The organism is Arthrobacter sp. SIMBA_036 (assembly GCF_046535135.1).
Classification (GTDB): Bacteria; Actinomycetota; Actinomycetes; order Actinomycetales; family Micrococcaceae; genus Arthrobacter.
The window spans coordinates 169614-224879 of sequence record NZ_JAWRXG010000005.1; the positions used below are offsets into that span (position 1 = coordinate 169614).

Here is a 55266-nt window from a genome sequence, read left to right on the forward strand (position 1 = left end):
GGTTACCTAGCTTGTGGGCAACGTCTCCGTCTGTGCACGGATGCTCCAGGCGGACCAGTCCAGGGGGTGAACCGACGGGCGTCCCAAAAGGTAGCCCTGCGCCGCGGTGACCTTGAGGGCCGTGACTTCCTCGAGTTCCTCCGCTGTTTCGATGCCCTCGGCGATGATGTCCGCGCCAGCCGCGCGGGCCTGCTCAACGATGGCCTTGGCACGGATCTTTTGACCTTCGCTACTTGCGATGCCTTCAATCAGATGACGATCCAGTTTGATGATGTCCGGGTGCAATTGGTCGATCAGGTCCGCGGGGGCGAAACCGGCGCCCGAGGCACTGATCGCGACGCGAAGGCCGAGTTTACGTAGCGGCCGCAGGATCTCGTCAGCGGATGGGCTCTCCATGGACGCGAGGCTGCCGGTGAGCTCAATGATGATCCTGTCCGCGGCAAGGGTGGCCGCTGCCAAAAGGTCCCGAACGCGAGGATCCTGGGCTGTTGCCGGGGTGAGGTTTAGGGCAACGGACAAATCTTCAGGCACATCGTGCGCGGCAGTCAGTGCGCAGTGCAGGGCCGCTATCTCCAACTCGGTTCCGAGGCCCGCGGCAGCAGCCTCATTGAACCAGACGTCCGCCCCGGCTCCGTCCTCGCCCACGAAGCGGGTCAGTGCCTCAACTCCTACAACTTCCCCACCGGGAAGGGCATGAACAGGCTGGAAGGCTGTCAGCAGCAGCTTGTCCGTGAGGACCGACTGGATGGATTCCCGCATTTCGTGGCTGATGGGTACGCTGACCGACCGCTTGGCATCGTGGGATTCAAGGTGCAGGCTTGCCGGCTCCACCTGTACCGGAACCTTTGCCGACGGCTCTCGGGAGGCCGACGGCGGGTTGCGGGTTGCCAGCAGGTGCTCCAGGAGCGCGCGCTCGGGATTGTCCGGGCGCGCTTCAACCAAGCGGCGCAGCCTGGCCCTGGCTCCTTCAGACTTAGGCTCGGTATCGTCGAGGATGGATTCGATAATGTCCATCACCTGTCCCCGGATTACGATCTCGTCCGGCGAAGGTGTTTCCTCCGAAGACGGCGCGTCAGGGACGTGTTTGGGCGGGTGTTCCGGCCCCCCGGCCTGAGAGTGAGAGCCCGCTTCTTGAGCCATCGATAGTTTCCTTCTAAGTATCCCCAACTGGGGGTGCCAAGCTATAAGCGGCCCTCAAGCGTGGGCCCTGTCACAAATCCTACCGAGAAAGAGTCCCTTTGGTGTCCAAGGTGCCCACATGACGGGCGCCGAGGTGCACCCTACCCCTAGGCCAGGGCACCGAATGTCAGGGCGATGAGCACCACGTTGAGGCCCACGATCAGGACCGCGCTGGTCCACGCGGCGAATTTGACCGGCATCGAGTCGGCGTGGATTCCCATGACATCGCGACTGCCCGTGAGCCGGATCAGCGGAATCAGGGCGAAGGGAATGCCGAAACTGAGCAGCACTTGGCTAAGTATCAGGGCCAGGGTCGGTTCTATCCCCGCGCCAAGGATGATCAGGGCTGGAACCAACGTCACCGTCCGGCGCACCATGAGCGGTACGCGCACCCGCAGCAGGCCGCCCATGATGGTTGAACCCGCGTAGCAACCTACCGACGTCGAGGCCAGGCCCGATGCCAGCAGTCCTACGGCAAAGATGACGCCGACGGCGGGTCCCAAGGCCGCGGTTACCGCGGCGTGGGCGCCGGCGATCGTGTCAGTTCCTTCGACGCCGCGAAGGCTGGACGCCGCCAGCAGGAGCATCGAAATGTTGACGATCCCTGCCAGGAGCAAAGCGCTGACCACGTCCACCCGTGTGGTCCGAATCAACTGGGTCCTCACCATCGGGTCCCCAGAAAAGCCGTGGCGGTCCCGGACCAATGCCGAATGCAGGTAGATTGCGTGCGGCATGACAGTGGCGCCGAGCATGCTCGCGGCGATCAGGACGGTGTCCGCGCCCTCAAAACGGGGCAGCAGGCCGCTGAGGGCGCTGCCGGCATCGGGCGGGTTAACGAACAACCCGGAGATGAATCCGACGGCGATGATGCCCAGGAGAACCAGGATGGCGTACTCAAAGGAGCGCTGGCCCTGCCGGGACTGGAGGGCGAGCAACAGCATGGACGCCACACCGATGATCACGCCGCCCCCAAGGAGGGGAAGCCCGAACAGCAGGTTCAGTGCCACTGCGCCGCCAATTACTTCCGCGACGTCGGTCGCCCCGGCGACGATTTCAGCCTGCGCCCAGTACAGGCGCCGCATCTTGGTGCCGAGCCGTTGACCAAGAATCTCCGGCAGGCTCATCCCGGTAGCCAGCCCCAGTTTTGCCGATTGGTACTGCACCAGGACGGCCATGGCGTTGGCAACAACGAGAACCCACATCAACACGTAGCCGTACTTGGCCCCTGCCGTTAGGTTCGCCGCCACATTGCCTGGATCCACGTAGGCGATCGCAGCCACGAAGGCCGGGCCAAGCATGAAGAGCTTGGACCAGGCTTTGCCGGGCTTGGTGCCGAGGCGGAGCGTTGGGGCAGCCATTCCTTGTCCTCATCGTCGGGGAATCCTCATTAAAGAGTAACGGGGAGTTAGGCATACCGAAAAGTCCATTGCAGGGATGCCGATACTAAAGCGTATGGAAAAACACCTGTCCAGTTCGAGCCCGTTTCGTAACCGGACTGTTACGTTAATCACGTTCAACCCCCGAAGGTCAGAGGTGCTGTCCCGTGAGCCAGAACGGCTCCCCTGCACTCACACCCTGCCGGTCTCCACGGAAGCAGGTCAATGTTGTCCTTGTCATCATTAACACGGTCCGTTCCCACCAAGTTACGGCGTCGTACGTCATTAGCCGCCGCAGTGTTGGTGGCTGCACTCGGAGTCTTCGCTTCAGCACCTGGTGCTGTTGCCGGGCCGACGCCCCAGCCCCGAGAGCTCGGCCCAAACGTCATTATCTTCACGCCAGACATGCCCCAAGCCACGATCCAGGCCAAGGTGGACGAGATCGCGAAGCAGCAGGTCGACAGCGAAATGGGCACAGGCCGCTATGCGCTGCTCTTCGCACCGGGAACCTACGGTTCAGTCGCCCACCCGCTGGTGTTCCAGGTGGGGTACTACACCGAGGTCGCGGGCCTCGGCGCATCCCCGGACGACGTCACCATCAATGGTCATGTTGACGTCTACAACAGGTGCACCAACGGTACGAGCAACTGCATCGCCCTGGACAACTTCTGGCGCTCAGTCTCGAACCTGCACATCAACGCCGTCGGAGGCAGCGGTTGCCACAGTTCGGCTGAGTTCTGGGCAGTTTCCCAGGCTGCACCGATGCGCCGGGTGCACGTGACGGGCCAGCAGTTGTCCTTCATGGACTATTGCAGCGGCCCGTCCTACGCAAGCGGAGGATTCCTCGCAGATTCCAAGACGGACTCGGCGATTGTGAACGGCAGTCAGCAGCAGTTCTACACTCGCGACAGCAGCATCAAGAGTTGGTCGAACGGCGTATGGAACCAAGTCTTCTCCGGAGTGCAGGGCGCCCCGGCCCAATCCTTCCCGAAGCTTCCGTACACCACGCTCGCCGCAACTCCTGCGGCACGCGAGAAGCCGTACCTGGTGCAGGGAGACAACGGCCTCTCGGTGGTCGAACCTTCCGTCAAGACCGACTCTTCCGGTGCCGACTGGACGGCGGGCGGCTCCTCCGGACGCACCATCGCCCTTTCGGACTTCTTCGTCGCCAAGCCCGGCGACTCCATCAGCCGGATCAACGCCGCTCTCGCCGGCGGCAAGAACCTGCTCCTGACGCCGGGCGTCTACTCCATCGACACGTCGATCCACATCAAGCGGGCAGGCACGGTGGTCCTCGGCCTCGGCCTTGCGACCCTGACGGCGGAGAACGGTTCCACGCCGCTCGTCATCGACGACGTCCCCGGAGTGGATGTGGCCGGTGTCACGGTCGACGCCGGTCCGGTTAACTCGCCGGTACTGGTCCAGGTGGGTACCAAGCATCAGCGCGGGGCGGGCGGTTCGAGCGCCGAGGATCCCATCTCCTTGCAGGACGTGTTCCTCCGCGTCGGCGGTCCGCACGCTGGGAAGGCGACGGTAGGGGTGCAGGTCGATAGCGATCACGTGCTGTTGGATGACCTGTGGCTCTGGCGTGCCGACCACGGTGTCGGCGGTGTTGGTTGGACCGAAAACACTTCCGACACCGGCCTCGTTGTGAACGGTGACGATGTCACTGCCACCGGCCTCTTCGTGGAACACTTCCAAAAGGACAACGTGATCTGGAACGGAGAGCGGGGCAGGACGGTTTTCTTCCAAAACGAGCTGCCGTATGACGCTCCCAACCAGGCCGCGTGGCAGCACGATGGCACGCTCGGATACGCCGCTTACAAGGTGGCGGACATCGTCACAACGCACGAACTGTGGGGCGGCGGCAGCTACATTTTCACGAACGTCGATCCGAGCCTGCATGCAAGCCACTCGTTCGAAGCGCCGCTGACCGCGGGCGTGAAACTGCACGATCTGAGCACGGTGTCCCTCAACGGCGCCGGCACGATCGATCACGTCGTCAACGACACCGGCGGCGCTGTCACGCCCACGCACCAGGGCCCGGAAACGGTCGCGAACTACGGCGGCTGACCACCACCACAGAAAGCGGGTGCCCTCCCAGCCCTTCGCTGGGAGGGCACCCGCGCGTTTTGGATCAGCAAGATACCTTGACCTCTACACCAGGCGGCGCTCATGCTGGGTTCCTGATTGCTTTGCGCTGAAATGGGGTCGACCATGAACATCACCCGCGCGACGTCAATTCTGATCCGACATCGCTATCCATTGGCCGCCTTTGCGGCATTGCTGTTGATGGTCGTCGGCCTTCCTGCGGAAGCCGCAACAGCACCTGCCCCTGGAAATGACGTCTCGTGGCCGCAGTGCGGCAAAGCCCTGCCCAAGGGTCAGAGCTTTGGAATTGTTGGCGTCAACAACGGCACCGCCAATACGACCAATCCGTGCCTCGCAACCGAGCTGTCCTGGGCCGGCTCCTCCACAGGCGCTACCGGGCAGCCCAAGGTCGCGCTTCGGCAGGCTCCTGGTGGCCCACAAGCAATACTTACGGCGGAACGACTGTGGCCAACCCCTATGGGCAATGCACGAGCGGGTCCTTTGGAGCGGCCTGTTCCTACATGTACGGGTATGCCAAGGCCTACGATGATGCAAACATCCGAGGGGTGAGCAGTCCCGCCTCCTTCATCTGGTGGCTCGACGTCGAAACCGGAAACAGCTGGTCGGCCGACAAGGCTGCCAACCGCGCGGACCTTGAAGGGATGGCGGCCTATTTCTCGAGCATCGGCGCAACGACCGGAATCTACTCCACGAGCAGCCAGTGGTCCCAGATAGCGGGCTCTACGCCGACCTCGAGCCCCCTGTACACAGCCAGGAGCTGGCTCGCCGGAGCAAGTTCACTGACATCGGCGAAGCGTATGTGTTCAGCCGCGCCGCTCACGGGAGGGGGCAAAGTCACCCTCACCCAGTACGTCTCCAGCGGCCTCGACTATGACTACTCGTGCATCTGAGGCGCTAGCGCCCTAGGCGTTACCTGCGTCCGGCTCCGCAGCCAGTTGACTCACCAGGCCAACGGTGTTGCCCTCGCTATCCCGGATAAAGGCCATCCATTCATCAGTTCCGGCACGCCCCAGCACCCCGTCCACGTGGCTGAAGATCAAGCGCGGAGGGTCCACTACGTCCACTCCCCTGGACCTGAGCTGCTCCACCAACTGCCTTACGTCCGGAACTTCGAGGTAGAGGAGTGACCGCGTTGCACCCCTCTCCAAGAGGAGCCGCACGCCCTCCAGGTCAAAAAACAGCAGGCCGGGCGGGTCGAAGACCGCCGCAGGCCGGACTCCCAGCAACTCCGAATAGAACGCTGCAGCCCGCCCGAGGTCCTCGGCGTGCTGGGATACCTGGATCAACCGCATGATGTTTTGCCTTTCCGGTCCCCTCCATCATGTGTACTCCCAAATCGCTCACGTTTCACCCCCACCCGGTTCTGATTCGCTGGCTTCAACCTCGCTCGCCATGTCGTCAAGGAAGCGCATCACCGTCTGCCTCTCGGCAGGAGTGAGCCGGGCTGCCACCCTGCACCGCCGGGCCTGTTGCGAACTGACTGTCCGTAGCGCCGCTTGGTGGGTCTCAGGTGTGATGGCGATGGCCAGGGCCCGGCGGTCCGAGGGGTGGGCTTGCCGCGTGATGTGGCCAGCACGCTGGAGCCTGTCCAGCAGCTTGGTGGTTGACGCGGTGGAGATATGAAGGTGCGCAGCGATCGCCCCGGGGGTGGCCACGAGCCCCTGGTTGCCACATTCAATCAAGTAATTCAGGGCCCGCATGTCGGATTTGTTAAGCCTCATGTACCGCAGCAAAGCGTCCGCCAGCCGCTGTTCGGCTGCCTGGAGTCGACCGAGCGCGGAGATGAGGTCACCTGAGGACACCGGCAGGGCGATCTCCTCAGGTGTAGGCATAAAAAGCATGTTACACCTAGCTGCTTACATGGTAATCTTTCTTCTAGCCTGTCTAGCTATATCCATGAGCGGGCGCCCGTTCGGCAGAACCGAGGAAGGCTCAGAGTGAACGCGACAGAGATGGTTGTCCTCCTTGATGATCAAGGCGCGCCGATCGGAGAAAGCCCTAAAGCCTCAGTCCACACACGGCAAACCCCGCTTCACCTCGCCTTCTCCTGCTATTTGCTGAACGAGTCGGGGGAAATCCTGCTGACCCGCCGCTCTCCGGAGAAAAGGACATGGCCGGGCGTGTGGACCAACAGTTTCTGCGGCCACCCCGCGCCCGGCGAGGAGTCGGAGGAGGCCCTGATGCGCCGGGCACAGTTCGAACTCGGGGTGGACGCCACGAGGATCCAGCTCGTCCTGCCGCACTTCCGATACCGAGCGGTTGACCCCACAGGAATCGTCGAGAACGAAATCTGCCCTGTCTACATGGCGCACGTGGCAGGAAGCATCGCACCGAACCCTGCCGAGGTCGCCGACTGGGCGTGGGTGACTCCGGCCCTGCTCGAGGACGCTCTCGAGCACACCTCCCGCGCTTTCAGTCCATGGCTGAGCATGCAGTTCCCCCTGCTGCTCGAAGCCGGGGCCTTCCAACCCGGGCCCCCGGCATGACCATCACCTCCGGCGCGCTCCGCACCCGCACGGAGCTCTGCACCGCCGTCGAAAGTGAACTCACCACGCAAATCGACAGGAAAGCAGGCGCCGCCGCGGCCTATGGCCCGGACTTTGCCCGGCTGTGGACCCTCGCCGGCAAGAATGTCCTTGGGGGTAAGTTCGTCCGGCCCCTGCTGTTGATGGAAACTTACGACGCACTCCAACAGGGAGCCGCGCAGCCCGGGTTGGTGGCCCGACGCGAAACCGCCATCACCATTGCGGGGGCGATCGAACTCCTTCACTATGCGTTCTTGCTGCATGATGACGTGATCGACGGCGATTTGGTCCGCCGCGGTCACCCGAACCTGATCGGTTCCCTCCTGGAGGAAGCCGGTGAACTGCCACGTCCCGACGGCGCGCTGCATTGGGCTCAAACCGGCGGAATCCTGATGGGCGACCTGCTGCTCTCCGGAACGCACCAAACCTTCGCGCGGGCAGAACTCCCGCATGAGCTCCGGTTGCGGCTCCTTGACCTCTTGGAGCACACCATCGACGAGACGGTGGCCGGTGAACAACTGGACGTGGGACTGGGCGATGGCATAGTGGCACCTGAGCTTGGGACCATCCTGATGATGTGCGGCTACAAAACCGCCACCTACACGTTCGAATTGCCGTTACGTGCCGCCGCCGCCCTGGCAGGCGCCAGCGCCGCCGTCGAGAATTCGCTGGCACGTGCCGGGAGGCACTTGGGCCTCGCCTTCCAACTCCAGGACGACCTTCTGTCCACTTTCGGGGACCCGGGGCAGCACGGGAAGGATCCTTTCTCGGACCTTCGGGAAGGAAAGCAGACAGCCATCATCGCGCACGCCCGGATGACCAACGCCTGGCAGGACATCGAACCCTTCTTTGGCCGCCCCGAGCTGCACGCCACGGAGGCGGAGCACGTACGGAGGAAGCTGGCGGATTGCGGAGCGCAACAGTTCGTCCAGGCGCTCATCGATGAACAGATGATGGCCTTCACGCACCTGCTCACCAGCTTTGCCTCGCCCATCCCCCCTGCTGCGCGCAATGTCCTCCTGGAGCTCGCCGCACAGTTGGAAGGACGGCAGTCATGAGCGTGGCCACCAACAGTTCGTTCACGCAGTTCACCCGCACCGCTGAACGCGCCGCGAACCAGGTGATCTCGGAGTATTCCACCTCGTTTGGTTTGGCCTGCAAGTTGCTGGGGCCACGCCACCGCCAGCACGTCCGCAACATCTACGCCTTGGTGCGGGTCGCGGATGAATTGGTGGACGGCGTCACCGCTGAAGCCGGCCTGGACTACCAAGAGCAATGCGACGCCCTGGCCCATTTCATCGATGAGACCCACCGCGCAGTGAAGATCGGCTACAGCAGTGACCTCATCATCCACGCGTTCGCCCAGACTGCGCGCGCAGCCGGCATCGACCGGTCCCTCATCGACCCCTTCTTCGACTCCATGCGCACCGACCTCGGCGAGCGCGACCCCGTCCCGGCTACCTCCCTGCGTTTCGATGCCGATGCGCACCGCGGCTACGTGCACGGTTCCGCCGAGGTGGTGGGGTTGATGTGCCTCCGGGTCTTCATGCGGGGCCAGGACATCGACGACGACGTGTCGGCCGCGCTGCGGCACGGTGCAAGCCAGTTGGGCGCAGCCTTCCAAAACATCAATTTCCTCCGCGATTTGGCGGACGACACCGCCCGGCTGGGACGGAGCTACCTTGGCACCGCTGACCACCTTGAGGACAAGGACCGCGTGAAGTGGGTGGGTACCATTCGTGCGCAACTCGCCGATGCCGCCGTCGTTATTCCGCTCTTGCCCCATGATGCCCGGGCCGCCGTTCGGAGCGCGCTTGCCCTGTTCTCGGCGCTGACGGACAGGATTGAGCAGACCAGCGTTGACGAACTGTACCGCTCGCGGGTCCGGGTTCCGGATGCCGTCAAAGCAGGGCTCACCGCACGCGCAATTGCCTCGACGTGGATGGAGCTGCACCGATGACCCGGACCGTAGTGATCGGTGGTGGCATCGCTGGGCTTGCCACCGCCGCCCTCCTCGCCCACGAAGGACACGAGGTACAGCTCCTTGAGCAGCGCGATCACGTTGGTGGCCGTGCCGGCAGCTTGGAGCGGGATGGTTTTCGCTGGGACACCGGCCCGTCCTGGTACCTGATGCCCGGAGTGTTCGACCATTTTTTCGAGCTCCTCGGCACCAGCACCGCTGAGCAGTTGGATCTGCGCACGCTCGATCCCGCCTATCGGGTCTTCAGCGAGCCGCTCGACGACGGCGCCAGGCCGGACCCGCTGACAGTCCCCTTGGGGAACGCACAGGTTTTGGAGACGTTTGAAAGGGTTGAGCCCGGCAGCGCCAAGGTGCTGGGCCGGTATCTTGCGTCCGCGCGGCACACGACCGACATGGCTGAGCGCTTCTTCCTCTACAACCCGTTCACCAAGCTTCGGGAACTGCTGCATCCAGAGGTGGTACGCAACCTGCCCAAGCTCGCACGCCTTCTCACCACACCCTTGGACAGATTTGTCGCGGAGCGTTTCCGGCATCCCGTCCTGCGGCAGGTCCTCGGGTACCCCGCGGTGTTCCTAGGCACCAGCCCGTCGGCCGCGCCCGCGATGTACCACCTGATGAGTGCGCTGGACTTGGGTGATGGTGTCCAGTATCCAATGGGTGGATTCTGGGCGCTCGTGGGACGACTCGAAGCGCTGGCAGTAGAGGCGGGCGTCAGGATCCATACAGGCGCGGAAGCACTCAAGATCACCACCCGCGAGGCAACCAGGACCAAGAAGCTTGGCCGGCTTGATGGCCTGAAGCTACCGGCCGGCCTTCCTGCTAGGGACAGCCGGGAAGTTACCGGGGTGAATTGGCGCGACCACAACGGAGCCGAGCATTACAGCGTTGCCGACCTCGTGGTCTCCGGAGCGGACCTGCACCACACCGAAACCCAATTGCTGGGGGTGCAGGATCGGAGCTACAACAGTTCATGGTGGGAACGGCGCACCAGCGGCCCCGGCGCCGTCTTGGTCATGTTGGGCGTCAAGGGGAACCTTCCTGAACTGCCGCATCACTCCTTGTTTTTCACCCGCGATTGGGAAGCCAACTTTGCCTCTATCTTCGGCGCGCACACCCGCATTCCCGATCCCGCGTCCATCTATGTCTGCAAACCGAGCGCGACGGACCCCGGAGTTGCCCCGGCAGGCCACGAGAACCTCTTCGTCCTGGTCCCCATACCAGCGGACCCTGCCCTCGGTTCCGGTGGTCCCGATGGAACGGGTGATGCATTGATAGAGCAGACCGCCGACGCCGCCATCGACCAGATTGCCGCTTGGGCCAGCATCCCGGACCTCCGCGAGCGCATCGTAACCCGGCACACCGTGGGCCCCGCAGACTTCGCCCGGGACTTCAATTCCTGGCACGGCGGCATGCTGGGCCCTGCCCATACGTTGCGGCAAAGCGCCATGTTCAGGGCGCAGAATGCCTCCAGACGGGTGCGCGGCCTTTACTACGCGGGCGCCACAACGGCGCCCGGCGTAGGGGTGCCGATGTGCCTCATCAGCGCGGAACTGGTCCTGAAACGCATACGCGGGGATCACAGCCCAGGCCCTACCACTGCACGGCGCATAGCTAGCAGGATCAGCTGATGGGATCCCTCTACCTCGTCTCTTTACTACTGGGCATCATGTGCATGCTGCTGCTGGATCATCGCTTCCGCCTGTTTTTCTGGCACAGTCCGAAAGCAGCGGCGATGGTGACCACCGCCGGGGTCCTGTTCCTGCTCGCTTGGGACGCTTCCGGAATCGGGCTGGGCATCTTCCTGCGTGGGGAAGGCACCGTGGCCACCGGTCTTCTGCTCGCACCGGAGCTGCCCATCGAAGAACCGGTGTTCCTGCTCTTCCTGGTGCTGTGCAGCATGGTTATTTACACCGGCACCCGGAAGCTGCTGGACCGGGCGCCCACCCGCAGTGCTGACAGTTCCGGATCCCGATCACGGGTCAAGGACAATGCCGAAGCCAGGGAGAACGCATGACGTACCTCCGGCTCGCACTGGCCTTCATCTCGGCGGCCATCATTGCCGGCGTGATCTTTGCCCGCCTGGGCAGAGCCAAGGGCGAAGGGCGGCAGCACTGGCGAGCTGTTGGCTTCGCGTTCGCGGCCTTGGCGGTGCTGACGGCGGTGTTCGATTCGGCCATGATCGGGATGGGACTGTTCCACTACGACGCCTCGCACATTCTCGGCGCCAAAGTGGGCCTCGCGCCGATCGAGGACTTCTCATACCCGTTAGCGGGCGTCGTGGCGCTCCCCGGGCTGTGGATGTGGCTAACGCGCGAACGGGAACAGGGACACCGGCAAAGCCGCAAAGGTCTCCTCCCCCAAGCGCTGCTGGCGTCCCGGCCGGTCAGCTGGATCAACACCGCCTATCCCTTCGCCGCTGCGATGCTACTCACCACTCGCGAGGTCACCTGGGTGCTGATCGTGGGTACTTTATACTTCCTCATCCCGTACAACCTGGCGATGTACGGGATCAATGACGTCTTTGACTATGAATCGGACCTCAAGAATCCGCGCAAGGGCGGCATTGAGGGGGCTCTTCTGCCACCGCGGTTGCACCGACCCATGCTCTGGCTCGCCGCCGCCACCAATGTCCCGTTCCTCGTGGTGCTGGCCCTTGCGGGAGGTCCCGCCGCCTGGATGAGCCTGGCCGTCAGTGCGTTCGCCGTTGTGGCGTACTCGGTGGCCGGCCTCCGCTTCAAGGAACGCCCGGTCTTGGACTCGCTGACGTCCAGTACGCACTTTGTCAGTCCCGCCGTCGTCGGCCTGGCGTCGGCCGGCGCAGTGGTCACTCCCGGGCTCCTCGCCCTGCTGGTTGCGTTCTTCCTGTGGGGCATGGCTGCGCACGCTTTCGGCGCCGTTCAAGACATCGAACCCGACCGGCAGGCCGGCATAGGTTCCATCGCGACCGTGATCGGCGCCCGCCGGACGGTGAGGCTCGCCGTCGTGCTCTGGCTTATCGCCGGACTCGCCATGCTGGCGACGCCATGGCCTGGACCCCTCGGGGCGATCATCGCCGTCCCCTACATCGTCAATTGCGCGCCTTGGTGGAACGTCACGGATACGACGGCGGGAGGAACCAATGCGGCGTGGCGCCGGTTCATCTGGCTCAACTACGGTTCAGGATTCCTGGTGACGCTGATTTTCATCCTGCAGTGGAGCCAAGCCTCATGACGGGGTAGGTTCCTCATCGATGGTGTCCAATGCCTCGCGCATGTGCTGCAGGAAATCCACCACCACCCGGGACTCATCGGGGCTCAACGCACAGGCGGCGTCCAACATGCGCCGGTGCATCCCCCCAAGGGTGTGCCGCACTTCCTGGTCCGAGTCCGGCGTGGCCCGCAGGATCAGCGCACGGCGGTCAGTGGGGTGGGGTTCGCGCCGAACATGGCCGGATTCCACCAGACGGTCTATCAAAGTGGTCATGGAGGCGGACGTTATGCCAAGCCGGTCGCCCAGATCCTTCGGCTTCATGACTTTGCCGGCGGCTTCGGCTTCGAAGAGGTACCGCAGGGCCAAGAGGTCCTTCTCGCCCATTCCCATGGACGATCGGGTCCTTCGGCGCATTGCTTGCTCGGAGACGCGATAATCCCTGAGGGCATTGAGGACGTCAACGGCAATGGCTCTTTGCCCTGGATCCTTACCGTACCAATAGCCCTTAGCGTGACCGTCCGAGTCCATCCGTGGTTCCTTCGATAAGCGTAAAGCTTGTTTCACTAGCAAAACGATACTAAGTCACGCCGCTGTGAATGCAGAGCTCGAACGCGTGTAAAGGATAGTGAAGTGGCACGCGCCAGGCACGCGCCCGGGGTTACCGGGCGCGTGCCTGCGGATCAACGGGCGGTAGTGGTCCCCGTCCGGTCAGCGGTAGTGCGGCGGCTAAGGATGAGCCCGAGGGCCAGCATTCCCACACCCAGCAGGAAGTGCAACCAATTGTCCGCAGAGTTCACGGGAACAAAGTTGGCGGCGGAATCATGATTGATCAACAGGCCGTAGATCCACAGAACCAAGTAGATGACCCCGCCTCCCACAAGGAAGTTCCTGGATTGTCCGGGTGTACCTGCCATCATCAGTCCGGCAATGCCGAAGAGGAGGTGCACGATGTTGTGCAGAATGGACACTTGGAAGATTCCCAGAAGCATCGCCCCCGAATCATGTCCGGCAAAGGACATGGATCCGAAATCGGCGGTGATGCCGGGAATGAAGCCCAAGACACCGACGAGCAGGAATACGGCACCCACGATTTGGGCTGCACGTTGGATGGTGGTGCGGCTTCGAACGGGGCTATTAGTGGATGTCATGGTTCTCCTCAGTGGGCAACGGCTCGAAATCCTGAAAGGCCGGGACCGGAATAATAGTCTCGACTCCTCAGAAAATATCATAAGGATACTTATGATTGATAGGCCTGATTCCGAGTTGTAACCCCGGCGTCATCATTGACATGACGTAAGTCACATTCTGTATGCTGGTTTCAAGTCACGCAGTCGGCTTTCTTCGCACTATTTCGGGAGGTCCAGATGACCCCCAGCATCCCTAAAGCGGACATCCCCCTGGCCCATGGAGTCACTCCGTCCGCAGCCACTGTTGCTCGACGCAGAGCAGCAGGCCACCAAAAACCGGCCCACAAACCGGATGCTTTACTGGGCGCCATTGCCGTCCGGGAGCTATTTCATCGCTGGCCCCTGGTTCCGTCGCGCGAACTTGAACGTATACGCCACGTCCTGATTCATTGCGACCAGCTGGGCTCGCCGGACACCCATCACTTGTCCGAGCCGGCCCAAGCGCTCCTGCAACTTATCAACGACGAACTGGACCGCCGTCGTCAGCCGGACGTAAGCTGCCCGCCTGACCAAGCGGAGCCGGCCGATTCAGCGCAGCGGGCCGATTCAGCGCAGTCGGCAGCCTGAACGAGGTGGGCAGCGCATGAAAAAGCCCCGCCCGATGCGTTGTTCGCATCAGGCGGGGCCGGAACTTTCCCGCGTGGGCCTACGGGATGGCCGCCACGACGTCGATCTCCACCAGGAAGTCGCCAAGGAAAGAACCAACGGTGGTGCGCGCCGGATAGGGAGCGACGACGTACTTTTCATAGATGGCGTTGAAGCCGTCGAAGTCGCGCCCCGGATGGTGCAAATGCACTGTTGCTTTCACTACGTGGGAAAAGTCGAGACCATGGGCCCGGAGAACCTCCCCGAGGTTCTTCATGGCTTGGATGGTTTGCTCTTCGATGGTGATGCCCACGCGCTCGTCCGTGATGGGATCGTGCGGAGTCTGCCCGGCGGTGTAAAGGAAACCATTGGCCACGATGGCTTGTGAATAGGGGCCTGCGGGGCCGGGCGCGAGGTCGGTGATGACTTGCTGACGGGACATTGGCTGCCTTTCGGGTTTTCGTACTGGGTTTTAGTAGTTCTAGTAGTTCTAGTTGTTCTAGTAGTTCTACGGGTAGCTTTCAGAGGACTTTGGAGAGGAAAGCCTTGGTGCGTTCCTGCTGCGGGTTGTCCAGGACTTCCTCCGGCGGACCGCTTTCCACCACCACTCCGCCATCCATGAAAATCACCTGATCAGCCACTTGCCGGGCGAATCCAAGTTCGTGCGTGACCACCACCATGGTCATTCCGGCCTCGGCCAGCGCCTTCATGACGTCAAGCACTTCCCCCACCAATTCCGGGTCCAAGGCAGAAGTGGGCTCATCAAAGAGCATCAGCTGGGGTTTCATGGCCAGTGCCCGGGCAATAGCGATGCGCTGCTGCTGCCCGCCGGAGAGCTCCTGCGGGTAGGAGCTCCCGCGGTCGCCCAGCCCAACACGGTCCAGCAAGGCCTGCGCCTCCACTACCACCTCTTTGCGCGGGCGGCCCAGCACATGGACCGGAGCCTCAATGATGTTCTCCAGGACCGTCATATGCGGGAAGAGGTTGAAGCGTTGGAATACCATGCCCGCGTTCAGCCGCGAGCGCGCCGTCTGGCGTTCCTTCATCTCGTACAGCTTGCCGTTGCGTTCGGCGTAGCCGACCAGGTGTTCATTGACGTACAGGCGTCCGGCGTCGACTTTTTCAAGGTGGTTGATGCAGCGGAGGAAGGTGGTTTTGCCTGAGCCGGACGGGCCAATCAGGCACGTCACCGAACCCTTTTCCACCCTCAGGTCGATGCCTTTCAGGATTTCGATAACGCCGAAGTTCTTCCGGACTCCCCGGGCTTCCACCATGGCGGTAGTCATTATGCTGTCCTTGTCTTTGACTTGCGGCTGCGTCGCGGCGCCGAGTCGAAGCCACGGCCGTACCGACGTTCAAGTTTGTTTTGGAAGAAGCTCAGGACGGTTGTCATGAGCAGGTACCAGAGGCTGGCAACGATGAGCAGCGGAATGGTTTGGTAGTTGTTTGCGTAGATGATCTGCGCCGAGTACAGCAAGTCCGAGATCGCCAGGACACTCACCAGTGAGGTTCCCTTCAACATCGAGATGACTTGGTTCCCGGTGGGCGGCAAGACAACCCGCATGGCTTGGGGCAGGATCACCCGGTTCATGAGCTTGCCTCCGCTCATTCCGAGGGCGCGGGCGGCGTCGTACTGTCCCTTGTCCACGGAACCGATGCCACCACGGATGATTTCAGCCATGTAGGCAGCTTCGTTCAGGCTCAGCCCCAGGAGGGCGGCCCCCAAGGGAGTGATCAAGACGTTCGCGGATCCCAGGATCATGGACGGGCCGCCGAAGGGGAGACCGAAGGCGATCACGGGGTAGAGCGCGGCGATGTTGTACCAAAAAATCAGCTGGACCAGCAGCGGTGTGCCGCGGAAGAACCAGATGTAGCCGCGGCTGATGGTGCTCAGGATCGGGTTGGCTGAGAGCCTCATAATGGCCAGCACCGTGCCGAGGGCAATGCCTACACTCATGGACACCACCGTCAGCACGATTGTCAGTCCGGCGCCGGCAAGGATTTGTGGCGCGAACAGATAGGACAGGACAACGTCCCAGTGATAGCGCTGGTTGACGGCTACATCCCAGGCTGCGCTGAGAGCCACCATAATGAGCACCACCGCAAGAACCAGGCGTACCGGGTGCTTCAGGGGCACCACGGGGATGGAATCCTCGGCGACCGCGTCGGCCGAGGCGCGGCCGGTAAGAGTCTGGGTCTCAAATGCTTTGGCATCAGGGACAGGAGTTTGGTTTTGCATGGTCGTCACCCTTTTAGTGGTCGCGTGCATTACTGGGCGAAGTTGACGCGGGCATCGGTGATGGCGCTCTTCTCAAGGCCGTATTTTGTAAGAACCTTGGTGTAAGCGTCGCTCTTGATCACCGCGGACAATGCAGCGGAGACGGATTTCAGCAAGCCTGACTCCTTGGGCACACCAACGCTCACCGGTGCGAACTCGTACGTTGCGGCAACCTCGATCTGCTGGTTCTGGGTGGCTGCGAAGTTGAGGATGGGTGAATCGGCCAGCACGGTGTCCAGCCGGCCACTGGTCAGGGCGGAGATGGCCTGGCGGGTGTCCTGGAATTCGTTCCGCTGGATGGTTTCCTTGCCGGCCGCGGTGCATTCCTTGTCGTAATCGGGCACGTTCACGGTCAGCTGGTAGGAGCCGGTCAGGAGGCCAACTTTCTTGCCGCACAGCGCGTGTTCGTCCTTGATGCCGGCCGGGTTGCCCTTGGGAACGGCAATCGCATTGCCGATCTGCATGTAATCAACAAAGTCCAGGACCTCCATGCGCTTGGTGGTGGGGGTCATAGAGGACACAGTCATGTCATAACGGTTTGCTGCCAGACCGGGAATGATGGAGTCGAAGTTGGTCACCTGGATGTCCACTTTGACACCCAAGGCGTCACCGATGAGGCGTGCCACGTCCGGGTTGGTTCCAGTCATTTCCTGCGTGCCTTCGCGGTAGAACTGCGTGGGCGGCTCATTGGTGGGGATTGCTACCCGCAGCACCTTGGAAGACTTGATCGACGCCGGGAGAAGATCGGCGGCGGCCTGGTTCACGGCCAACGTTGGCACGCTGGTGTCCGAGGCGGAGCCTGCGGAGGGGTTCGACGCCGATGCGCTGCCGGCCGGGCTGCACGCCGTCGCGGACAAAAGCAGGGCCGCGGAGGCAACGACTGCCGGCAACGCGAACCGCGCCCGCCGGGCTACTGGGGGAATGTTCATCAGGGGGTCCTCATTTCTGCAAGGCCCAAGTGGGCCTCAGGGATTACGTGGGTTTCAGTTCGGTTGAAGGCGTCATTGCGGTGCCGGATCAAATCCCGGCCTTCAGAGCGAAGTTCCTCGATGGTGGTCACTCCGAGGAGCATCATGGTGCGTGTGATTTCGGCATGGAACATTTTCAGGACGTGCGCAACACCGGCCTGCCCGGCCGCGGCAAGGCCATAGAGATATGGCCGGCCAATGGAGCACGCATCCGCGCCCAAAGCCAACGCCTTCACCACGTCGGAGCCCCGGCGGATGCCGCCGTCGACAATGATCTCGAGCTGCCCCTCGGTCCGGTGGGCAATGTCCTGGAGGACATCCAGCGGTGCTGCCATGTGGTCCAGCTGGCGTCCGCCGTGGTTGCTGACCTGGATGGCGTCGATCCCCAAGGAGGCAGCCAGCGCGGCGTCGTTCGGGTTAACCACGCCCTTGAGGACGATCGGACCGTTCCAGCGCTCACGCAGGTCCCGGATGTCATCCCAGTCAGTGGGTTCATACGAGCCGGCAAGCAGCGTCCGCCACATATCCGGCGAGCTGGCGAGCGGACCTACCGGCACCTCTGCGTCCAGGTTCGGGAAGGCGATGGCATCGTTTGCGATGAACCCGAGGGCCCAAGAGGGGTGCAGGATTCCTTCAACAACAGTCTTGGGCTTGATGGACGGCGGCGCGGTGAATCCGTTGCGGTAATCGCGCTCACGGTGCCCGATTGCCCGGCAATCCACGTTCACCATCAGTGCCTCGTAGCCGGCTTTGGACACTCGGTCCAGTACGGCCTGCAGCAGCCCCTTGTCCGAGGTGGGTTCCAGGTTGAACCACCTGCGAAGCCCCGGCGCCGCTGCGCTGACGTCCTCCATGGTGGTGGTGCTCAGGTGGGCCAAGCCATACGGAACCCCCGCGGCGAGCGCAGCCCGGGCGACGGCGGACTCGCCCTCGGGGTGGAACAGCCGGGTGCCGCCTGTGGGCGAGAGAGTCACCGGCATGGCCGAGGGGCCGCCGAGGATGGTGGTGCTGAGGTCGAGGTTGTCCACGGAGCCCCACTTGGGCAGGAAGGACCAGTCGTTGTAGGAGGAGCGGTTGCGGCGGAGTGAAACCTCGTCCTCGCCGCCGCCTTCGATGTATTCGAAGATGCTCTTAGGCAGCCGCTTGACGGCGAGCTTTCGCACGTCTTCCACGCTGTAGCAGCTCCTGGACAAGCGCTCCTCGACCGAGCGGGCGGGGCCCTGCACCGAGGCAAGCGCCTTGATGTCTTTGAGTTTCATAGTGAGTCCTTTGGGTTCCGGTGTATTCCGGTTTGTTCCGGCTGGAGGTACGTCATCCAGCGCCTTTCCCAATGGTGACCGAGATCTCTCCGCGTCTATATGTAAATACCTCCACAACATCCGCCAGCAGCTTGTGATAACTTCCATAGATGGAGCCAGAATCACCGTCAGAGGTCATGCCACAGCTGGCGGAAGCCGGGATTCAGCAATCCGTCGTGAGGCTCTCCGATTGCATCCAACTCATGCTGGCAGACCTCGTGCACGCCAATCCGACGCCGGAGAACCTCGGACACCCGGTTTCCGATGTCCTGATGTACGACCCCCTGGACACCTGGTCCAGCGTCGATGACCGGATCATCCTCGCCGTCGGATGCAGTTACGGATCCCCGGATTTCGATCAACTCCTCCACAGGGCCGCAAACAGCAACGCCGCTGCCGTGGTGGTCAAAGCCCACGGCGCACTGATGGAGCAACTGCGCGCTGCCGCCGTCCGTCACAGCCTGGCGGTCCTGGTGGCACCCGATGCCGCCGACTGGACGCGATTGGTGGCCCTCGCGCGGGCCTCGGTGATGGGTGCTGCTGCTGATTCCGTCTCTGGAGTCCGGCTTGGGGACCTCTACGCCTTCGCCAACGCCGCGGCCTCCATCACCAACGGCGCCGCGAGCATCGTGGACCCGCTCGGCCGCATTCTTGGCTACTCAACGCTTCCCGGGCAGCCGATTGACGAACTCCGCAGAATCACCACCCTCACGTTGCAGGAAACCACCCAGCCTGCTTTCGACAACGACTTCAAGGCCGTTTACGCCGCGCCCGGGGCGGTGGTGGTGCCAGCGCTCGACGACGGAATGGCGCGGCTTGCGCTGGCTGTCCGGGCCGGCGGTGAGTTGTTGGGCTCGATTTGGATCATCGACCCGGGAGAAGAACGGCGCGAGGCTTCACTGGTAGCGCTGGACAGGATGGCACCCTTGGCCGGGCTGCACATGCTCCACGCCCGTTCTGCGTCCGACTTCGGGGAAAGGCGCAACGCCGACCTCATCCGAACGCTCATGGATGATGCACCCCACGCTTCCTTTGCAGCGGCGCAGCTGGGTTTGGATGCAGCCAATGGGCTGGCGGTTGCTGCCTTCTCCATCGCCCGCCCGGAAACCGGGAGCCTGGAGTCCGTGCGGGACCTGCACCGCCTGCTGCACCTGGTCACCACGGTGTGTAACGTGCAATTCAGCACCAGCCACAGCGCGCTCCTTGGCTCGGTGGTTTACGCGCTCTTGCCAAGCCAGGGCAGCTCCCCGCGGGCTGTCCACGCCCGGATCATCCAGGAAATCGAAGCGTATTCGCACACCATCAGCTCATTTCCACTGATCGCATCCATAGGCGGGATCGCCGCGAGGGTGGAGGACCTCCCCCGTTCCAGGTCGGAGGCGGTGCACACCATGAACCACCTGCTCAGCCAGCGGGCCCGGGGCATTGCCGGCCCGAGGGTTGCCTTGTTCGAGGACTTCCAAATTCCCTTGAACCTCTTGAAAATCGGGAAGTTCATCGAAGACAACGGGCTTGCCGGCGCGGACGAAATCGCACGGATCCAGGCCCGGGATGCAGAGCAGCAGACAGACTACCTGGACACCTTAAGGGCGTACCTGGCCACCAACGGCAACATCTCCGCCATGGCCGCGCAACTCCATGTCCACAACAACACGGTCCACTACCGCGTGGGTCGCTTGGCTGAGGACTTCAACATCGACCTCGCCGATCCGCAAAAACGGCTGTGGCTATGGTTGCGCCTCACCACCACGGACCTCGCTGCGCAATGAGCCTGCGACCCGGACACACCGCTACCGGCTAACGCACGGGGCCGACTAACGCACGCTACCGACTAACGCACTATGGGCAGCCCCGCCGTCGGGAAAACGCTGGGAAAGATCGACGGCGGCGGCACCGGTACGTCGTCGACCGGCACGGTGACGGCGTCCATGCCAACAGTGATGTGCTGGTCGCGCACATTCACCGGGAGTGGTTCGGCGCTGTAGTCCGGGCCGGACACGAGCTTGAGCACCATGGAGCCGGGGACCAGCTCCACGGACAGCAGGCGGCCTTGGACTTTGAGGCTAAAGGACAGCCCCTCCCATTCTGCAGGCAGCCGGGGGTCGAAACGCAGGACGTCACCCTGGTCCCGCACGCCTGCGAATCCGCAGACCAAGGAGCTCCAGATACCACCTGTGGAGGCGATGTGGACGCCGTCGATGGTGTTGCCGTGGGAGTTGTCGAGGTCGATGAACAGCGCGTCTGTGAAGTGCTGCAACGCCACATCGTTGTAGCCCACTTCTGCCGCCATGATCCCCTGCACGCAAGCGGACAACGTGGAGTCGCCGGTGGTGATGGGATCGTAGAAGTCGAAGGCGCGCTGCTTTTCCTCCGCGGTGAAGTCCTGCCATTGAAGGAACATGGCGAGCACCGTGTCGGCCTGCTTGAGGACCTGGTGCCGATAGATCACCAGCGGGTGGAAGTTTAGCAGCAACGGGTACTTGGACTTCGGGGTGTTCCAGTCCCACGGTTCCAAGGTCATGAAATCGTTGTCCTGGCTGAAGACCTCAACATGGGGATCGTAGGGCAAGGTCATCCGCTCGGCGGCCTGCCGCCACACCATCCGCTCTGTCTCGGCGATGCCCTCGTTCTCCAGGGCCGCAGCGGTCCGCAAATTAAAGCGCGCCATGACGTTGGTGTAGAGGTTGTCGTTGACCACAGCGGTGTATTCATCCGGGCCCGTGACGCCGTGGATGTGGAACATCCCGTCCTTGCCGAAGAAGCCCAGCGAAGCCCACATCCGGGCCGTTTCAATCAACAACTCGGCGCCCAAGTCAGGGCCGAACGTGTCATCGCCGCTGGCCCATTGGTACCGGTTTGCCGCGAAGGCAATAGCAGCGGCAATGTGGAACTGGGCGGTTCCTGCAGCGTAATAGGCGCTGGCCTCAAGCCCGTTGATGGTCCGCCACGGGAAGAGCGCCCCGTCCACGCTGAGTTCCTTGGCACGAATCCTGGCATCGGGCAGCATCGCGTGCCTCGATTCGAGGACCTTCCGTGCACCCAAGGGGTTGGTATAGGTCAGATAGGGCAGGAGGTAGACCTCTTGGTCCCAGAAATAATGACCCTCGTACCCCGATCCGCTGACTCCCTTGGCCGGAATGCCAGCTACGCCGGCACGGGCCGTGGCCTGGGCAAGCTGGAACAACGCCCAGCGGACAGCCTGCTGAAGCTCCGGCTGACCCCCGATGGAAACGTCCGCCGTCGTCCAGTACTCGTCGTAGTGCGCCGTGCTCTGGGCGAGGATCTCAGAAAACGGTACGAGGTTGGCTTCCGCCTCCGCGGCAAGTGCCTCGCCAACATCCTCCGCGTCGCTCGCCGACCCCGCCACTACATAGCTGACAGTCTTTTCCATGCGGAACTGTTGGCCGCCATGGATAGCCAGAACGTAGCGGACGGACGAGTCGTCCTCCCCTACCGCCGTCTCAAACGGTTGCACTTCTGCCGAGATCCAGTGATCCACGGCTACTGCCACTCGTTGGCGTGACTCCGCCGTCTCCCATGCCAAACGCAGGGAACCATCGACGCCGTTCAGGTACAAGGGAAGCAACACACGGCCCGCGTGCCGGCCGGAGCGGCGGGGATCGTGGACCGAGTGGTCCTCCACCGGCTGGTCCTGCCGGTTAACGACGCCGGAGGTGATGTCCGCGGACACGTCCCGGTCAGCACTGATGGACAGTTCCAAGCCGAGGCACCCGCGGGAATCGAACCCTACCGCGCGGCGCTCCACCGTGGTGACGGTAGCGCCCGAGCGGCACGCCCACGTGGTGCTTACCTCGTACACGCCTGTGGAAAAGTCCACGCTCCGGCGGTAGTCCACCACTGTGGATTCCGCGAGGCTGAGAACCTCGCCGTCGATGGAAACGGTGAAGTTGTTTGCGTCCGGCACATACACGATCCGCTGTCCGGTACGGGCGAACCCATAGGCGTTCTCGGCGTGCTTGATATCCCAAATCTCATGGAATCCGTTGATGAAGGTACCCGGGAGCTCCCCGTCGCCTGCCGCGGCATGGGCGCCGCGAATGCCAAGGTGTCCGTTGCCAAGGGCGAACAGGGTCTCAAGCGTTCCTTCGTCACCGGGGACGTGGACGCTCTCAACGAGCTTCCAGGGCTCGCACGGAAAACGCATGCGATCAGAGGTAATGAGTGCCATGGGCGGGTGGATCCTTCGAAAAAGTAGGTTTAGAGAAGATCGCTGAGGTCGTCGACCACCAAAGTGGCACCAGCCTCAAGCAGTGTCTGGCGGCCCGCCCCCCGGTCGACGCCGATCACTGCGAAAAAGTCAGCCGCCGCACCGGCCTGAACGCCGGAAACCGCGTCTTCGACCACTACGCATTCCTCCACAGGCACGCCCAAAAGACGCGCGCCGTAGACATACGTGGCCGGGTCCGGTTTGCCGGGAAGCCCGACGGCGGCAGCCACTTGTCCGTCCACCACCACCTCGAAGTGGTGGTCCAGTCCTGCGGCCCTCAGGACCGCTGGCGCGTTCCGGGATGAGGAAACAACGGCCACTTTCAACCCCAGTTCGACGGCGGCGTTGATGAACTTGACGGATCCGGGGTACGGTTCCACGCCTCGGGAGTCCACAATCCCGCTGAAAATGGCATTCTTTCGATTGCCCAAACCCTGCACGGTCTCGTGGTCCGGATGGTCATTGACCGGACCTTCGGGCAAGGCGATTGCCCGGGATGCGAGGAAGTCCCGAACACCGTCGAAACGCGGCTTGCCATCGATGTGGTCGAAGTAGTCATTTTCGCGGTATCCCTGCGGATGTCCTGCGTCAGTCAGATACCCGTCGAAAAGCTCTTTCCATGCCTGCTCATGAACAACCGCGGTGGGTGTGAGCACGCCGTCGAGGTCGAACAACAACGCCTTGGCGCCCGTCCAGGCGTTACGGTGATCGGTCATGTGTGGTTCCGTTCCGCGCCTAAGGCGCGTGTGATGGTTTCAGGCAACAGCCCAAAGTGTAAGCGCTTACAATTTCGTTCCACAAGGGCGCTGAAGAATGCGCTGGTGAGACGGCTCTTCGCGGGTTCAGATTCGCTGGTTGAGGGCGTAATACTTCAGGAACGCGCTGACATCCACCAACTCGGCTTGCCCAATGCGATGTCCCATTCCGGGATACGTGCGGGCCGTGAGCGCCGTGTTCGCGTTCAGCCACTCCTTGGTGTGGGCGATGGCGTCTTGGTTAATCACTGGATCCGCCTTGTCCCTCCCCCAGAAAAACGGGGGCGGCGTATCGAAGGATTCACTGAGGCCCAAGAGATCATTGTCCATGACGAACCCTGACAATCCTACCGTGGCCGCGAACTCCTTGGGTCGCAGTCGCAGCAGTGTGCTGGCCATGGCCATTCCTTGGGAGTAGCCCAACAGGCACACGCTGCTGTGCTCCCCTTTGACGGAGTTGATCCAGTCGAAAACCCTGTTGGTGGACGTGATGACGTCCGCGAAATCGTTGGTCAGGAAGTAATCCAGGAGGAACCAACCGTGGCCGTCCCCGATAATTTTCGGGCCCCGTAACGCCGCGCAGGTGAACTCACCCGGCAGGTGCGGGAAAAGGTTCGCCATCCGCTGCTCGCTGGTGCCGTAACCGTGCAACATCACCAGCAAGGGCGTGCCGGGACGTTCTTTTTCGGGCTTCGACCACACCACTGAATCCATGGAAAGAGACTAGTAGACTGACGCCATGACACCGCAGGAACTGGCCAATCTGGCCCATCTGCGTCGCGCACGCGATTTCATTGATCGCGAATACGCCCGGCCGCTGGACGTGCCCACCATGGCCGCCGGCGCGCTGATGTCCCCCGCGCATTTCTCGCGCCAGTTCAAGGCCGCCTACGGGGAATCGCCCTACAACTACTTGATGACGCGCCGGATCGAGCGGGCCATGGCGCTCCTGCGCGCAGGAGTGAGCGTCACCGACGCATGCATGGAGGTCGGCTGTACTTCCCTTGGCTCGTTCAGCACCCGTTTCACGGAAATCGTTGGCATGACTCCCAGCGACTACCGGGCCCGCGAGCACCATGCGGCCAAGGCCATGCCCAGTTGCATCGCGAAGCAGCACACCAGGCCGGACAGGCACGGCCGTCGTCGGGCAGCAGCGCAAGAGTCGGAAAACCTGAGCAGGATTGAAGAAGCGCCCACGTCAAAGCTGCAATAGCGTGTGAAACATGAACATTTCATTGAAGTACACACACGTAACAGTCAACGACGTCGACCAGGCACTTCCCTTCTATCGGGACGCCCTGGGCCTTGAGGTCCGTAACGACGTCGGCTCTGACGGGCAGCGTTGGGTCACGCTCGGCAGTTCCGCCCAACCCGAACTGGAAATTGTCCTCTCCCCGCCGCACGCTGGCCGCTCGCAGGCCGATGGCGACGTCATCCAGGAATTGGTGACCAAGGGCGTCATGCCCATGCTTGTCTTCAACTCCGATGATCTGGACGCCACGTTCGAGTCCCTGCGTGCTTCCGGCGCAGAGGTCCTCCAGGAACCGATCGACCAGCCGTGGGGTCCTCGCGACTGTGCTTTCCGCGACCCCTCCGGCAACATGATCCGCATCAACCAAGGCTAGTCGCCGCCGTCGTACGGTGCCGTTGGCTTAGCGGCTCAGCAAGCCGGCGTCGGTCCGATCACCGTAGTGGTGGGTGGACGCAATGGCAGCGGAGACGACATCCGGCAGCCGCAGGCGCCGCCTGTATGCCTGCCGCTGGAGCCTCTCCCCTGTACCGCGGCGGAGGATGCTGGCAACGCCGCGGCGCGCGAGCGCCAAGTCGCCGGCCTCCGCAAGGGCGTGGCGGATGTGCCGGAGTAACGCTCCGGCCACATCCGCTGCCGGGAACGGTTTCTCCTCCGCGGGGTGCCATAGCTGCTGGTTGATGCCAAAGCGGCTGGATTTCCAGTTGGCCATGCGAAGCACCGCCGTCTTAGTGCTCGACGGCGGCTCCCCCCGACGCCATGCGGCCGCCGAGGTTTCCACCAAGGCGCGTGCCATGACTGCCAGGGTCAGGGCATCCTCCGGAACCAGGCAGACGTCGGCGATCCGCAGCTCAACAGTGGGCTGGCCCCTGGAGAGCCGGGCGTCGAAATAAATCATTCCCTCGTCCATGGGGACACCCGTGCCCAGGAGTTCGGTCAACACGGCCCGGTATGCCTCGGCAGATCCGAACACATCCATGGGTCCAGCAGTGGGCCACCGGTTCCAGATCTGGGTTCGGTAGCTGTCGAAGCCGGTGTCAACGCCCATCCAAAAGGGGGAATTGCCACTCAATGCCAGGAGTACCGGGAGCCAGTGGCGCATGCGATCCAACACCCCCACGGCTTCCTCGGATGATTCCACGGACACGTGAATGTGGAAACCGCACGTCAACTGCTCGCGGGCGATCAGGCCGAAGGCGGTACCCATGGTGGCATACCGTTCATTCCCCGCTGTGGGCGTCGCATGGAAAACAGGAGGAGTGGCCAGCGCAGCTACCCGGGCACCCAGCTCGCTAGCGGCCTCATCCGCCAAGGCACGGCCGGCGCAGATTTCCGTCCACAACTGCGCCGCCGTGCTGCAGGGGCGGGAGTTGACCTCGATTTGTTCCTGCTTGAACTCTGACTTCAGCGAAGGTCCGGCGTCTGGATCCGCCTCAGCCAGGGCGGCGATGTCCAGTATGCTGCCGGCCAAGGCCAGCGGCGTACCCGCGAGGGGATCTGCAATCAGCAGTTCCTCTTCCACCCCGAACGTCCGCATAGCCGCCCCTCCCGACGATGATCAAATTGAGACGGTGGTCAACCGACGGGACGGGGAACCTCCATCTGGAATCCGCAACGGCAGTGGAGTACCTGGGTCTGCAGATACACCTCCAGAAGGCTCGGATTCTCCGGATCATCAGTGTTGCGGGGCGCCGCGATGATCTGTTCCGCCGGGCGGCCCAAGGTCATGGGCTCGCCGCAATGAGTGCAGCTGAACCACAGTCCGGCAGCGGAGGTGGAGAGAAATTCCCGCTGAATCTCAGGGACTAGCTGCTCCAACCGGACTGCGTGGGCATAAAAGGTGTCACATTCGCTGCAGGTATAACTCACTTCCACCACATGGGACCGGTTCGGTTCGGCTTCGACCACCGTTTCCACGAATATGTATGAGTCAGTGTCGCAGACCGTGCACCATGGCGGCGCAGCAGCCTCAGCCGTTGCGGGGGCCGTGCGGCGTGCGGTTTTCAAGCGGCTCTCAGGCTTTGGGGCGGGAAGTGCGGATCCAAGCGTCATTGCCATTCTCCTTTGCTCCTGCTGGAGTCCTACAAGGATGCACGCTTGGGGCCGGCCGATAGTGACCACGGCGCTTAGGGTGCAGTTCTTGGACCATCTGAGGATGGCACCACGTCATGAGACTCCAAGGGCTATCTGCTTAACCCACCTAAAATGTAGTGCAAGAGTGGCGGCCGTCACAAGTGAGGGGCCTTGCATGGCTCCGTTACGGCTCAAAGTGCGCCACTGGAGCGCGGTTGGAAACGGACTTGATCAAAGACTCGGCGACATCGCGGAGCTTCAGGTTGCGGGTGCTCGATGCTTTCTTGAGGATCTGGAACGCCTCCTCCTGGGTACACCGGTTCTGGCCCATGATGATGCCGCTCGCGAGGTCGATGGCGGTCCGGGACTGCATGGCCTCCTTGAGGTCTTCCGCGTGCTGCTGCTTCACGCCGATCCGGACGGCCAACCTCAGGGAACGCTCCGCCTGGGAGGCATAAGCTTCGCAGTTTCGGATGGTTTGCTCGTCGTACACATTGGCTTGCGGCGCAAAGAAGTTCAGCGCCGCTGTGGCACCTTCATCAAGTTCCAACGGAACACAGAGGGCAGCCATGTGGCCCCGCTCTGCGATGACGCCACAGTACTCCGGCCACCTCTCCTCCTTGGACGTATCCGGAACGTGGACGGTGGCATGGTGGCGCATCGCTTCCAGGCACGGACCGTCACCGTACTCTTGCTGAACTTGGTCAATCAGCCGCGCCTCATGGGTACTGCCGGCCACCGTTGCGGTGCGCCGACGGCGACTCAAGGTGATGCCACAAAGAACATCCAAGCCCACGGCCTCGGACACGGCCGCCGCTGAGAATGCAGCAAGCTCATGGAGGAAGCCACCCACGTCATCGCTGTCAATGACCAGGTCCTGCAGCTGTTCAGGGACCGAAATGTCATCGGACGCGGAAACATCTTCAGGCACCGCAAAATCAACGCTCATCTCGTCCATGCCTTAGTCTACTTTTTGCCGGGACCTAAGTGTCGAGTCTTTTTCGGCCGATAGCAAATCCTTGCTTTCCGCGGATACCTCAGTGCAGAATCTAGCTACGGTCATGCAACATTGACCGGACCTTCTTCCGCTCAAGCAGCTGGGCGCCCCGCAGCACCATTGCAGAGGTGACCCATGCCGGCCCAGCCAGCATCACGCGTTCCGGACGAAGCACAGCAGCCGCCGGATGAGCCTCTGTGGTGCAAGCACTGCGACACCGACCAGCATCTTTCGGTGGATTCCATCCAGTCGCATTACCCGCCCCTGCCCAACGTGGTGGACGTGACTTACGAGTGCAACGCCTGCCGGTACTCCTATGAGCACACTGCCTCCATCCAACGCGTGGCATTGGTGTTGAACCGCCCTGGAGTCACGCCAGGGGTGCTGCAGTTTGGAGGCCAATTCCTTCATTGCGGCGAGCCCATGAAAACCCAGAGCCACGAGCTGCGTCGCATCCAGTGCCTCCTTGCACTGGGGCCAAGGCCCTCCGAACAGCTTTATGAGACCTGCATTAACACGCGAATCCTCGGCTGCCACTGCGGGTTCCGCATGGAAATCCCCGACTAACCGTCGGGAACAGGCAACGGGGCGCGCCTACCGGCAGGTCCCATGACTATCGGGAGAGTTCAAATGCACACACAACCGAAAAGGACGGAATCCAAGATCGCGGCCGCCGCGCCGGGATCGACCAAGCACAAAGTACCGGACCCGCCGGATCCGGACAACCTTCCCATCGACTACCCGGGAACCGGCGTCGATCCCCGCATTTCGGCATCACCGTTTCCCCGGGACCGCCAGAGCCGCCTCAGGCCACAGTCACACTCATAAGCCCACGGCGGCCGGTAAGCAGCCGGCCTCATCACTGCACATAGACACACCACCCCTTCAGGCCGGGCCTCGGCGCTCCGCGCCGGGGCCTGAAGAAAGAGGGCGTGCCGCACTTCAGGGAGTGCAGCACGCCCTCGCTTTTTTGCCCTCGGCCTTCGTGCTTCCTCGCTCGCACCGATCAATCTTTGTTTTTGTTGATATGCCTTGACTTGTCCACCAAAACAAAGATATAGTCAATCAATTCCACATTCGTGTGACTCTGGTCACCACATTGGAAGTTCGACTCGTCGGTTCGTCGCAATGGAGGGCAAGTGTTCGCCGAAGAACGCCAGCAACTGATCTCCGAGCTCGTCACAGAGCGCGGACGGGTGAGTGTCACGGACCTCGCTGAGCGCTTCAGCATTACCACTGAGACAATCCGCCGCGACCTCGCTGCCCTGGAGGACTCCGGGAGCCTACGTCGCGTTCATGGTGGCGCAGTCCCCACAGACCGCCTCACCACCCGGGAAGAAAGCATCTTCGAACGCGCCATCCAGCGCCAATCCGAAAAGCTCCGTATCGCAAGCGCTGCCTTGGCCATGGTCCCCGGCGCCAGCGCCAGCATCCTGTTGGACGCAGGGTCCACCACGGAAATCCTCGCGGACCTCCTGGCCCAGCGGGCTCCTTCTTCCCTTGGGGGCGGCGAGCTCGTAGTGATTACGCACGCCATTCCCATCGCCGGCAAGCTCTCCTCAGCCCAAGGGATTGCCCTCCAGACACTCGGCGGGCGCGTCCGCGGACTAACGCAGGCCGCCGTCGGACAATCCACCGTGGATGCGGCCTACCGGCTTCGGCCTGATATCGCCTTCATCGGCGCCAACGGCATCCACCCGACCTTCGGATTGAGCACCCCGGATCCCGAGGAAGCCGCGGTAAAAGCCGCTTTCGTAAAGTCCGGCCGCCGGGTGGTTGCGTTGGCCGACTCTTCCAAGCTGGACGCTGAAACGCTGGTCCAGTTCGCTACTTTGAAGGACGTTGACACCTTGATTACAGACAGGCAACCTTCCCGGGACCTGGCAGAAGCCTTGGCAGAGGCCGGCGTCGAGGTGGTGGTCGCATGATCGTCACATTGACCGCCAACCCCAGCTTGGACCGCACCGTGGAACTTCCTGGAGCGCTGGTCCGCGGAGAAGTGCAGCGTGCCGTCGCCGTTCACCAGGAGTCCGGGGGCAAAGGCGTCAACGTCTCCCGGGCGCTCGTGGCCTCCGGACTTAAGACCTTGGCGGTGCTCCCCGGCGCCGCCGCGGATCCGGTTCTTTCAGGACTGCACGACGCCGGCGTCCCGTTTGCTGCCTTGCCCATCGGCCAGGCGCTGCGCAGCAACGTCACCCTCACCGAACCCGATGGGGTCACCACCAAGATCAATGAACCCGGCCCGGAATTGAGCGAAGAACAGCAAGAAGCCCTGATCGGGCTGCTGCTGGAAAGCTCCCGTGGTGCCAGCTGGGTTGTCCTCGCAGGCTCCCTCCCACCAGGAGTCCCTGCGGATTTCTACGCCACGATTGCGCGCCGGCTCCGGTCGGACGCAAACGGAACGGCAGCCCCCGGCATCGCCATCGATTCCTCCGGAGCCCCGCTTGCGGCGGCCTTGGTGGGCGATGCGGCAGGGAAGCCGGACCTCCTCAAGCCGAACGCGGAAGAGCTTGCCGAGCTCGCCGCCGCGGCCGGCTTCACCAACGTCTCCACAGCTGAGCAGCTGGAGGCAGACCCTGACAAAGCTGCCCAAGCCGCTGCCGCCGTCGTTGCCAGCGGTGTAGGTGCCGTCCTGGCGACGCTCGGATCCAAAGGCGCAGTGCTGGTGACCGCAGATGGTGCGTGGCTTGCCACTCATCCACCGATTAAGGCCGTCAGCACAGTAGGCGCCGGGGATTCTTCCCTTGCCGGCTACTTGTTGGCCCAAACCCAGGGCGGTTCCGCAGAGGACTGCCTCCGTCAAGCCGTGGCACATGGTGCCGCTGCTGCTTCGCTGCCGGGCTCCACTGTCCCGGCAGTCCACCAAACAACCCCCCATGCCGTAACCATCACGGCCCTTCAGAAGGACTCACAGTGACCCAGCTGATCACACCCCAATTGGTCACCCTCGACCAAAACCTGGGCGGCTCGCCAGAGGACGTCATCCGTGTCTTGGCAGGCAAAGTTGCCGCCGCCGGCCGCGCCACCGAGGTCGAAGGACTCTTCGCAGACGCCTTCGCCCGCGAGCAGAAGACCGCCACCGGCGTCCCGGGTGGCATCGCCATCCCGCACTGCCGCTCGGCCGCTGTGACGGAACCAACCCTCGCCATGGCACGCCTGTCCCACAAGGTGGATTTCGGCGCCAAGGACGGCCCGGCTGACATCATTTTCTTCATCGCTGCACCGGACGGCGCCGATCAGGAGCACTTGAAGCTGCTCTCCAAGCTGGCGCGTTCCCTCATGAAGAAGGACTTCACGGCAGCGCTGCGTTCCGCTTCCACCCCTGAAGAAATCGTGGAACTGGTTGATGGCGCCATCAGCGATGCTCCGCGCACCAGTGAAGCCGCGAGTGGGGGGCCCGGAGTGGTAGGGCAGCGCGAAGCAGCCGCTGCTTCAGCACCCAAGCGCCTCGTCGCCGTTACGGCCTGCCCCACCGGCATCGCCCACACCTACATGGCAGCCGACTCGCTCGTGGCCGCAGCCAAGGAGATGGGCGTGGATCTTCAGGTCGAGACCCAGGGTTCCTCAGGAGCCAAGCCGCTGGACCCGGCGATCATCGCCGCCGCGGATGCGGTGATCTTCGCCGTCGACGTCGATGTTCGCGGCAAGGAGCGTTTCGCCGGCAAACCGGTCATCAACGCACCGGTAAAGCGTGGCATCGACGAGCCCACCAAGATGGTCCAGGAAGCCCTCGCCGCTGCAGATGACCCCCGCGCACGCCGCGTGCCGCACTTTGGCGCCGAAGAGCAGGCCGAGCGTGCCCAGGAAGAAGGCAGCGAGCACATCGGCCAGAAGCTGAAGCGTGCCCTGTTGACCGGCGTCAGTTACATGATTCCGTTCGTTGCCGGTGGAGGTTTGCTCATCGCACTGGGCTTCCTCATGGGCGGGTACTTGATCACGGGCTTCGCGGACAAGATCGTGGTGGAGAACAGCATCTTCAATCTCCCAACAGCTTTCCCTGACAACGCCTGGGGTCCCCTTGGCGCCTACCTGGGCGCTGTCCTGTTCAAGATCGGGGCTTTGTCCCTCGGCTTCTTGGTGCCCGCACTTGCCGGATATATTGCCTATGCCATCGCTGATCGTCCGGGCATTGCCCCGGGCTTCGTCGCCGGTGCAGTGGCCGGATTCATGGGCGCCGGCTTCCTCGGCGGCATCGTGGGCGGCCTCCTGGCAGGCTACGTCGCACACCAACTGGGCAGGCTGAATGTGGCGCGCTGGCTTCGCGGCCTGATGCCCGTGGTGATCATCCCCTTGATCGCCTCCCTCGTGGCATCCGGCCTCATGTTCTTGATACTCGGCGCACCCATCGTGGCATTGACCAAGGCCCTGAACACAGGCCTTTCCAGCCTCACAGGGGCCGGCGCCATCATTCTCGGCATCATCCTGGGCCTCATGATGTGCTTCGACCTCGGCGGTCCCGTCAACAAGGTCGCGTACTCCTTCGCGGTAGCCGGGCTCGGCGCTGCGTCCGTCACCAACCAGGCACCATGGCAAATCATGGCAGCAGTAATGGCGGCAGGCATGGTTCCCCCGCTCGCAATGGCCCTCGCAACCGTCCTCGACAAGAGGCTCTTCTCCCTCGCAGAACGTGAGAACGGCAAGGCAGCCTGGCTTCTGGGAGCCTCGTTCATCTCTGAGGGTGCCATCCCGTTTGCCGCGGCCGATCCCCTGCGCGTCATCCCGGCCAGCATGGTGGGAGGCGCAGTCACAGGCGCGCTGTCCATGGCCTTCGGAGTCACGTCAAAGGCTCCCCACGGTGGCCTGTTCGTCTTCTTCGCGATCGACAACTTCCTGCTGTTCTTCCTGTCCATTGCTGTGGGAGTGGTCATCACCGCACTCTTGGTCATCGCCCTCAAGCGCTGGGCCGTCAAGAAGCCCGTAGAGTCGGAAACAGCGCCGACGGCAGCTACCGTCAGCGTCTAGACTTCCCAACAAAGACCGTTCACTTACAAAGGAGCACCAATGCCTGAACGTACAGCCACCATCGCAAGCCGCGTCGGCCTCCATGCCCGGCCGGCCGCCATCTTCGCAGAAGCAGCAGGCGACCTGGATGTCGAGGTCACCATTGCCCGCCAAGGCGAGCCCGCCGACGACGCCATGGATGCCGCAAGCATCTTGTCGTTGATGAGCTTGGGTGCCGCACACGGCGACGTCGTGGTGCTGCGCGCTGAAGGCGAAGGAGCTGACGAAGCACTGGACAGCCTGGTGAAGATTCTCGAAACGGACCACGACGCCGAATAGCTCGCCGGGCGCTGGCGGCATTCGGCCGCTCGGTCCCGCGACCGCTCGGCCAACCAAGGCGTAAGGCAGGAGCCTGGGCAGACCCCGCATGGGTCAGCCCAGGCTCTTGCTTTGCGTCAGCCCCCTTGCTGTCCGTCAGCCCACTTGCTGTCCGTCAAGGCCTCAGTCATCCACACCGTTGAGGAACGCGGCGATGGAAGCTTCCGTTGGCTTCACATCCTGGAGTCCGCCGTCGAGATAGGCCTCAATGATCCGCGGGTCCACGTAGGACGACCGCGCTACTGACGGCGTATTACCCAAAAGCTCCGAAGCCTCCTTGATGGCCCGCACTATAGCTTGCCTTGGGGTGCCCTTGTGGCCCGACTTGATCAGGCATATCGCAGCTGCGGCAGTCCCTTTCCACGTGCGGAAATCCTTGGAAGTGTATGCAGCCCCTGCGATGCCCCGCAGGTATTCATTGATCATGGAGGCATCCACCGATACCCACGAACCGTTGGCTTGGAAAGCAAGCAAGCGTTCCTTGCCGGGACGTTCCGCGAGGGGCTCCAAAAAGGCGGCCAGCGCAGGATCGTGGATCGAGGTATCCCAAAGGTGCCCGCTCTTACCGCGGAACTTCAGATAGACGTCGGCTCCATCAACGCGCGCGTGACGGCACCGAAGAGTGGTCAGCCCGTAAGAACCGTTTTGCTTCATGTAGCTTTCGGAGCCCACCCGGAGGGCCCCCAGGTCCATCAGGCGGACAGCGGCGGCGAGGGTTTGTTGCCGCGGCGAGGTGCTGTCCTGCAGGTGGACGGTTACGTTGCGTCTCACCGAGGGCAGGACCAACCCCAACTGTGCGGCGCGGATGAACTTTTCAGCGTCCTTCTGTTCGCGCCAGCGCGGATGGTAGATGTATTGGCTCCGGCCTGCACCATCCACCCCCGTTGCCAGAATGTGGCCGTGCTCGAAAGGGCTGATCCAGACGTCGGTCCAGGCAGGCGGGATCGCCAGCGCGTTAATGCGCTGGCGATCCTCCTTACTGGCCGGTGATCCGTCAGGGTGCCTGTAGCTGAATCCCTTGCCGGCTTTCCGGCGTATTATGCCGGGCTTGGAAAGGTCGCTGCGCCGTAGCCGGGGCATGCCGCTCAGCCGTTCGCGTTAGCCGGATTCCGCTATGCCTAGGCCTCGTCCGGGTCCGTGACGGCGGTGTCGGCACTCATGATCTCGGCATTGATCATCCAAACAAGCTGCTCCAGCCGGGCGATAAACGCATGCAACAGATCCGCCGTCGTGGGGTCTTCTTCGTCGACCTCGTCGTGGACATCCCGCATGGTCTGCACGGCACGTTCAACGCGGTCCGTCACCAACCTGACGGCTTTTTTGGTGTTGACCAATCCGGCCGGGAACTCCTCCAAGCGGGTGCCCTGGGCGATCGTGGCACTGCGCCCGTCCGGGAGGGCGTGGAGGGCGCGCATCCGCTCCGCAGTGTCGTCCGCGAACTGGCGGGTGGCCAGGACGAGCTCGTCCAATTGCAGGTGCAAGTCCCGGAAGTTAGGGCCCACAATGTTCCAGTGAGCCTGCTTGCCCTGGAGTTGGAGCTCGATCAGGTCCGTCAGGACGATTTGAAGGTTGTCTGCGAGCTGTTGCGACGCTTTCATGGTGTTCCTCTCGTGGACGGTCATGCGAGCGAATAGCGTTGCCAGCGAAATCCTTGGCAACCGCCCGATCATCAAATGACGACTCCCCCCAGCCTTTCATAAGGACCCTTAGTAGTACAATGAAGTGTGGTTGCTGTTCACGACCGGCGAACTTCCGTTAGGGAAAACGTCGATTCGTGGAAACGATAAAGCCCGCGGGGAGTTTATTCGCACCGAGGGCTCCGAAAATATGGAACCGAAGTAAAAGGGAACGCATCATCGGGGACCGAGACAAAGGTTGAAGATCCCCCGGAAAGGAATGTGCTGACCATGAATACGCTTCTGATTATTGCTGGCATTGTTGCGATTGTCCTTCTCCTCGTTGGCGGGTTCGCCCAAGCAGTGAGCTGGCTGCTGTGGGTGGGAATCGTCCTCTTGGTCGTCGCGGTCATCGGTTGGATCCTGAACTACGTGTCAGGCCGCCGGGGCCACACCGTATAAACCAACGCCGGCCGTAAGGGCTGTCCGAGCCGCAGTCGAACTGCACGCCGGGGCAGCCCTTTCGTGTCTGGCACCGATACGAGACGGCGGAGAGCAGACGATGTCTGAGGCTGAACAGGTCCCGCGGACCGGACGGGACGAGTCCACGGAAGAACGAATGGACCGTAACTGGATGGAGTTGATCCAGGAATTGCGCGTCCTGCAAACCGGGGTGCAGATCCTGGGCGGCTTCCTGCTGACACTGCCTTTTCAAACGCGTTTCGCGACCCTGGACGAATGGCAGAGGACGCTGTACCTCTTCAACGTGATGACCGCTGCTCTGACCACGGTCCTCATCGTTCTGCCGGTCAGTGTCCACCGCAGGCTTTTCCGGCGCGGGCTCAAGGCCGTCCTCGTTTCCAGCGCCGACATCATCACCAAGTGGGCGCTGGCCGGTGTTGCCATCCTGATTACCGGCTCAGCCTCCTTGGTCTTTGACGTGACCGTGGGCAGGACTGCGGGATTGGTGGCCGGCGGCTGCATTCTGTTGGTGGTGCTCGTTTTTGTGGTGGGCCTGCCGTTGTGGTTGCAACACCGCGCCCGGGACGAGGGCGAGGGCCACACCCCTGCGCCAGAACCCTAGAACTGCGCAGAAACCATAAACCGCTGCTGGGAAGGAACAAGAAGATGCCGCAAAAGAAAAACCCAAGCCTGAAAGATCCCGAGCTTTATGAAGAACTCCGGGAGGATGGCGCGTCGAAAGAGAAAGCTGCCCGCATCTCCAATGCGGCTGCGGCCCAAGGACGCAAGGAAGTAGGCCGCAAAGGTGGAAAGGCCGGCGATTACGACGATTGGACCGTTGCCAAGCTGAAGTCCCGCGCCAAGGAATTAGGCATCAAAGGTTATTCCGACAAGAAGAAATCCGACCTTATTTCGATGTTGCGGAACCACTGAGTCCGTTCGCCCAACCAGGTAGCAGCCTAGTTTCAAGTACGACGCCGGGTCATGCCTTTTTCTTCGCCCGCGCCTTGGGTTTGCTGGCAGCTTTCTCGGCGGCAGCGTCGTCGTCGGACGCCTTTTCCTTGCCACGTTTCTTGTCCAAGCTCCGTTTGAGGGCTTCCATGAGGTCGATAACGTCCCCGCCCTCCCCGTCGCCCTCGACGGCGCCGAAGGTGGCCTCGGTATCCAGGGCCTCGCCTTTCTCCAGCTTGGCTTCGATCAGGGTCTTCAACTGTGCTTGGTAATCATCCGTGTATTCGTCCGGATCGAAGTCGTGGGCCATGGAATCCACCAAGGCCGAAGACATCTCCATCTCCTTGTCCGTGATCTTGATGTCCGTCTCCAGGGAAGGGAACTTGGCTTCCCGAACCTCGTCGCCCCACAACAGCGCTTGCAGCAACAGCACATCTCCACGAACCCGGAGTGCACCCAGGCGGGTCTTTTGGCGCAGGGCGTACTGCACGATCGCTATCCGGTCAGTATCTTCGAGAGTCTGCCGCAACAGCATGTAAGCCTTGGGAGATTTGGAGTCCGGCTCCAGGAAATAGCTTCGCTCGTACATGATCGGATCCAACTGCTCAGCGGGGATAAACTCCACCACTTCGATTTCGCGGCTGTTTTCCTCGGGCAGGGATTTCAATTCAGCGGAGGTGAGGACCACCGTGCGGCCGTCTTCCTCATACGCTTTGTCGATGTCCTCATAAGCAACAACTTCGCCGCAAATCTCACATTTACGCTGATAACGGATGCGCCCGCCGTCCTCATTGTGGACTTGGTGCAAGCTAATATCGTGATCTTCCGTGGCGCTGTAAAGCTTCACTGGTACGTTGACCAGACCGAACGCGATAGATCCCTTCCAGATGGCCCTCATGCACCCAGTCAACAGCACATAGCAGCAGAGGAGAAGAGGTGGCAGGCAAGCAGCAGGAGCGGGTGACCGTCGAGGGGCACCAACTGACCCTCACTAATCTGGGAAAAATCATTTACCCGGAGACCGGCACCACCAAGGCTGAAGTGCTCGAGTACTACGCGGCCGTGGCGCCTTTCCTGATCCCTGCCGCAGCGAACCGTCCGGTCACCCGCAAGCGCTGGGTCAACGGAGTGGGCACCGTTGCGCACCCTGGCCAGGTGTTTTTCCAGAAGAACTTGGAGGAATCAGCACCCAAATGGATTCCTCGCGCAACCATCCAGCACTCTGACCATGTCAACGACTACCCATTGGTCAATAATCTTGCAACGCTCACGTGGATGGCCCAGATCGCGTCGTTGGAAATCCACGTTCCGCAGTGGCAGGTGGATCCGTCCGGAAAACCGCTCCGGCCCGATCGCTTCGTCTTGGATCTGGACCCCGGTCCTGGCGCAGGACTCCCCGAATGCGTCGAAGTTGCCAAGCTGGCACGCTCCATCCTCCAGGACATGGGGATGGAGCCGGTTCCTGTGACCAGCGGCAGCAAAGGCATCCACCTGTACACCGGCTTGGACGGGACACTACGCTCCGAGGACGTCTCCGCCTTCGCTCACGAACTCGCCCGCTCGCTGGAATCGGACCACCCCGATCTCGTGGTCAGCGATATGAAAAAGTCGCTCCGGCACGGGAAGGTCCTGGTGGATTGGAGCCAGAACAGCGGCAACAAAACCACCATCGTGCCCTACTCCCTCCGAGGCAAGGCACACCCCACCGTGGCGGCGCCGCGCACGTGGCGCGAACTCGCCTCGCCAACTCTGGACCACCTCGACTACGCCGCTGTCATGAAGCGCGTCAGAACCGGCAAGGACCTTTTTGCCCCTATCTCCGAACGGCACCTGCCGCCCCACGGCGAAGACGCTGACGACGACGGCGCGGGCGGGGGCCATGCATCCGTAGGCTCGGCAACACCGCGTGAGAGGGTGGTGACCGTGGAGAGCCGTCTCGCCAAGTACGTTGGCATGCGCGATCCGAAGAAGACACCCGAACCTTTTCCGGCGTCGTCTGCTGTTTCTTCAAAGGCGTCCGCCGTCGCATCATCCGAGCAACCGAAAGCAGGCGATCCCCCTCCGGCCGGCGGAATCTTCGTCATCCAGGAGCACCATGCCCGGCGCTTCCACCTGGACTTCCGGCTGGAACATGAAGGCGTCCTGGTGTCCTGGGCCCTGCCACGAGGCGTCCCGGAGACCCCTGACCGGAACAATCTGGCGGTCCATACCGAGGACCACCCCATGGATTACGCGAACTTCGCGGGGGTGATTCCTCACGGCGAGTATGGCGCCGGAACGGTCAGCATCTGGGACAGTGGCGAGTTCACCTGCGAAAAATGGCGGGACGGCAAGGAGGTGATTGCCACGCTGACCGGCCAACCCGGAGGTGGCCTGGGCGGAACCAAGCGCCTGGCGCTGATCAACACCGGAGACCGGTGGCTCATCCACTTGATGAAGGACCAGCCCGGAGGACGTCACCCAACACCCGTCACAAAAGCCCGGCCTTCGCCGTCGAAAACTATTCCGCCGGACAAGAAGCCAGCACCCCAACCAATGCCGGACTACGCCCCCATGCTGGCGACTGCGGGCACGGTAGCCGACGCGCGCGGAAAGGGTTGGCTCTTTGAGTTGAAGTGGGACGGTATACGGGCTGTCATCACGGGTACCGACGGCGGGATCCGGTTGACGAGCCGTAACGGTAACGATCTCACGGCAGCCTACCCCGAGCTCACGGACCGCGGGTTGTGGCCCGACGGGGACTTCGTGGCGGACGGCGAGATCGTGGCCCTCGGCAAGGGGTCGGTGCCCGACTTCGGGCGCCTGCAGTTGAGGATGAACCTGGTCAAAACCGCAGACATAGAACGCGCGCGGGCTTCGGTGCCCGTGCAGCTCATGCTGTTCGACCTTCTGTACGACGACGGCGCCGACCTCACCGGCCTGACGTACCGCGAGCGCCGGGACAGGCTGTCGGCGTTTACGGAGGACCTTGAGGATGACGGCCCGCTGCACGTATCGGCCGTTCTGGAGCACGACGTGGATGACCTCATGAAGAGCGCGGGGGAACTGGGCCTTGAGGGCGTCATGGCAAAGAAGGCCGACAGCCGGTACGTAGTGGGGCGCCGCAGCAGGTCCTGGATCAAACTCAAGCTGGAGCAGAGCCAGGAAGTGGTGGTGGGTGGTTGGCGGCCGGGGTCCGGAGCGCGGAGCGGCACCATCGGTTCCCTGCTGCTGGGCATCCCCGACGGCGCCAAACTTCGCTACGTGGGACGGGTGGGAACGGGCTTCAAGGACTGGCAGCTCCGTGAGATCCAGGCAACGCTCGAGTCGCGCACGGTCAGTGAGACGCCATTCGCAGACATCCCGCGTGAGGACGCTGCCGGTGCCCGTTGGGTGCGGCCTGACCTCGTAGCAGAGGTGGCGTTCGGCAACTGGACCGGTCCCGGGCGGCTACGCCATCCCGTGTGGCGCGGTTGGCGAACGGACAAGACGCCAAAGGACGTCGTCCCACCCAACTAGGTCGCGACTTAGTTGGGTCGCGACTTAGTTGGGTGGGGCGGCGCTTGGGGTTGCGGCTAGGAGGAGTGCGGCATTTGGGGGCGGCTGGTCCGGTGGACTGCCGTCACCGCCGCGCCTTGGCCCAAGCGTCCATGGCCCGGGTCGGACCCGGAACCCAAGTGGTGCCGGTGCTTACCTTTCCCATCCGGCCACGGCGCTCCTTGGTCATTGCCTAAAGCCAAGGCAATGGTTGCCGGTGCAGGCATGGGGGCCTGCCCCATGGACTCGGCCAGGTGACGCGCCAATCCGGCATCGATGTTCTCCGGCTCATGATTCGCGGTCATGACTCTTCCTCTCTCCAGTGTCCTGTCCGGTGGGTCTACCAGCGGACCTTTTTCTCCGTCTTTGCCTGCTTGCCGCTGGCCGATGTGGGCTTGTGCCCCTTGCCTGTGCTTTGCCAACCGGCTGGTGCTCCGCCGCCGGACTTGCTGGCGAGCATCGCCTTTTGGGCATCGGTGAGCTTGGATTTAATCCCACCGGTAGCAGCTTGGTTCTTATTGTCGGAAGGGTTGGCAGTCATTTGGACTCCTAAAGTGTGTGAGTCCTGATGAGACACGTATCCCGTGGCGTTTTCGGTTCAAAAAGAAGTCGTCGACAACGGGAACGGCATGGAGGCAAGCCTCAACAGGCATGGATTTTTGTCTTCTGTTAGGCGGCGGCGTCCTCCTTGGGAGGGCACGGCCGGTCTACTCAAAAATCAGTGTTCCCATGCTTCATACCCTAACGAAACTCCGGGACGTTTGTGAACCCCTTCGATTAGCATTGCACTCGTGATCCGGACAACGTCGATCGTCACCACCCTCCGTGCCGCGGGCTGCGTTTTCGCGGAGGAAGAAGCCCAGGTCCTCCTCGACGCCGCACATGACCCAGAGGAATTGTCCCGGCTTGTGGACTTACGGGTACGCGGATTGCCCTTGGAACACATCGTGGGATGGGTTGATTTTTGCGGCAGCCGCATCATGGTGGGTCCAGGCGTCTTTGTGCCGAGGCGTCGCACTGAGTTGCTGGTCACCCACGCGGCATTGCTTGCCACACCGGGCGCCGTCGTCGTCGACCTTTGCTGTGGCTCCGGGGCCATCGGTGCGGCCGTTTCCGACGCACTCGGTATCTGCCAGCTCTACGCGGCCGATATTGATCCCGCCTCGGTTGCATGCGCGCGACGAAATGTTGAAGCCCGCGGCGGGCGCGTCTTCCACGGCGACCTCTTCGCGGCCCTCCCACGGGAACTCCTCGGCAAGGTGGACCTCCTCCTGGCGAACGCACCGTACGTCCCGACCGGCTCCATCAGCATGATGCCCCCGGAAGCACGGCTCCACGAGCCGATGGTGGCGCTCGACGGCGGCGCTGACGGTTTGGATGTGCAGCGCCGGATCGCGCTCGGGGCGGCTGAGTGGTTAGCGCCGGGTGGTTCGCTCCTGATCGAGTCTTCGCGGCGGCAGGCGCCCGAAACTGCCGGAATCATGACCCGGGCGGGCTTGGTGGCGGACGTGGTCACGGACGAAGATCTCGACGCCACGGTGGTAGTGGGAACCGTCCCCTCCCTACCTGCAATCAACAGTTTTAGAGGCTAAACCGGCCCATATGGTGGGCTCAGCTCAACAATTTGGCAACAAGGTGCCCTGAAGGGCAAAAATCACCCGACTTCCGCGCCGTCGCAGGGCAAAAGAGGGCAATGAGATGCAACACAACTAGGCAATTTGCACCCTTAAACAGCCTAAAAATCGGATCTCAACTCGGGTTTTTCCATCCAACCCCGTAAAATTGAAACCCTGCCCAGAGCGGGGCAGCAGAAGTCGCAAGCAAATGACCTCCCTAGGAGCAGCCCAAATGCCCACAGACCAAAGCAACACCGTCTCCCCGAACGGCGCAAGGAACGCCGCCGGGAATCAAGGATCGGCGAGCCCTACCCCCGGTTTGCCCAACCCTGGGAACCCAGTAAAGAACTCCAAGAAAATTAAGCTCCTTCCCAAGCGCCGGCTGAGAGAATCCGACGTCAACGTGGTGGACAAGCCGATGCTGCGCAAAGCCCTCGGCGGCACGATCGTCGGTAACACGATGGAGTGGTACGACGTCGGCGTGTTCGGGTACCTCATCACCACCATGGGACCCGTCTTCCTGCCGGAAGCGGACAAGTCGGTCCAGACGCTCTTCCTGCTCGGAACCTTCGCAGCAACCTTCCTGGCACGCCCGCTTGGCGGCGTTGTGTTCGGTTGGCTGGGCGACAAGGTGGGCCGGCAAAAGGTCCTCGCAACCACCCTGATGCTGATGGCGGCCAGCACGTTCGCCGTCGGCCTTTTGCCCGGGTACGCGCAGATCGGCATTTGGGCTGCCGCGCTGCTGGTCATCCTCAAGCTCATCCAAGGTTTCTCCACCGGTGGCGAGTACGCCGGCGCCACCACGTTCGTCAGTGAGTACGCCCCGGACAAGCGCCGCGGCTACTTCGCCAGCTTCCTGGATATGGGCAGCTACATCGGCTTTGCCTTGGGCGCCGCCCTGGTTTCGGTCTTGCAGCTCACCATGGGACAGTCCGTGATGGAGGACTGGGGCTGGCGGCTTCCGTTCCTCATTGCCGGCCCGCTGGGAGTCATCGCAGTGTACTTCCGGAGCAAAATTGAGGAATCCCCCCAATTCCAAGCCACCTTGGATGCGCAGGAAGCCCTCGCCAAGGACGCAGCCTCGCAGGACGTCGCCGTCGCCAAGGGCCCGGTGGGAATCATCAAGGCATACTGGCGCCAGATCGTGCTGGCCATGATCCTCGCAGCGGCAGCCAACACCGTGGGTTACGCGCTGACTTCCTACATGCCCACGTACCTCACCGATTCCAAGGGTTACGACCCCGTCCACGGCACCCTGCTGACCATCCCTGTCCTCGTGATCATGGCAGTGTGCATCCCGCTCACGGGTAAGCTCTCGGACCGTATCGGGCGCCGTCCCGTGCTGTGGATCGGCGCAGGCAGCACTATCGTCTTCGCCATCCCGGCCTTCATGTTGATCGGGATCGGGGAGATCTGGTCCACCTTGGCAGGGCTTGCGCTGGTGGCTTTCCCGGTCACGTTCTATGTGGCCAACCTGGCTTCTGCGCTGCCGGCCCTGTTCCCCACGTCCAGCCGCTACGGCGGAATGGGGATCGCCTACAACTTCTCGGTAGCAATCTTCGGGGGCACCACCCCGTTCATCGTGCAGGGACTCATCGAGGGAACCGGCAATGACATGATGCCGGCGTATTACCTGATGGCCACGTCAATCGTTGGTGCGATCGCGATCTACTTCCTCCGCGAATCAGCCCAGCGCCCGCTGCCGGGATCGATGCCCAGCGTGGACACCGCGGCGGAGGCCAGGGAGCTTGTGGCGACGCAGGATACCAACCCGCTCATCAACCTGGACCAGATGCCGTTCGACGGCCGCCCCATCGACGATTCCGCCTTTGGCAACGGCACCAAGGATCTCGCCTCCACATAGGAAGCGCTCGACGGCGGCCTCGCCTATACGGCCAGCAAGCCCCGTACCGCCTGGCCGATGATCCGGGCGCCTTCCGGGAAGGCGCCCGGATTGGAGCCGGCGTAGTTGAGCCTGATGTAGGGTCCTTCCGGTTCGGCGGGGAACCACTCGGTTCCGGCGGCAATGAGCACCCCGGCCGCCTCGCAGTCCTTGGTGAGTTGTTCGACGTCGAACCCGTCCGGCATCCGCAACCACAGGTTCAAGCCGCCTTTGGGCAGGTGGCTGAGGTGCGCCTCCGGGGCGTGTTCGGCGAGGCTCGTGACCAGGAGGTCGCGCCTGGACTGCAGCTGGTGGCTGAGGCCGCGGAGGTGGGTCTGCCAGCCGGGTTGCGTGACGACGTCGAGCGCTGCGGCTTGGAGCAGGCCGCTGACGTACATGGACTCAGCAGCCTGGGCGCCCATGATCCGCTCACGGGCTGGGCCGCGCGCGATGATCGCAGCGATGCGGATGGATGGCGAGACGCTCTTGGTCAGCGAGCGAATGTACACCACGTGGCCGGAATCGTCCTTGGCAGCGATGGGAACGGACGGCGCGGTGATGCCGAAGTCATGGGCCCAGTCGTCCTCCACAAGGAACGCCCCGTGTTGCTGCACAATCCGCAGCACCTCTTCGCCGCGTTTGGCGGACCATTGTGCACCCGTGGGGTTGGCGAAATTGGGCTGTGCATAAAACAGCCGCGCGCCTGATTCCTCGAAAGCCCTGGCCAGTTCATCCGGATCCGGCCCATCCGGACCGCTGGGGACCGGAATGACGTTAACGCCCGCTTGGCCGGCAGCGAGCAACGCGCCCCAGTAACTGGGCGATTCCACGAGCAGCGGCTGCCCGTGACCCACCAGGCCGCGGAAAATGGAGCTGAGTCCGCTTTGGCTGCCGGGAAGAACCACGACGTCGCTCGGCTGGGGCGGCGTGACGCCCACCGGTGTGGACGCACTGAGTTCGTGGGCGAACCATGATTGCAGCTCGGGAAGCCCTTGCGCGGGCGGGCGGGACAGTGCCGCGTCTCCCCTTGCTGCGCGGGTGAGCGCGGCCCGAACGAGGCGCTCCGGCAATAGTTCCCGGGCCGGGTAGCCGGAGTGGAACGCGATGATGTCGTTCGAGGCACTGCGCATTGCGGCTGAGTTGAGTGGCCGGGCTACCTGCGCCGAGCGCAGGGCCGCAGTTTGCCACCCGTAATCCGACGGCCTCGCCGTCCGGTAAGCGCGCACGAAGGTTCCCACACCGGGACGGCTTTCGATCAAGCCCTGTGCCGTGAGCGTCCTCAGGGCCTTCTGGACCGTTACCGGGCTCGCTTGGTATTCAGCCACAAGTTGCCTGGTGGATGGCAGCTTGGCTCCCGGCGCCGCCCCTGCGATCCACTCTTTGACGCGCAAGGCGATTCGGGAACTGCTATCGTTGTTCATGAATATCAATAGTAGCGCTACTTACCTTTCGCAGCCAGTGGTATCCACCCGGACGTCGACCGGAATCTGGTGGGGCCTGCTCGGCGTCGTGGCCTTCTCCTTCACTGTGCCGCTAACCCGCGTGGCTGTGGAAGGAATGTCCCCGCTGTTCATCGGCGCGGGCCGGGCCGTGGTCGCGGCTTTGTTGGCAGCGCTGGCGCTCGGCTTGACCAAGCAACGGTTTCCCGCCGGTTCGCAGTGGTTCCGCTTGGCCGTTGTCGCGGGCGGAATTGTTGCCGGATTCCCCCTGCTCACTACTTTCGCCCTGAAAAGCACCAGCGCCAGCCATGGGGCCGTGGTCATCGCGCTACTGCCTGCAGCCACGGCAACAGTAGCTGTGATCCGGGGCCGTGAACGCCCACGTCCTCTGTTCTGGGTCCTGACAGCAATCGGCGTGATCGCGGCCCTCGTGTTCGCCTTGGTCCAGTCCGGCGGCTTCGGCTCACTCCACTGGGCGGACTTGCTGCTGCTCGGTGCAGTGGTGGCTGCCGCCATCGGTTACGCGGAAGGCGGCTTGCTGGCCCGGGAGCTCGGAGCGTGGCAAACCATCTCCTGGGCGTTGGTGGTGGCTTCTCCGGTGATGATCCTGCTGACAATTGTTTCCCTTGGTGCGGGAGCTCCTTCCGCTTCGCCCGCCCAATGGTTGTCCTTCGCTTATCTCGGTGTGGTGAGTATGTTCCTGGGCTTCTTCGCTTGGTACCGAGGATTGGCCATCGGGCCCATGGCGCAGGTCAGCCAGATCCAACTGGTCCAGCCAGTGTTGAGCATCGCATGGGCCGGCCTGCTGCTCGGCGAGCCGATGACCTGGACCACCGTGGTGGGCGGCCTCGCGGTGATCCTCTGTGCTGGTGCTGCTGTCCGCGTGAGGCTTGGGCCGCCGTCGAACTCATGACATCCCCTTGAAGCTATTTGCCCCCTGAAAGGACGCCTCCATGTACACCCCCGCGCATTTCGCCGCCTCCCCTGAAGCCGTTGACTCCCTGCTCCTCAACTCCGGCACCGCCAACCTCATCACGATGTCGCCGAGCGGCTTGCTTGCCACCCTGCTGCCGTTCGCCTACGACCCCACGATCGGTGAGCACGGAGCCCTGCAGGCGCATATGGCCCGCAACAACACCCAGTGGTCGGCCCCCGTCACGGGAGAGGCGCTCATGATCCTGCAAGGTGCGGATGCCTACATTTCGCCATCTTGGTATGCCTCCAAAGCTGAGCATGGCCGCGTGGTGCCAACGTGGAATTACTCCACCGCGCACGTCTACGGCGAGCTCGTGATACACGACGACGTCGACTGGCTCGCCCGGCATGTGCGGCGCTTGACCGACAAACACGAAGCGCAGATGCAGCACCCTTGGACTGTGGACGAAGCACCCGAACGGTTCATCGCCGGGCAGCTAAGGGCGATTGTCGGCGTCGAACTCGTGATCAGCAGGGTGGAGGCGAAGACCAAACTCAGCCAAAACAGGGCTCCGGCTGATGTCGATGGCGTCATCGCCGGTCTCCAAGCACGCGGCGATCTCCACAGTGCTGCCGATGTGGAACGGGCACGGACCTCGTAGACTCGGCGCATGCGAGACACTGCTGCTACGGGACCTGTAGGGTCCATCCACCACCTTGAAATCTGGGTACCGATTCTTGAGCGTGCCCGCGATGAGTGGGGGTGGCTCCTGGGCGAACTGGGCTATCAGCCGTTCCAGGAATGGCCCACCGGATGCAGCTGGAAGCTCAATGGCACGTACGTCGTGGTGGAACAAACAGACGCCATCACCGGCACCGCGCATCGTCGCACCGATCCGGGCGTAAATCACGTGGCTTTCCATGCGGGCACACGGGAAAACGTGGACAGGATCCGGGCGCTCGGTGCCGATGCCGGCTGGTATGAGATGTTCGAGTCAAAGTACCCGCACGCCGGCGGTCCCGATCATTACGCCGCGTACCTTCTTAATACCGACAGCTACGAGGTGGAGTTGGTGGCCGATTAGCGACCCGGTGGAACCGCGGGCCGCCACATCGCCACCCGCAGCCAACGGGTCAGCCCCAGGTCAGCCTCGTGGTTCATCAGGCGAGCGAGCTCCGGTCCCCAGCTGCCGGCGTCGAGCACGTCGAACCCCAGGCGCCTGTAATACGGGGCGTTCCACGGCACATCGCGGAAAGTGCTGAGTGTCTGTCGGCGCATCCCGTGGCCCCTGGCCCAAATCCGGGCGGCGTCCAGCAGTTCCCGGCCCAGGCCTTGATGTGCCTGATCCGGGTGGACGCTGACCTGTTCAACATGTGCGTCACCGTCCACGACGTCGGCCAGCAAATAGGCCAGCGGATAGTCGAGCCCGTCGACGTACACCCATGCCCGGCCGGCGTTTGCGTAGCTGTTCAGCTTCTCCACGGAGAACGGTTGGTCATCGGCGATGGCGTCCATCCCCAAGTTCCGGAAGGTCTCTCCGGCGGCCCGTTCAATCTGCTGCATGATGACCAGGTCGTCCGCATGCGCTAACCGGATCATTGGTGGGCGTCCGGTGCTTGCCCCACCAGGAATTCGTTGCGTTTCTCGATGAGGTTCTGCAGGTAGCGGGCCAGGACCAACTTCTCCACCAACCTGCCCAGCGGCCCGAAGGGCGCGGCGAACTCCACGGTGTCCACCATGAGGGTCCCGCTGCCGTCGGGCCGGAACTCGTGCGTGTGCCGGAGGTACTTGAAGGGGCCCTTCACCTGCTCGTCAGAGAACGACGCCGGTGCATCCATCCTTACGATGCGGCTGGTCATGCGGAACCTCACTCCGAGGTGCCATGCCTGCCATGTGACGGTCTGCCCTTCGGAGATCAGTCCCGAGGTAACGCCACCGATTGCCTTCTCCCGGCTCCGCGTCATGGACCCGACATGGGCGTCGATGTTGCGGGAGAGATCAAAGAGCTCTTGCGGCGACATGGAGGAGCGGGTGCGGCAGACGAAAGCTACTGGCATATCTTGATCTTCCCAGACCCGGGGCCGCCTGCGCCGCACGCTTGCTACGGGTTGTGAATGCCCGATGGCATCGCCACGCACGATCCTGATAGTTTTCGTAACAGGCAACGACGCTCACCACCCACAATGCGCTCACGACCCACAATGATTGGCGGTGTACCCGTGCCGACGTTCCTGGGGCATGCCCGCGATCTGTACAGGATGGGCCCGGCGAACAACGACAAGCTCTCGGCCCTGAGGGTTGCTGTCAGCGTTGCCGTGCCGGGGGTTTTCCTGGTCTTGGTCGGGCGGCCCGAGTTGATGATGTACGCGGTCTTCGGCGCACTGACAGGCATGTACGGCCGCCATGAATCCCACCAACTCCGCCTTAAGCACCAAGGCCAAGCCGCTGCGATGCTCCTTGGTGGCGTCTGCATTGGGGTGGCCCTATCGGTCAATCACATCAATTCCTGGTGGCTGGTGCTGGTAGAGGCACTGTTCGCTGGAGTCGGGTCACTGTATGCGGACGCAGTGCGGCTCAAACCCATCGGGCCCTTCTTCGGCATCTTGGCGCTGGGTGCCTGCGCTTCCGTCCCAACGAATGTCCCCTGGGCCGTCGCGGTACTCATCGCAGCGGCCTCCGCCGCCTTCTCCGTGGTGATCGGCTTTGCCGGCTGGTTCCGACGGCGGACGTGGCTGGCGGGTGCCACCCGAAATATTTCCTTGCTCCGCGGCCCCCTGAACCGGGCGGGCCTGGTACATGCCGCACGCTACTTATTGGCTGTGGGCGTCACAGGCATTATCGGCGTCCTTACCGGCAGCGGCCACCCGCACTGGGCCATGGCTGCCGCGGCTGTTCCGCTTGCCGGCGCGGACCTGCCCAGCCGCGTCCACCGTGGTATCCACCGCATCGTGGGGACGTTCCTCGGGTTGGCGGTGGTCGCCGTCGTACTCTTCCCGGGCCCGCTGTCGCCGTTGCAGTACTTTCCAGGCCACGCCGCTGTGGTGCTCGCCGCGGTGGTGATCCTTTGCCAATTCCCCACCGAACTGTTCATGGCCAGGCATTACGGCTGGGCCATGGTGTTCTTCACGCCCGTGATCCTTCTGGTCGGGCAACTCGCGGCACCCATAAACCCCGGGGTGCTCGTGACCGAACGCGCGATTGAAACTTTCGTGGGAGCAACGGTAGGGATCGCGACGGCGGTGGTGGTCCAGCGGCGCCGCTAACGAGTCGCCTCTAACCGGCCAGTGGACGGCGCCGTGGACCAGATGTGAGCTTGGCGGGCAGGATCTTCGCGAAAAAGCTGGCCACCTTGTACCGGCGAGTGGGAATGGAAACTCCCTTGCCTTTTGCGTTGTCGGCCAACCCTTCGCGAACCACACGCTCGGCTGTGAGCCACAGGATACGGGGAGCCACGGTCTTGTCCATGCCCATCCGCTCGTGGAATTCAGTATGAGTAAAGCCCGGGCACACCGCGGTGATCTGCACCCCGGACTTCCCGTACGCGGTGTTCGCCCATCGGCTGAACGTCACCTGCCATGCCTTGGCGGCCGAATAAGTGCCGCGGTTGGCGAAGGCGGCAACGCTGGCCACGTTGATGATCCGGCCCTTCCCCCGCGCCAGCATCACCTCCAGAGCGGCGTGGCACAGTTCCATTGGCGTCTGGACATGGAGCCGAAGATGCCGCCTCTCCTCATCCACGCTGTTGAGCTCGAAGGACTTCAACAGCCCGATCCCCGCGTTGTTGACCAACACATCCACAGGACGTCCAGCGTCCCGCAAGCGGTCTGCAACAGCTGAAACCCCGACGTCGGTAGTCAAGTCTGCGCGGAGGATCTCCACTGAGATGCTGAAGTCACGTTCAAGCTCCTCCGCTTTAGCCGCAAGGCGCTGCTCGTCACGGGCTACCAGCACCAGATGATGCCCCGCTTCGGCCAGTTGACGGGCAAATTCGGCGCCCAGGCCGGCGCTGGCACCAGTGACCAAGGCAGTGAGTTCATTGGCTCGAGTCGTCATCCGCCCAGACTACGCGCCTCACGCTCCTGAATTGTCTGGCGCTGCTTGTTCGGCGCTGGCTATTTGGCGGTGGGTTCTCCGACGCTGCATTAGGAGAAGGAACATGCCTGCACCGATCGCAACCAGCGCAACGGGTATCGCCGTGAGCGCGACGCCGGTCGAGGCCAAAAAGCCGTAGGCTTGGGGGCCGCTGCTGGACATCCCCTGCCCTGCCGACGCGCCGACTCCGGAGCCGCCCGTTCCCGATCCGCTTGTTCCCGAGCCAGCCACCCCGACCCCCGGCACTCCCCAGCTGACGGTTCCAACCCCACCGGTTCCCGCTCCGGTGCCCGGAGATCCCCAAGGTGCACTCCCGTTGCCTCCACCACCGGAATCCGAGCGTGAAAGTGAGGGGAAGGTGACAACCACGCTGGCTCGGGGTGTAGTGGTCCTTGGGCCAGCGGGAGGTGTGCCGCTGGCCGTGGCTGTGTTGCGAACAGCGCCGGCGATCACATCAGCTCCGTTGATCACGTAAGTCGCAGTGGCCGTCATTGTTTGGCCCGGGAGCAAGGTGCCGGCAGCAGCCGGCCATTTGTACGCCAAGCCCGAAAGCCCAGGCAGCGCATCGTTGATTGCCACTGCACGCAGGCTGACAGCGCCTATGTTCCGGGCAGTGAACGTGTAGGTAATGACATCCCCGCTGCGTGCTGGATCGCCGACCCGTGAAACATCGGCAGCCTTGGCAAACTGCAGGCCGACGTTTGGCGTCAACGCAGTGTCCACCGCGACGGGAGGAGGCGCCAGGGGAACCCCGGAGGGAGGAGTGCCGCCCACCGTCACACTGTTCAGCAAGTGCCCGGCGTCGATGTCCGGTTGCTTAACTTCATACTTGACCGTGGCGGTGACGGTTTGTCCTGGCAGCAGCTCCCCCAAGGCACCTGGCCAGGCGTAGCTTAGGGCCGCGAGACCAGGCAACGGGTCCACGATGGAGATGTTCCTCAGAGTGACATTTCCCGTGTTCTTCGCTGTGACGTTGTACCTGATCGGGTCACCCACAACCGACGGCGAATGCATTCCCGAGACATCTGCCACCGTGGAAAATGACATGGCCGGTGCACCAACCAAGGGAGTGTCGGTGGAACTTGAAGCAGCAGGCAACCCGGGTCCTACGACGGGCGTTGCGCTGGCCGTGCTGCTGTTGGCGACGTGTCCGGCGTCGATGTCCGATTGGGTGATGCGGTACGTCGCTGTCGCAGTGACAGTCTGGCCGGGGAGCAGCTTGCCCGGGGTTCCCGGCCAAGCGTAGGCCAAGGCCGGGAGGCCGGGCATCGGATCCTCGACGGCCACATTCAGCAGCGTGACATTGCCGGTGTTCTTCGCCGTGAACGCGTACGTGATCCGGTCACCGGCGAGCGGTGGCGAATGAAGGCTGCCGACGTCGGCCGACTTTGCGAAAGTAAGGCCCGGTGACGCGAGTGCGGTGTTGGTCACCACGCAGCTGATGTCCGATCCTGCCACAGGCCTCACGGCCACGGAGCCGGACAGGGAGCCGGACAGGGAGGCACCCGCAGGCAGGCCCGGCTGCAAACCATTGGCGTCGGCACAGGTGATGGACCTCGCGTAGTCGGAAAGATCGCCGCCGGACTCGCTCAGATAGTACGTGGTTCCGGAGTCCGCAATGGAGCGGCCGGTATCGCCAGTGCCCGCGGCCACCAGGGAGCCCGAACCGGTGGTCGAGGAAGCGGTGGGGTCGTTCGCGATTGGGCCATCGGGCGAACCGCTGTGGATCTCCATGGTGAATTGGTCCGCATCGTTCAGCCGAGGCGTGGCGAACGCACCGCTGAGCGCGATCCTGGGCGCACGTACCACGAGGGCGGCATTAGCCGGCGGGTTCAAATTAGTCACAACGTTGGCGACCCGGTTGGTGTATGTCCCCTCCCCTTGCGCCGTGACATCCACCGTCACCGTGCATGAGGAAACACCCTGGGCCAGGCCACCCCCCGAAACAGTCACGGAGTTGCTCCCCGCGGCCGCATTGGCCGAATACGGGTTGGTACCTGGATCTTGGGTGCAGGTACCGCCAATATTCGGGACCGCCGCAACAGCCAGTCCGGCCGGGAGGTTATCGGTAATGGACCAGTCCGGCTTGGCCTTGAGGTCATCAGTGTTCGTGACGGTCAGCGTCAACGTGGAAGTTCCGTGCGGAGCAATCAACGCCGGCGCGAACGCTGTATCCAGCTGCGGCGTGACGTCTACGATTTGCGGAAGGTCGACGGCGACGTCGTTACCGACCCCGCTGCTGGCCTCATTCCTGATGTCCAGGCCAAGGGAAATCGCCGGGCCGGAGGGGATCCGGTAGGCAGCGGACTCCAGCTTGGTGGTTTCAGTGCTGCCGCCTTGGGTTGTGTTGGCCCCGCAGGGGTCGAGTCGCGCACCGAGCACCACCGGTGAGCCGTTGACGAGGAGGCTGAAGGTCTCCCTGGCGTGCGTCGCCTGGCAGTTGACTTGGGCAAAGTAGCCCGAGACCGCGTAGTAGTGGCCGGCGATGGCAGGTATTCCCGTGCTTCCACTGCGGAGTTCACTTCCGGCCGTGATTGCTCCCGACATGCTGTTGGTGTATTCCGACAAAACCTGGTTCTTTGCCGCCTGTGCTGGCGTTTGTCCCTGCGCAAGGCCCAGTTTCATGGCCATGTCGCGGACTTGGTTCCATCCATTGGGCTGGTTGTGGGCGCAACCTGCATCCGAGGTTGGCAGCGGGCTGGAGGAATTCAGGATCCAGCCGTCGCACTGGCCTCCGGCCGGGGTGTAGGGCAGATCGGCGCTGTACGTTTCACCTGCGGCGGCCGGCCCTCCAACGTAATCGAGGATGCTGATGGCGCCGCCACTTGCGTCCTGGTTGGAGAAGTCCTCGGAGTAGATGACCGCTCCAGGCTGGGTGGCACCGGGTGTGCCGGGCGCCGTGGTGGGGACCAGCGCCCTCGCTTGGGCGGGAACCGATGTTTGGGCGGGAACCGTCGCTTGGGCGGGCACTGACAGTGCGCCGCCCGCTCCCAAGGAGATGGCCGCTGCGGCTACGAGGGTCGCCAGCATCCTCGGTGGGCGTGTGGGCTTCATGATTCTCGTACTTCTCCGTAGGACTGGCTCAACCGATATTGTCACGGCCGAAGCACACTCCGCGGTCGGCCAGGGCATCCAAACAACAGGAGCCCAAAGACACAGTGGCGGGACTACGTAAATCGTGACGCGAAATCGAAAAAAGTTTTTAAGTTTTAGTTGAAGGTGTTGGAGAACGTGGTTGGGACGATCCCTTGACCACCGAATTGGTAGTTCAGGGTTCCGCTGCCGCTGCCAGCCGGCAAAGAAACCTCGAGCGCGAACGCAAGCTGTTGAGGATCCATGGCATCGGTGGAACACCGAATCTGTTTGCCGGCAGAGCCCGTGTCGGCACAGGTCCACCCGGAGGGTGCCCGCGTCCTTCCTTGAACGAAGCCAGCTTGGTCCGGCAAGGTGAAGACCACTTCGGCGGCGGTCGGCGTTCCATTACCCTGCAAACTAAATTGCACCTGTAGCTGCCGCTCAGCCGCCGATGGGCCAATCGAAGAAGCGAACGTTGCATCAACAGTTTCGGTTGACGCCGCGGCAACCGCCTGGGGCGCAGTCGTTGCGGACACCAGGCCGGAGTCCACCACCGTGGAACTCCGCGGAGGCAGCCCCACGCTGGGGACCACAACGACAGTCGCTTGCGGCCCAGACACTGCAGGCTCCCCAGCCTGCACCGCAGCAGCGGGCGACGACGGCGCGGAGCCCGGTTCCGGCGTCGAACTCGGCGACGAAATGGGGACACTGGGCGTGACGGTGGGCCCGGCGTTGGCCGTGGCAATGGGCGACGGGTTACCGGCAGTTGGCCGGGCAGGGGCTTTGCTGGCTTCGTCGGTGGCTACGGGAGCATGCGTGGTCGAACTCGCTTGGGCAAACCAGACGAGAACCGCCACCAACGCAACGACCCCCAACGCAATAGCCGCCGCCAACCTCACCAGCCGGCCCAGGCCTCCGGGCCGTTGAGCCTGGGCGGGCACCGCCGTGCTCCCCGCTCCTGAGGACGGCCCCATCGCCGTCGCAGCAGATGCCAGAGACGCCGCAACGCCTGGAGTGAATGCGATCCCGGTGATCAGCGGAATCAGGACTGCCCGCATTCCACCCTGAACGTCGTTGAGCTCAATGAGCAGCGCGGTGCATTTAGCGCACGTCTCAAGGTGCGCACTGACCTTTTCTTGGGAGGTTCGCTTCAGTGCGTTGCGGGCATAGCGACCCAGTTGGCTGGCGAATTCTCCGCAGGCTGCATCCACCGTTTGGCTGATGTGTTGTTGCAGGTAGGCTTGGCGGAGGCCCTCCCTCGCCCGGATGGCCAGGGATGAGACACCGTTGGGGGTGAGGCCCACCAAGGGGGCCGCGGCCGCAGGTTTCAGGCCTTCAATGTCAACGTGCCAAAGGACTGCCTGCCAGCGTTCAGGCAGCGATTTGAATGCTTTGGCCATGATGGTCGACTCAAGATCACTTAGCACGGGATCCGAATCGGTCACGGCGGTATCGAGGATCGCATCATCGGCTGCGGTCGCCATCCTCCTGGCCTTACGGTTCCGATCGTGGGCTGTCCGGCGGACCACCGTGAGGAGGTAGGAGCGGAAGAACTCGTTGGGCCCTTTACCTTCCCGCAGCAGTTGGAAGATCGCGGCGAAGGACTCCGCCACAACATCATCGGCGTCGCTGGGGTTGTCCGTCTGCGCTCGGGCAACATACTGGGCCACCTTCAAGTGGCGCTCGTAGAGCACGTTAAAGGCATCGGTAACGCCTTGGCGGACCAAGGCGATGATATGGGGATCGTCGTCCTTGGCCTTGGCCAAGTCCGGAGACGCCCCATCGGCTCCGACCGCAAATAGTTGATCCATAAACAGTAGTGTGACATCACAACCTGTGTGACTTGAATCGGTGCCGAAGTACCTGTAGAGAACCTAACTATTTTTCGTCACGATTCCGACGCTTGCCGCACTCCTAGGGCATGACCCCTGACACCGGTAACATCGGCGACGCCGCCGGATCTCCCCGTGCTTCCATGGATGCTCGACGTCGCCCGTTCCTCAAGCTGATGCGAGCCATCCACAACGACGCCAGACAGCAACAAACCGCAATAGTGCGTACCCTGCCCGCACACCGCTCGGCCGCGCTGGCCAAGAAGAAGAACGCAGGGCATATTGCCCTGGTTTATGGAGCGGACAGGCCTGTGGCGATACCGGGAGACGTCGTCATTTTCACGGCGTGGATTACCAACGACTCCCGGAGCCACCTCAAGGACGTCCGCCTGATACCCCGTTCCTTCACCAATGAGGGGATGGAGATGCTTGAGTACACATCCCAACCGGTGGAACGCGATCTCAAGATTGCGCTGCTGGGTCCCGGCCAATCCGTGATGCGGAGCTTCTCCTACTTGGTGACCGATTCGGATCACCTCCACGGAGGCAGCGTAATCAGCGCCATGCAGG

At 62.9% G+C, this 55266-nt stretch carries 57 protein-coding genes (1 of these 57 cut by a window edge); 29 read left to right on the forward strand and 28 right to left on the reverse strand.

The annotated features are described in order from the left end of the window. Window positions 1–6 precede the first annotated feature (6 nt). Both SB659_RS08930 and SB659_RS08935 read right to left on the reverse strand, forming a co-directional pair. Window positions 7–1140, reverse strand: coding sequence for an EAL domain-containing protein (locus tag SB659_RS08930; RefSeq protein WP_410550165.1), 1134 nt, complete (start codon window positions 1138–1140; stop codon window positions 7–9). A 146-nt stretch (window positions 1141–1286) separates the two neighbouring features. Then, complete coding sequence (locus SB659_RS08935) at window positions 1287–2537, reverse strand: Nramp family divalent metal transporter (RefSeq protein WP_410550166.1); 1251 nt, start codon at window positions 2535–2537, stop codon at window positions 1287–1289. Between the two features lie 243 nt (window positions 2538–2780). On the opposite strand from SB659_RS08935, the gene SB659_RS08940 reads away from it, so the two are divergent. Both SB659_RS08940 and SB659_RS08945 read left to right on the forward strand, forming a co-directional pair. Then, window positions 2781–4628: an adenylyl cyclase gene (locus tag SB659_RS08940; RefSeq protein ID WP_410550167.1), complete on the forward strand. Its 1848-nt coding sequence runs from the start codon at window positions 2781–2783 to the stop codon at window positions 4626–4628. Window positions 4629–4993: 365 nt separating this feature from the next. Then, window positions 4994–5557, forward strand: coding sequence for a hypothetical protein (locus SB659_RS08945; RefSeq protein ID WP_410550168.1), 564 nt, complete (start codon window positions 4994–4996; stop codon window positions 5555–5557). Window positions 5558–5569: 12 nt separating this feature from the next. Here the strand turns inward: SB659_RS08945 and SB659_RS08950 are convergent, their stop codons facing one another. Next, on the reverse strand, window positions 5570–5959 hold the full coding sequence (locus tag SB659_RS08950) for a VOC family protein (RefSeq protein ID WP_284979331.1): 390 nt from the start codon (window positions 5957–5959) through the stop codon (window positions 5570–5572). A 48-nt stretch (window positions 5960–6007) separates the two neighbouring features. Then, on the reverse strand, window positions 6008–6499 hold the full coding sequence (locus SB659_RS08955) for a MarR family winged helix-turn-helix transcriptional regulator (protein ID WP_284979332.1): 492 nt from the start codon (window positions 6497–6499) through the stop codon (window positions 6008–6010). A gap of 105 nt (window positions 6500–6604) precedes the next feature. On the opposite strand from SB659_RS08955, the gene idi reads away from it, so the two are divergent. Genes idi through SB659_RS08985 form a run of 6 tightly spaced genes read left to right on the forward strand, consistent with a single transcriptional unit; the run spans window position 6605 to window position 12383 of the window. Beyond that, a complete protein-coding gene (gene idi, locus SB659_RS08960) occupies window positions 6605–7153 on the forward strand; it encodes an isopentenyl-diphosphate Delta-isomerase (RefSeq protein ID WP_410550169.1) in 549 nt (182 codons plus the stop codon). After that, on the forward strand, window positions 7150–8250 hold the full coding sequence (locus tag SB659_RS08965; protein WP_410550170.1) for a polyprenyl synthetase family protein: 1101 nt from the start codon (window positions 7150–7152) through the stop codon (window positions 8248–8250). Before idi ends, SB659_RS08965 begins: the two co-directional genes overlap by 4 nt. Continuing rightward, the gene (locus tag SB659_RS08970) at window positions 8247–9152 is read left to right on the forward strand and encodes a phytoene/squalene synthase family protein (protein WP_284979336.1); all 906 of its coding nucleotides are present in this window, start codon (window positions 8247–8249) and stop codon (window positions 9150–9152) included. Before SB659_RS08965 ends, SB659_RS08970 begins: the two co-directional genes overlap by 4 nt. Beyond that, window positions 9149–10801 carry a phytoene desaturase family protein gene (gene crtI / locus SB659_RS08975; RefSeq protein WP_410550171.1) on the forward strand — a complete coding sequence of 551 codons (1653 nt, stop codon included), beginning with the start codon at window positions 9149–9151 and terminating at the stop codon, window positions 10799–10801. Before SB659_RS08970 ends, crtI begins: the two co-directional genes overlap by 4 nt. Further along, entirely contained in the window at window positions 10801–11187 is a 387-nt protein-coding gene (locus tag SB659_RS08980) for a lycopene cyclase domain-containing protein (protein WP_410550172.1), read from the forward strand. Before crtI ends, SB659_RS08980 begins: the two co-directional genes overlap by 1 nt. Next, window positions 11184–12383, forward strand: coding sequence for a prenyltransferase (locus SB659_RS08985; RefSeq protein WP_410550173.1), 1200 nt, complete (start codon window positions 11184–11186; stop codon window positions 12381–12383). Before SB659_RS08980 ends, SB659_RS08985 begins: the two co-directional genes overlap by 4 nt. Here the strand turns inward: SB659_RS08985 and SB659_RS08990 are convergent. Continuing rightward, window positions 12378–12890: a MarR family winged helix-turn-helix transcriptional regulator gene (locus SB659_RS08990; protein ID WP_284975881.1), complete on the reverse strand. Its 513-nt coding sequence runs from the start codon at window positions 12888–12890 to the stop codon at window positions 12378–12380. The two genes, SB659_RS08985 and SB659_RS08990, sit on opposite strands and share 6 nt — an antisense overlap. 152 nt (window positions 12891–13042) lie before the next feature. Then, window positions 13043–13510, reverse strand: a complete 468-nt coding sequence (locus SB659_RS08995) for a DUF4383 domain-containing protein (RefSeq protein WP_284979340.1) — start codon at window positions 13508–13510, stop codon at window positions 13043–13045. Window positions 13511–13726: 216 nt separating this feature from the next. Here SB659_RS08995 and SB659_RS09000 point away from each other — a divergent pair, with 216 nt between their 5' ends. Next, entirely contained in the window at window positions 13727–14116 is a 390-nt protein-coding gene (locus SB659_RS09000; protein WP_410550174.1) for a hypothetical protein, read from the forward strand. 79 nt (window positions 14117–14195) lie between these two features. On the opposite strand, the gene SB659_RS09005 is transcribed toward SB659_RS09000, so the two are convergent. The 5 genes from SB659_RS09005 to SB659_RS09025 all read right to left on the reverse strand — a co-directional run bounded on the left by SB659_RS09005 (window position 14196) and on the right by SB659_RS09025 (window position 18639). Continuing rightward, window positions 14196–14576 carry a RidA family protein gene (locus SB659_RS09005; RefSeq protein ID WP_284979342.1) on the reverse strand — a complete coding sequence of 127 codons (381 nt, stop codon included), beginning with the start codon at window positions 14574–14576 and terminating at the stop codon, window positions 14196–14198. 79 nt (window positions 14577–14655) lie between these two features. After that, a complete protein-coding gene (locus SB659_RS09010; RefSeq protein ID WP_284975885.1) occupies window positions 14656–15420 on the reverse strand; it encodes an amino acid ABC transporter ATP-binding protein in 765 nt (254 codons plus the stop codon). Beyond that, window positions 15420–16373, reverse strand: a complete 954-nt coding sequence (locus SB659_RS09015) for an amino acid ABC transporter permease (RefSeq protein WP_284979344.1) — start codon at window positions 16371–16373, stop codon at window positions 15420–15422. Before SB659_RS09015 ends, SB659_RS09010 begins: the two co-directional genes overlap by 1 nt. Window positions 16374–16402: 29 nt before the next feature. Next, on the reverse strand, window positions 16403–17341 hold the full coding sequence (locus SB659_RS09020; protein ID WP_410550175.1) for an ABC transporter substrate-binding protein: 939 nt from the start codon (window positions 17339–17341) through the stop codon (window positions 16403–16405). Beyond that, window positions 17341–18639, reverse strand: coding sequence for an alpha-hydroxy acid oxidase (locus SB659_RS09025; protein ID WP_410550176.1), 1299 nt, complete (start codon window positions 18637–18639; stop codon window positions 17341–17343). The genes SB659_RS09020 and SB659_RS09025 overlap by 1 nt, the downstream gene beginning before the upstream one ends. Window positions 18640–18788: 149 nt before the next feature. Between SB659_RS09025 and SB659_RS09030 the strand changes: the two genes are divergently transcribed. Then, window positions 18789–20447 (forward strand): PucR family transcriptional regulator, encoded by a 1659-nt coding sequence (locus SB659_RS09030; protein ID WP_410550177.1) that lies wholly within the window; start codon window positions 18789–18791, stop codon window positions 20445–20447. A 62-nt stretch (window positions 20448–20509) separates the two neighbouring features. Here SB659_RS09030 and SB659_RS09035 read toward each other — a convergent pair whose 3' ends face one another. From SB659_RS09035 to SB659_RS09045, 3 genes are all read right to left on the reverse strand, one after another. Beyond that, window positions 20510–22867, reverse strand: a complete 2358-nt coding sequence (locus SB659_RS09035) for a glycoside hydrolase family 65 protein (RefSeq protein ID WP_410550178.1) — start codon at window positions 22865–22867, stop codon at window positions 20510–20512. 29 nt (window positions 22868–22896) lie between these two features. After that, complete coding sequence (locus SB659_RS09040) at window positions 22897–23622, reverse strand: HAD family hydrolase (RefSeq protein ID WP_410550179.1); 726 nt, start codon at window positions 23620–23622, stop codon at window positions 22897–22899. A gap of 126 nt (window positions 23623–23748) precedes the next feature. Further along, on the reverse strand, window positions 23749–24375 hold the full coding sequence (locus tag SB659_RS09045; RefSeq protein ID WP_410550180.1) for an alpha/beta hydrolase: 627 nt from the start codon (window positions 24373–24375) through the stop codon (window positions 23749–23751). Window positions 24376–24400: 25 nt separating this feature from the next. On the opposite strand from SB659_RS09045, the gene SB659_RS09050 reads away from it, so the two are divergent. Then, complete coding sequence (locus tag SB659_RS09050) at window positions 24401–24874, forward strand: helix-turn-helix transcriptional regulator (protein WP_410550181.1); 474 nt, start codon at window positions 24401–24403, stop codon at window positions 24872–24874. Window positions 24875–24884: 10 nt separating this feature from the next. Then, window positions 24885–25286 carry a VOC family protein gene (locus SB659_RS09055; protein WP_284979352.1) on the forward strand — a complete coding sequence of 134 codons (402 nt, stop codon included), beginning with the start codon at window positions 24885–24887 and terminating at the stop codon, window positions 25284–25286. 27 nt (window positions 25287–25313) lie between these two features. Here SB659_RS09055 and SB659_RS09060 read toward each other — a convergent pair whose 3' ends face one another. From SB659_RS09060 to SB659_RS09070, 3 genes are all read right to left on the reverse strand, one after another. After that, window positions 25314–26447, reverse strand: coding sequence for a glutamate--cysteine ligase (locus tag SB659_RS09060; RefSeq protein WP_410550182.1), 1134 nt, complete (start codon window positions 26445–26447; stop codon window positions 25314–25316). A gap of 38 nt (window positions 26448–26485) precedes the next feature. Next, window positions 26486–26962: a hypothetical protein gene (locus SB659_RS09065; RefSeq protein ID WP_410550183.1), complete on the reverse strand. Its 477-nt coding sequence runs from the start codon at window positions 26960–26962 to the stop codon at window positions 26486–26488. 205 nt (window positions 26963–27167) lie between these two features. Next, window positions 27168–27941, reverse strand: coding sequence for a GAF and ANTAR domain-containing protein (locus SB659_RS09070; RefSeq protein ID WP_284979355.1), 774 nt, complete (start codon window positions 27939–27941; stop codon window positions 27168–27170). A gap of 174 nt (window positions 27942–28115) precedes the next feature. Here SB659_RS09070 and SB659_RS09075 point away from each other — a divergent pair, with 174 nt between their 5' ends. The 6 genes from SB659_RS09075 to SB659_RS09100 all read left to right on the forward strand — a co-directional run bounded on the left by SB659_RS09075 (window position 28116) and on the right by SB659_RS09100 (window position 33260). Next, on the forward strand, window positions 28116–28547 hold the full coding sequence (locus tag SB659_RS09075; RefSeq protein WP_410550184.1) for a hypothetical protein: 432 nt from the start codon (window positions 28116–28118) through the stop codon (window positions 28545–28547). Between the two features lie 63 nt (window positions 28548–28610). After that, window positions 28611–28808 carry a hypothetical protein gene (locus tag SB659_RS09080; RefSeq protein WP_410550185.1) on the forward strand — a complete coding sequence of 66 codons (198 nt, stop codon included), beginning with the start codon at window positions 28611–28613 and terminating at the stop codon, window positions 28806–28808. A 311-nt stretch (window positions 28809–29119) separates the two neighbouring features. Continuing rightward, window positions 29120–29908, forward strand: a complete 789-nt coding sequence (locus SB659_RS09085; protein ID WP_284977022.1) for a DeoR/GlpR family DNA-binding transcription regulator — start codon at window positions 29120–29122, stop codon at window positions 29906–29908. After that, complete coding sequence (locus SB659_RS09090) at window positions 29905–30897, forward strand: 1-phosphofructokinase family hexose kinase (protein ID WP_284979359.1); 993 nt, start codon at window positions 29905–29907, stop codon at window positions 30895–30897. The genes SB659_RS09085 and SB659_RS09090 overlap by 4 nt, the downstream gene beginning before the upstream one ends. Next, a complete protein-coding gene (locus tag SB659_RS09095; protein ID WP_410550186.1) occupies window positions 30894–32942 on the forward strand; it encodes a fructose-specific PTS transporter subunit EIIC in 2049 nt (682 codons plus the stop codon). The genes SB659_RS09090 and SB659_RS09095 overlap by 4 nt, the downstream gene beginning before the upstream one ends. 39 nt (window positions 32943–32981) lie before the next feature. Next, window positions 32982–33260, forward strand: a complete 279-nt coding sequence (locus SB659_RS09100) for an HPr family phosphocarrier protein (RefSeq protein WP_284977025.1) — start codon at window positions 32982–32984, stop codon at window positions 33258–33260. A 162-nt stretch (window positions 33261–33422) separates the two neighbouring features. Here SB659_RS09100 and SB659_RS09105 read toward each other — a convergent pair whose 3' ends face one another. Both SB659_RS09105 and SB659_RS09110 read right to left on the reverse strand, forming a co-directional pair. After that, the gene (locus tag SB659_RS09105) at window positions 33423–34379 is read right to left on the reverse strand and encodes a DNA topoisomerase IB (RefSeq protein WP_284979361.1); all 957 of its coding nucleotides are present in this window, start codon (window positions 34377–34379) and stop codon (window positions 33423–33425) included. Window positions 34380–34417: 38 nt separating this feature from the next. After that, complete coding sequence (locus SB659_RS09110) at window positions 34418–34897, reverse strand: Dps family protein (RefSeq protein WP_410550187.1); 480 nt, start codon at window positions 34895–34897, stop codon at window positions 34418–34420. A gap of 309 nt (window positions 34898–35206) precedes the next feature. Between SB659_RS09110 and SB659_RS09115 the strand changes: the two genes are divergently transcribed. From SB659_RS09115 to SB659_RS09125, 3 genes are all read left to right on the forward strand, one after another. Next, on the forward strand, window positions 35207–35377 hold the full coding sequence (locus tag SB659_RS09115) for a hypothetical protein (protein ID WP_410550188.1): 171 nt from the start codon (window positions 35207–35209) through the stop codon (window positions 35375–35377). Between the two features lie 100 nt (window positions 35378–35477). Next, window positions 35478–35999 carry a DUF6328 family protein gene (locus SB659_RS09120; RefSeq protein ID WP_410550189.1) on the forward strand — a complete coding sequence of 174 codons (522 nt, stop codon included), beginning with the start codon at window positions 35478–35480 and terminating at the stop codon, window positions 35997–35999. Window positions 36000–36043: 44 nt separating this feature from the next. Continuing rightward, window positions 36044–36310, forward strand: coding sequence for a Rho termination factor N-terminal domain-containing protein (locus SB659_RS09125; RefSeq protein ID WP_284977029.1), 267 nt, complete (start codon window positions 36044–36046; stop codon window positions 36308–36310). A gap of 49 nt (window positions 36311–36359) precedes the next feature. On the opposite strand, the gene SB659_RS09130 is transcribed toward SB659_RS09125, so the two are convergent. Further along, complete coding sequence (locus SB659_RS09130; protein WP_284979364.1) at window positions 36360–37226, reverse strand: Ku protein; 867 nt, start codon at window positions 37224–37226, stop codon at window positions 36360–36362. Window positions 37227–37264: 38 nt separating this feature from the next. Between SB659_RS09130 and SB659_RS09135 the strand changes: the two genes are divergently transcribed. Next, window positions 37265–39826: an ATP-dependent DNA ligase gene (locus tag SB659_RS09135; RefSeq protein WP_284979365.1), complete on the forward strand. Its 2562-nt coding sequence runs from the start codon at window positions 37265–37267 to the stop codon at window positions 39824–39826. 56 nt (window positions 39827–39882) lie between these two features. Here SB659_RS09135 and SB659_RS09140 read toward each other — a convergent pair whose 3' ends face one another. Together SB659_RS09140 and SB659_RS09145 are read right to left on the reverse strand one after the other, a co-directional pair. Then, entirely contained in the window at window positions 39883–40149 is a 267-nt protein-coding gene (locus tag SB659_RS09140; protein ID WP_410550190.1) for a hypothetical protein, read from the reverse strand. Window positions 40150–40184: 35 nt separating this feature from the next. After that, entirely contained in the window at window positions 40185–40385 is a 201-nt protein-coding gene (locus SB659_RS09145; RefSeq protein ID WP_284977033.1) for a hypothetical protein, read from the reverse strand. Between the two features lie 250 nt (window positions 40386–40635). Between SB659_RS09145 and SB659_RS09150 the strand changes: the two genes are divergently transcribed. Then, window positions 40636–41436, forward strand: coding sequence for a putative protein N(5)-glutamine methyltransferase (locus SB659_RS09150; protein ID WP_410550191.1), 801 nt, complete (start codon window positions 40636–40638; stop codon window positions 41434–41436). A gap of 256 nt (window positions 41437–41692) precedes the next feature. Beyond that, window positions 41693–43324, forward strand: coding sequence for an MFS transporter (locus SB659_RS09155; protein WP_410550192.1), 1632 nt, complete (start codon window positions 41693–41695; stop codon window positions 43322–43324). A gap of 23 nt (window positions 43325–43347) precedes the next feature. Here the strand turns inward: SB659_RS09155 and SB659_RS09160 are convergent, their stop codons facing one another. After that, the gene (locus SB659_RS09160; protein ID WP_410550193.1) at window positions 43348–44763 is read right to left on the reverse strand and encodes a PLP-dependent aminotransferase family protein; all 1416 of its coding nucleotides are present in this window, start codon (window positions 44761–44763) and stop codon (window positions 43348–43350) included. Between SB659_RS09160 and SB659_RS09165 the strand changes: the two genes are divergently transcribed. From SB659_RS09165 to SB659_RS09175, 3 genes are read left to right on the forward strand one after another with little or no spacing between them, the layout of a single operon-like run. After that, entirely contained in the window at window positions 44762–45694 is a 933-nt protein-coding gene (locus SB659_RS09165; protein ID WP_410550194.1) for a DMT family transporter, read from the forward strand. The two genes, SB659_RS09160 and SB659_RS09165, sit on opposite strands and share 2 nt — an antisense overlap. A 40-nt stretch (window positions 45695–45734) precedes the next feature. Next, window positions 45735–46358 (forward strand): FMN-binding negative transcriptional regulator, encoded by a 624-nt coding sequence (locus SB659_RS09170; RefSeq protein WP_410550195.1) that lies wholly within the window; start codon window positions 45735–45737, stop codon window positions 46356–46358. Window positions 46359–46367: 9 nt separating this feature from the next. After that, window positions 46368–46781 (forward strand): VOC family protein, encoded by a 414-nt coding sequence (locus tag SB659_RS09175; protein ID WP_410550196.1) that lies wholly within the window; start codon window positions 46368–46370, stop codon window positions 46779–46781. Here SB659_RS09175 and SB659_RS09180 read toward each other — a convergent pair. Both SB659_RS09180 and SB659_RS09185 read right to left on the reverse strand, forming a co-directional pair. Continuing rightward, window positions 46778–47296 carry a GNAT family N-acetyltransferase gene (locus SB659_RS09180; RefSeq protein WP_410550197.1) on the reverse strand — a complete coding sequence of 173 codons (519 nt, stop codon included), beginning with the start codon at window positions 47294–47296 and terminating at the stop codon, window positions 46778–46780. The two genes, SB659_RS09175 and SB659_RS09180, sit on opposite strands and share 4 nt — an antisense overlap. After that, complete coding sequence (locus tag SB659_RS09185; protein WP_410550198.1) at window positions 47293–47754, reverse strand: SRPBCC family protein; 462 nt, start codon at window positions 47752–47754, stop codon at window positions 47293–47295. Before SB659_RS09185 ends, SB659_RS09180 begins: the two co-directional genes overlap by 4 nt. Window positions 47755–47898: 144 nt before the next feature. Between SB659_RS09185 and SB659_RS09190 the strand changes: the two genes are divergently transcribed. Further along, window positions 47899–48960 carry an FUSC family protein gene (locus SB659_RS09190; RefSeq protein ID WP_410550199.1) on the forward strand — a complete coding sequence of 354 codons (1062 nt, stop codon included), beginning with the start codon at window positions 47899–47901 and terminating at the stop codon, window positions 48958–48960. Between the two features lie 10 nt (window positions 48961–48970). Here the strand turns inward: SB659_RS09190 and SB659_RS09195 are convergent, their stop codons facing one another. The 3 genes from SB659_RS09195 to SB659_RS09205 form a co-directional block, all read right to left on the reverse strand. Beyond that, the gene (locus tag SB659_RS09195; protein WP_284979376.1) at window positions 48971–49750 is read right to left on the reverse strand and encodes an SDR family NAD(P)-dependent oxidoreductase; all 780 of its coding nucleotides are present in this window, start codon (window positions 49748–49750) and stop codon (window positions 48971–48973) included. Between the two features lie 18 nt (window positions 49751–49768). Further along, window positions 49769–52843, reverse strand: a complete 3075-nt coding sequence (locus SB659_RS09200; RefSeq protein WP_410550200.1) for a hypothetical protein — start codon at window positions 52841–52843, stop codon at window positions 49769–49771. 155 nt (window positions 52844–52998) lie between these two features. Further along, window positions 52999–54675 (reverse strand): sigma-70 family RNA polymerase sigma factor, encoded by a 1677-nt coding sequence (locus tag SB659_RS09205; RefSeq protein ID WP_284979378.1) that lies wholly within the window; start codon window positions 54673–54675, stop codon window positions 52999–53001. Window positions 54676–54785: 110 nt separating this feature from the next. Between SB659_RS09205 and SB659_RS09210 the strand changes: the two genes are divergently transcribed. Then, window positions 54786–55266, forward strand: partial view of a hypothetical protein gene (locus SB659_RS09210; RefSeq protein ID WP_284979379.1) — the 5' portion only. It continues 224 nt past the right edge of the window; the window shows 481 of its 705 coding nt (coding positions 1–481); its start codon is at window positions 54786–54788; its stop codon lies off the right edge, out of view.

Excerpts from the sequence above, each read along its gene's own strand:
- SB659_RS09195 (WP_284979376.1), bottom strand. The coding sequence starts at position 49,750 with ATGACGACTCGAGCCAATGAACTCACTGCCTTGGTCACTGGTGCCAGC.
- SB659_RS08935 (WP_410550166.1), bottom strand. The coding sequence starts at position 2,537 with ATGGCTGCCCCAACGCTCCGCCTCGGCACCAAGCCCGGCAAAGCCTGG.
- SB659_RS09160 (WP_410550193.1), bottom strand. The coding sequence starts at position 44,763 with ATGAACAACGATAGCAGTTCCCGAATCGCCTTGCGCGTCAAAGAGTGG.
- SB659_RS09075 (WP_410550184.1), top strand. The coding sequence starts at position 28,116 with ATGCCGGCCCAGCCAGCATCACGCGTTCCGGACGAAGCACAGCAGCCG.
- SB659_RS09100 (WP_284977025.1), top strand. The coding sequence starts at position 32,982 with ATGCCTGAACGTACAGCCACCATCGCAAGCCGCGTCGGCCTCCATGCC.
- SB659_RS09180 (WP_410550197.1), bottom strand. The coding sequence starts at position 47,296 with ATGATCCGGTTAGCGCATGCGGACGACCTGGTCATCATGCAGCAGATT.
- SB659_RS09200 (WP_410550200.1), bottom strand. The coding sequence starts at position 52,843 with ATGAAGCCCACACGCCCACCGAGGATGCTGGCGACCCTCGTAGCCGCA.
- SB659_RS09040 (WP_410550179.1), bottom strand. The coding sequence starts at position 23,622 with ATGACCGATCACCGTAACGCCTGGACGGGCGCCAAGGCGTTGTTGTTC.
- SB659_RS09050 (WP_410550181.1), top strand. The coding sequence starts at position 24,401 with ATGACACCGCAGGAACTGGCCAATCTGGCCCATCTGCGTCGCGCACGC.
- SB659_RS09165 (WP_410550194.1), top strand. The coding sequence starts at position 44,762 with ATGAATATCAATAGTAGCGCTACTTACCTTTCGCAGCCAGTGGTATCC.
- SB659_RS08990 (WP_284975881.1), bottom strand. The coding sequence starts at position 12,890 with ATGGACTCGGACGGTCACGCTAAGGGCTATTGGTACGGTAAGGATCCA.
- SB659_RS09185 (WP_410550198.1), bottom strand. The coding sequence starts at position 47,754 with ATGCCAGTAGCTTTCGTCTGCCGCACCCGCTCCTCCATGTCGCCGCAA.
- SB659_RS09065 (WP_410550183.1), bottom strand. The coding sequence starts at position 26,962 with ATGACGCTTGGATCCGCACTTCCCGCCCCAAAGCCTGAGAGCCGCTTG.
- SB659_RS08995 (WP_284979340.1), bottom strand. The coding sequence starts at position 13,510 with ATGACATCCACTAATAGCCCCGTTCGAAGCCGCACCACCATCCAACGT.
- SB659_RS09080 (WP_410550185.1), top strand. The coding sequence starts at position 28,611 with ATGCACACACAACCGAAAAGGACGGAATCCAAGATCGCGGCCGCCGCG.
- SB659_RS09030 (WP_410550177.1), top strand. The coding sequence starts at position 18,789 with ATGGAGCCAGAATCACCGTCAGAGGTCATGCCACAGCTGGCGGAAGCC.
- SB659_RS09170 (WP_410550195.1), top strand. The coding sequence starts at position 45,735 with ATGTACACCCCCGCGCATTTCGCCGCCTCCCCTGAAGCCGTTGACTCC.
- SB659_RS09055 (WP_284979352.1), top strand. The coding sequence starts at position 24,885 with ATGAACATTTCATTGAAGTACACACACGTAACAGTCAACGACGTCGAC.
- SB659_RS08940 (WP_410550167.1), top strand. The coding sequence starts at position 2,781 with ATGTTGTCCTTGTCATCATTAACACGGTCCGTTCCCACCAAGTTACGG.
- SB659_RS09145 (WP_284977033.1), bottom strand. The coding sequence starts at position 40,385 with ATGACTGCCAACCCTTCCGACAATAAGAACCAAGCTGCTACCGGTGGG.
- SB659_RS09060 (WP_410550182.1), bottom strand. The coding sequence starts at position 26,447 with ATGCGGACGTTCGGGGTGGAAGAGGAACTGCTGATTGCAGATCCCCTC.
- SB659_RS08970 (WP_284979336.1), top strand. The coding sequence starts at position 8,247 with ATGAGCGTGGCCACCAACAGTTCGTTCACGCAGTTCACCCGCACCGCT.
- SB659_RS09010 (WP_284975885.1), bottom strand. The coding sequence starts at position 15,420 with ATGACTACCGCCATGGTGGAAGCCCGGGGAGTCCGGAAGAACTTCGGC.
- SB659_RS09175 (WP_410550196.1), top strand. The coding sequence starts at position 46,368 with ATGCGAGACACTGCTGCTACGGGACCTGTAGGGTCCATCCACCACCTT.
- SB659_RS09155 (WP_410550192.1), top strand. The coding sequence starts at position 41,693 with ATGCCCACAGACCAAAGCAACACCGTCTCCCCGAACGGCGCAAGGAAC.
- SB659_RS09120 (WP_410550189.1), top strand. The coding sequence starts at position 35,478 with ATGTCTGAGGCTGAACAGGTCCCGCGGACCGGACGGGACGAGTCCACG.
- SB659_RS09070 (WP_284979355.1), bottom strand. The coding sequence starts at position 27,941 with ATGGACGAGATGAGCGTTGATTTTGCGGTGCCTGAAGATGTTTCCGCG.
- SB659_RS09190 (WP_410550199.1), top strand. The coding sequence starts at position 47,899 with ATGATTGGCGGTGTACCCGTGCCGACGTTCCTGGGGCATGCCCGCGAT.
- SB659_RS08965 (WP_410550170.1), top strand. The coding sequence starts at position 7,150 with ATGACCATCACCTCCGGCGCGCTCCGCACCCGCACGGAGCTCTGCACC.
- SB659_RS08980 (WP_410550172.1), top strand. The coding sequence starts at position 10,801 with ATGGGATCCCTCTACCTCGTCTCTTTACTACTGGGCATCATGTGCATG.
- SB659_RS09025 (WP_410550176.1), bottom strand. The coding sequence starts at position 18,639 with ATGAAACTCAAAGACATCAAGGCGCTTGCCTCGGTGCAGGGCCCCGCC.
- SB659_RS09090 (WP_284979359.1), top strand. The coding sequence starts at position 29,905 with ATGATCGTCACATTGACCGCCAACCCCAGCTTGGACCGCACCGTGGAA.
- SB659_RS09000 (WP_410550174.1), top strand. The coding sequence starts at position 13,727 with ATGACCCCCAGCATCCCTAAAGCGGACATCCCCCTGGCCCATGGAGTC.
- SB659_RS09140 (WP_410550190.1), bottom strand. The coding sequence starts at position 40,149 with ATGACCGCGAATCATGAGCCGGAGAACATCGATGCCGGATTGGCGCGT.
- SB659_RS09105 (WP_284979361.1), bottom strand. The coding sequence starts at position 34,379 with ATGCCCCGGCTACGGCGCAGCGACCTTTCCAAGCCCGGCATAATACGC.
- SB659_RS09015 (WP_284979344.1), bottom strand. The coding sequence starts at position 16,373 with ATGCAAAACCAAACTCCTGTCCCTGATGCCAAAGCATTTGAGACCCAG.
- SB659_RS09045 (WP_410550180.1), bottom strand. The coding sequence starts at position 24,375 with ATGGATTCAGTGGTGTGGTCGAAGCCCGAAAAAGAACGTCCCGGCACG.
- SB659_RS09110 (WP_410550187.1), bottom strand. The coding sequence starts at position 34,897 with ATGAAAGCGTCGCAACAGCTCGCAGACAACCTTCAAATCGTCCTGACG.
- SB659_RS09020 (WP_410550175.1), bottom strand. The coding sequence starts at position 17,341 with ATGAACATTCCCCCAGTAGCCCGGCGGGCGCGGTTCGCGTTGCCGGCA.
- SB659_RS09115 (WP_410550188.1), top strand. The coding sequence starts at position 35,207 with ATGAATACGCTTCTGATTATTGCTGGCATTGTTGCGATTGTCCTTCTC.
- SB659_RS09005 (WP_284979342.1), bottom strand. The coding sequence starts at position 14,576 with ATGTCCCGTCAGCAAGTCATCACCGACCTCGCGCCCGGCCCCGCAGGC.
- SB659_RS08955 (WP_284979332.1), bottom strand. The coding sequence starts at position 6,499 with ATGCCTACACCTGAGGAGATCGCCCTGCCGGTGTCCTCAGGTGACCTC.
- SB659_RS09125 (WP_284977029.1), top strand. The coding sequence starts at position 36,044 with ATGCCGCAAAAGAAAAACCCAAGCCTGAAAGATCCCGAGCTTTATGAA.
- SB659_RS09205 (WP_284979378.1), bottom strand. The coding sequence starts at position 54,675 with ATGGATCAACTATTTGCGGTCGGAGCCGATGGGGCGTCTCCGGACTTG.
- SB659_RS08930 (WP_410550165.1), bottom strand. The coding sequence starts at position 1,140 with ATGGCTCAAGAAGCGGGCTCTCACTCTCAGGCCGGGGGGCCGGAACAC.
- SB659_RS08950 (WP_284979331.1), bottom strand. The coding sequence starts at position 5,959 with ATGCGGTTGATCCAGGTATCCCAGCACGCCGAGGACCTCGGGCGGGCT.
- crtI (WP_410550171.1), top strand. The coding sequence starts at position 9,149 with ATGACCCGGACCGTAGTGATCGGTGGTGGCATCGCTGGGCTTGCCACC.
- SB659_RS08985 (WP_410550173.1), top strand. The coding sequence starts at position 11,184 with ATGACGTACCTCCGGCTCGCACTGGCCTTCATCTCGGCGGCCATCATT.
- SB659_RS09130 (WP_284979364.1), bottom strand. The coding sequence starts at position 37,226 with ATGAGGGCCATCTGGAAGGGATCTATCGCGTTCGGTCTGGTCAACGTA.
- SB659_RS09035 (WP_410550178.1), bottom strand. The coding sequence starts at position 22,867 with ATGGCACTCATTACCTCTGATCGCATGCGTTTTCCGTGCGAGCCCTGG.